Below are 57,671 nucleotides of genomic sequence, written 5' to 3'. Positions count from 1 at the left end.
CGTCTACCACACAAAATGGGCCAATGGTGACATTTTCACCAATCGTTGCACTTTCTGAAATTACCGCAGTTGGATGGATCACGTTAAGCTATCTCTCTCATCGCACACATAAACTCTGCAACACAAGCGATATCGCCATCAACGCTTGCAGTGCCTTTAAATTTCCAAATCCCTCTGCGCTCTTTAACTAGAGCAACATCAAACTCAAGCCTGTCACCTGGAACGACAGGACGCTTAAAGCGTGCGTTATCAATCCCTGCATACAAGTATAACTTATCATTGTTACCCATTGTCTTAAATCCTAAAACACCGGCAGCTTGTGCCATTGCTTCAAGAATTAATACCCCTGGGAAAATTGGCTGTTCAGGGAAGTGCCCCATGAAACACGGCTCATTGATAGTGATATTCTTATAAGCCTTTACAGACTCACCCAGAACATAGTCTGTTACACGATCAACAAGTAGGAATGGATACCGATGAGGTAACAGTTCCAATATTTCCTGAATTTCGATGGTATTAAGTGAATTGGCCAAAAACTTTCTCCTGTATACAAGCATGACCTACAACTATTTTATACCAATACAGATGATTGATTGGCATTCTGGTCAAACTCGCCGTAAAAACTAAAAACGGCGGCAACCATACGCTGTTAAGCGCAAAAAACAAATCAGACCAACACCTTTGGGGAGTTGGTCTGATAAATTTTACAACTGACTAGCGTAGTTATTAGTTAGTTTTGCTTACTTGCTGAAGAACTTGCTCAGATAAATCGTGCTCTTCTTTTGCAAACGCAACTGCACCAGAGTTAAGTACTAGGTCATAACCTTGCTTTGCTGCAACAGAGTCAATAGCTTGCTTGATTAGGCCAAGAAGCTTGTTGCGCTCTTCGTTGCTGCGACGTTGAATGTTTTGCTGTAAAGGTTGACCTTTTTTAGCTAGCTCTTCACGCACTGACAAGATTTTTTGTTCTAGTTCTTTCTTCTCTGCATCGCTCATAGTCGCCGCGTCGCGCTGAAGACGTTCTGCGTAGAACTGACCATCACGCTGCAGTTGATTCACTTCTTCAAGCTGATCTTTAAATTCAGCCTGAATAGCGTTTTGAATTTCAGCCGCTTGAGGCATCGCTTGGAAAATACCTTGCACATCGACAACTGCAACTTTCTGCTCTGCCATTACAGATGTACTAACTAAAGCGCTACCCAGCATTGCTCCTGCAACGATATGTTTAACCAACTGTTTCAAAGGGAACTCCTTTTGTAAATCTTATTATAGAGCGCGTCTAAAAACACGCTCGCTTTAATGTCTTAGAAAGTTTGACCAATGTTGAAAGTGAAGAATCTCGCATCGTCACCATCACGTTGCTGTATCGCTTTCGAGAAGCTGAATACCATCGGTCCCATTGGCGATATCCACTGGACTGATATACCTGCCGAGCTACGATACAGGCTCCAGTCAGAATAGTCCAATAGCTCGCCATTTTGCGATGATGCTATGTCAAACTGACGGTAATAGTCATAGTCGAACTCAGTATCCCACACGTTACCCACATCCACAAACAAACTTGTGCGAACTGAGTTATCCATTTCTTCTTCAACAAACGGTGTAGGAACTATAAGTTCTATACCACCAAGGGCCATAGCGTTACCACCTAGGCTTCGCGTTGACCAAGATAGCTGAGCATCAGCTGGATCGCCTGGGAACACTTCACCGTCAGGCCCAACAATGGTACCCGTATTGCCTAAGAAAATACCGCGAGGACCTACCGTGTTGTTTTCAAAGCCACGTAGTGAGTCTGAACCACCCGCAGTAAAGTTCTCTGTAAACGGTAATATTTGTTCATTGCCGTTAATATCACCATAACCATTACCGTAGCCAAGACGTACACGCGCTAGGAAAGACCAACGCTGGTTACGAGATAATGGGAAGTACCACTTACCGTCAAATACTGTCTTGAAGTAGTTAACGTCTGAGTTTGGCGTTGTAATACTGAATGACGCTCGCTGAGATGAACCGGCGGTTGGGAACAAACCGCGGTTAAGCGTACTTCTGCTCCAACTTATGCTAGCCAAATAGCTATCGTATTTAATCGCTGCGTCTGGGTCTTCACCGTTAGTAAACTGATTATAGAACTGCTCAGTCTGCTCGTAGTAGCCACGGTTGAATAGCTCTACGTTGCTGTAGGTCAAACCGAAGTTAATACGGTTGAACTCGTTAATCGGATAACCAATGTTCGCACCAATAGACCAACGTTTTGAGTTGTACTGGATTACGTTAAAGTCAGAGCCGTCGAATTCACTGTAGCCTATGCTTCCACCCAAGCTGATACCATCAATGGTAAAGTAAGGGTCGTTATACGTGATTTGCGCACTACGCTGGTAAGATACCGTACTTAGGTTCAGGCCTACTCGTTTACCTGTACCTAAGAAGTTATCTTGTTGGATACCCGCCTGCAGGCTAAGTTTCGTTCTATCACCGTAACCAATACCTGCGTTGAACGAGCCCGAAGGCTGTTCTTTGACGTTAAAATTAACGTCTACTTTATCTTCCGACCCCGGAATACGTACCGTTTCAAACTCAACTTCTTCCATATAGGTAAGACGAGAAAGCTGGTTCTTAGAAGACTCCAGTAAGTTATTCGAAAGCCACGTGCCTTCCATCTGACTCACGTTCTGACGTAGTACGTTATCTGCTGTTACCACGTTGCCGTTAAACTTAATACGGTTGACGTATATACGCTTACCTGGGTCAACAGACAGCGTGAGCTTAACCGTTTTGTCTTCGTCATTAATTTCAGGAACCGTAGTTACTGTTGGGTAAGCGTACCCGAAGCGACCAAGATACTTACTGATAAATTCTTCTGTATACGTTACTTCGGCTTGGTTATAGAGTTCACCCGTAGTAAGCGGAAGCACGCGTTCAATATACTCTTCGTGTCCGAGTACGTCGCCTACCAATTCCACTTCAGAAATGGTGTATTGCTCACCTTCTGTTACGTTCATGGCAATGTAGATACCTGACTTTTCAGGTGTCATTGATACCTGCGTAGAGTCAACGTTGAAGCGAAGGTAACCACGGTTTAAGTAATGGTTACGCAGCGTTTCCATGTCCCCTTGCAACGTTTGCTGCTGGTAGCGAGTTTCCGACAGGAAATCCCACCATGGCGTGTCGTATTGTAGCTCAAAAGCCTCCATCAGCTCTTCATCTGAGAAGATTTCGTTACCTACAATATTAATTTGTTCAATTTCAGCCGCGTCGCCTTCTTCGAAAAGTAATTTCAAGTCAACACGATTACGCGGTAGCGGCGTTATGATGGCCGTTACATCAGCATTATATTTACCGATGCTGTAAAAGAAGTCTTTCAGGCCATTCTCAATAGAGGTTAGTACGGTTTTATCAAGCGGCTCACCAATGCGAACCCCGTTTCCGTCCAAGCTTTCCTGAAGTTGCTCATCTTTAATGTCATCATTGCCATCAAAAATAATATTACTGATAGTTGGACGTTCAGACACACGCACAACAAGCGTATTGCCATCGCGAAGAATTTCAACATTTTCAAAGTGAGTTGAAGAGTACAACGAGCGAATAAGCTGCGTTACCCTGAATGTATTAAGCTCGTCGCCAACTTGAACGGGCAAGTAGGTTAAGGCTGCACCAAGTGCAACTCGTTGCAAACCTTCTACGCGAATGTCTTCAACGACAAATTCACTGTCTTGCGCCGCAGCATTGGCAAAGCTAGCACTGGAAAGAATGGCTCCGGCTGCTACTAACTGTTTTAACTTCATCTATTTTTCTTTTCCTGGCCGCGTTTTGTATTAGCTGTTTTGTACTTCCTGATTTGTATCAGGTTATGCGAGCGATATCGTTAAAAATTGCGATACCCATGATCATAAACAGAAGCACGCCACCTATTCTGTAACCCCATTCCTGCACCGCTTCAGGCACAGGTTTGCCTGTGATCCACTCCAAGATAAAAAACATGAGGTGACCACCGTCAAGCATGGGCAAGGGTAATAAATTTATTATGCCTAAATTTACGCTTATTAAGGCAAGAAAACTCAAAAAGTACGCAAGTCCATACCCAGCACTTGTTCCCGCACCTTGAGCAATTGAGATAGGCCCACTCAAATTCTTCACTGACACGTCGCCCGTGATGAGCTTACCTATCATTTCGACACTGAGTGTCATAAGACGCCATGTTTTATCTAGCGCCTTCCCAATAGCCTCTATAATGCCATATTGATGCGTAAACACATACCCTTCTGGCCAAGGCTCAAATGTTGGGCTTACACCGAGATATCCACTTTGCCCTTGTGGTGTATCGCGGCGCGCTATCGTGGCATCTAACGTCAGTTGTTGTCCATCCCTTTGTATATCAAGCGAGATATTCTCGCCGGGACTTTCAACAATAACGTCAACTAATCGCTCCCACGATGACAACTTAGCGCCATTTAATGCAAGAAGCTCATCACCGGGTTTTAAACCCGCTTGCTGAGCCGCGCTTCCTTCACCTACAAACCCAACGGTTAACGTTGCATCTGGACGATAAGGGGTTAACCCTAAGCTGCTTAAAGGAGACTCGCTATCTGGGTCAAAGTTCCAAGAACCCAGTGTAAAAGTCAGTTCTTTTTCAACATTTGACGAATTTTTAACCGTAACATTGGCTTTTTCGGCGCCAATGTTTGAGACTATTTCCAGGTTTACCGCTTCCCAATCAGGCGTATTCCTGTCGCCAACTTTAATAATTTCATCACCAGGTTGCACACCAGCGATAGCTGCGATGCTTTCTGGCTCAACCTGTTTAACTACTGGCTTAACCGTTTCCAGCCCCACCAGATACATCAACCACAGTGCGAAAAACGCAAAAATAAAGTTAACGCCAGGGCCAGCAGCAATAACCGCCATGCGCTGCAAAACGGGTTTATTGTTAAACGCTTTGTCTTCTAACTCAGGCGGTACGTCATCAATACGTCCATCGAGCATGCGCACGTATCCACCTAATGGGATCATAGCGATGACATATTCTGTGCCTGATTTACTTGTTTTACGCCATATAGGCTTTCCAAAACCAATTGAGAAGCGCTCTACCTGCACACCGCATTTACGAGCCACATAAAAGTGCCCCCATTCATGTACAGCAACCAAAATACCTAAGGCTACAATGAATGCACCAAGGCTCCATAAAAATGCTAGCACTGGAATTTACCTCGAATAATCTCGTTAGCTTTTGCTCTTGCAAGGCTGTCTTGCTCTAGTATTTGCTGAATAGAATTCACCGACACATTGGGCATAGCATTAAGCGTGGCGTCATTTACTTTAGCAATATCGCAAAACTGAATTTTGCCTTCTAGAAAGGCGTCGACAGCCACTTCGTTTGACGCGTTCACTCGTGTTGTTGCACATTGCCCTTCTTTACACGCATCAATAGCCAGCTTCAAATTCGGATAACGCTCAAAACAAGGGGTTTGGAAACTGAAATTGCCAATGTCAGAAAAGTCGAGCGGCGTCACGCCCGCTTCGATTCGCTCAGGATGCGCCAAACCATAAGCAATAGGGGTACGCATATCAGGATTACCCATTTGTGCGATCACCGAGCCATCAACATATTGCACCATAGAATGAATAATACTTTGCGGGTGAATAACCACATTAATATCATCTGCGCCAGCACCGAACAACCAACAGGCTTCAATAAACTCCAGCCCCTTGTTCATCATAGTTGCAGAATCGATTGTAATTTTTCTGCCCATCGACCAGTTAGGGTGTGTACTGGCTTCATCGATTGTAATTGACGAGAAGCTATCAAGCGGTCTTTCTCTAAACGGACCACCAGAACCCGTTAAGAGAATTTTACGAATGCCGGATGCGGCAAAGTTACCGTATTCATAATCGTGCGGTAGGCACTGGAATATGGCGTTGTGTTCGCTGTCAATAGGAAGAATTTCAGCGCCGCTTTGGTTCGCAGCCTCGATAAATAAAGCACCAGACATGACTAACGCTTCTTTATTGGCAAGCAAAACCCGTTTACCCGCCTTTACTGCTGCCAGTGTGGGTAAAAGCCCTGCTGCACCCACAATGGCTGCCATTACAGCATCAACTTCAGGCGCGCTGGATACTTCTTCCAGCGCCTTAGCACCAGAGAGAATTTCTGCATCCACACCGTACTGGGATGCTAACTCACAGGCTAGTTTGTAGTTAGCGTCATCAGCAATTACCACATAGCGCGGCGCGCATTTCTGGGCCTGCTCCATAAGCAATTCAAGCTGTGAGTTGCCAGTAATAGCAAATACGCGATATTTGTCTGGGTGGCGGTTTATTACGTCGAGTGTATTACAACCAATGGAGCCTGTGGCCCCTAACACTGTTACTGTTTGCATTACGCCATCCAGGTTACATAGCAGAACGCAAAAACAGGGAATGCCGCGGTTAAGCTGTCGATTCTATCGAGTACACCACCGTGCCCAGGGAGAATTTTGCCGCTGTCTTTAATGCCCGCACAACGCTTAAGCATGCTTTCGTTTAAATCGCCAAGGGCGGAAACAGCCACCGTAATACCGCCGATAGCAAGGTGAAGCCAAATACGCGAAGGCTCTACCTGATAGTGAAGGGCCGCAAAAGCGATAATCGCGAATGAAGCTGCAATACCGCCTAACAAGCCTTCTAAACTTTTACCTGGCGATACGTTAGGGCGTAGCTTATGGCGTCCGAATTTTACGCCAACAAAGAATGCACCTATATCTGCAGCCCAAACAATCCCCAACACATAGAAGATGAGTGAAGCACCGTAGAAAGGATCAACATCGTGCAAGCTCGTGCGAAGCGCAACAACCGCTACCCATGTGGGTATAAGCGTAAGTGCCCCAAATAGGGTTCTAACGCTGCGACTGTCTTTCCAGAACTTGGAATATTTGGGATAGGCTAGCACCATAAATAAAGACGCTATCCACCATAATACGGCAACCGTTAATATGGCACGGTATAAACCATGTAATTGGCCTTGATACCAAATCGTGCTGGCATCAACAATAAGAGACAAGGCTATACATATGGCAAAGGCACCTGCCATATAAATGAGCTTTTTAGGACGTTCACATACGCCCGACATATTCGCCCATTCATAAGCGCCAATGCCGACAACACCAGCAATGGCTATTTCAAACCAAAAAATAGGAAGAAAAAGAATAGCGTAAAGCGCCAGTGGCGCGAGGATTAATGCAGTTATTATTCGTTGTTTTAGCATAATTTGCCCTTGGCTATCGTTACCAGGGCAAGCCTGATAATTGCCTGTATGGTGTTAACCATCGGCTGTGACTACCTGTTCACCGGTTAAACCGAAGCGACGTTGGCGAACGTTAAAATCGTCTACGGCCAATTGAAACACGTCTTCGTTGAAGTCGGGCCATAGTACGTCGGTAAAGTACAACTCTGCATAGGCACATTGCCACAGCAAGAAGTTGCTAATACGGTGTTCGCCACCTGTGCGAATAAGAAGGTCTAACTCAGGAAGGTTAGCTGTTGAAATGTGCGCATTCAGTGCGTCTTCACAGATGCTTTCCACATCAAGTTCGCCGCTTTTCACTTGCGTAGCAAGCTGCTTAGCCGCGTTTACAATGTCCCATCTACCACCGTAATTTGCGGCGATATTCAAGACCAAATCTTTGTTGTCTTTGGTCATGTCTTCAGCTTTACGAATTTTTTCGACCAGCTTGGCATCAAACGCCTCAACATCACCAATAACCTGTAGACGTACACCATTTTTGTGTAGTCTTTTTGCTTCACTATTGAGGACAAGATTGAACAGCTCCATTAAGACACTGACTTCTTCCTCAGGACGTTTCCAGTTCTCACTTGAAAACGCGAATAGCGTAAGTGATTCAATACCGTTTTGACGTGCAAAGCGCACAACAGAACGAACAGACTCTACCCCGGCTTTATGACCAAAGGTACGAATTTTCCCTTTCTTTTGCGCCCATCGACCATTGCCATCCATAATGATTGCAACGTGCTTCGGGCCAGCAGATTCTGCTGGCACCTCTGCTTTTGTCGATTTGGCTGCGCTTAAACGCTTTCCAATCATAATACTTACTTATACTTCCATTAGTTCTTTTTCTTTGTCAGCAAGCATGCTGTCAACTTTCTTAATGAAATCGTTAGTAATAGATTGAATGTTCTCTTCAGCAGCGCGGCTCTCATCTTCACTGATTTCTTTTTCTTTAAGAAGATCTTTGATGTCACCGTTCGCGTCGCGACGGATGTTACGGATAGCGACACGACCACCTTCTGCTTCGTTGCGAACAACGCGAATAAGGTCTTTACGACGCTCTTCAGTAAGTGGAGGAAGTGGAATACGAATTGAACCACCTGCACTCATTGGGTTTAAACCCAAATCAGACTGCATAATGGCCTTTTCTACCGCTTGAATGGCGCTTTTATCAAACACAGTTAACGCTAGAGTACGACTGTCTTCTGCAACGACGTTAGCCACTTGCTTTAGCGGCGTGTCTACGCCGTAATAAGGTACCATGATGCCATCTAGAAGGCTTGGATGCGCACGACCAGTGCGAATTTTGCTGAATTGGCCCTTTAAAGAAACTAGGCTTTTTTCCATGCGCTCTTGCGCATCTAATTCAATTTCATCAATCACGATTTGTATCCTATTGTTCTTAATTAATCGTTGTCAGCGTGGCGAATAACAGTACCTTCTTTTTCGCCCATCACAACACGCTTCAGGCAACCTGGCTTATTCATGTTGAATACGCGAATTGGCAAGCTGTGATCGCGCGCCAAAGTAAACGCTGACAAGTCCATCACTTTAAGTTCTTTTTCTAGTACTTCTTGATAAGTCAGTTCTTCATAAAGCGTTGCTTCTGGGTTTTTCACCGGATCATCGCTGTAAACACCATCAACTTTTGTCGCTTTCAATACCGCATCGGCTTCAATTTCGATACCGCGTAAACAAGCCGCTGAGTCTGTGGTGAAGAAAGGGTTGCCTGTACCGGCAGAGAAGATAACAACACGGCCTGACTTAAGAAGGCTAATGGCTTCTGCCCAGTTGTAGGCATCGCAAACACCGTTTAGCGGTATTGCTGACATCATTCGCGCATTTACAAATGCACGATGAAGCGCATCGCGCATGGCTAAGCCATTCATTACGGTAGCCAGCATTCCCATGTGATCGCCAACAACGCGGTTCATTCCCGCTTTTGCTAAGCCTTCGCCACGGAACAAGTTACCACCACCGATAACAAGACCAACTTGAACACCAAGTTCAACCAGCTCTTTAATTTCTTGCGCCATTCTATCTAGCACTTTAGGGTCTATGCCAAAGCCTTCCGCCCCCATTAGGGCTTCACCACTAAGCTTTAACAAAATGCGTCGGTATGCTGATTTTGGTGTGATACTCATAGTTTGAATTGTCCTCGTAAACCCGTTTTGTCCTATGTCTTTCAACAAGCCACTGATGTAAAAAACATAGGACAAAGCGCTTTCGTTTGTCAGGCAGGCGCGTACTTAATCTCGCCTAGCTTCACACTTACGCATTGCAATGGCAACACTAAAGACGTTCAGCTATAAAAAAGCACCTCCTAAGAGGTGCTTTGTAGTTTATCTAACTATTGCTTAATGCAAAAGATAAACACTCAATTATTTCTTAGCAGCAGCCATTTGAGCAGCTACTTCAGCAGCGAAGTCTTCAGTCTTCTTCTCGATACCTTCACCAACTTCGAAACGTACGAAGTTGATTACGTCTGCGCTGTTGTTCTTAAGAAGCTCAGCAACAGAGATTGAAGGATCTTTAACGAAAGGCTGACCAGTCAAGCTCACTTCGCCAGTGAACTTCTTCATGCGGCCTGCAACCATTTTCTCAGCGATATCAGCTGGCTTACCAGACTGGATAGCGATTTCGATTTGGATTTCTTTCTCTTTCTCAACAACTTCTGCTGGAACGTTTTCAGGCTTAACGAACTGCGGGCTTGCAGCTGCAACGTGCATTGCAACGTCTTTCGCTAGCTCTTCGTCACCGCCAGTAAGGATAGAGATAACACCAATACGGCCGCCGTGTACATACGCGCCTAGTGTATCGCCTTCAACGTTGATAACGCGACGAGGAGAGATGTTTTCGCCGATTTTAGCAACAAGTGCGTCACGAACTTCGCTTACTTTAGAACCGTTAAGTTCTGCATCGTTAAGCGCTTCGATGTCGTTGATGTTGTTAGCAGCTGCTACTTCTAGAAGCTCGTTACCAAATTTAAGGAAACCTTCGTCACGTGCTACGAAGTCAGTTTCACAGTTTAGTTCAAGCATAGTCGCGCGACCCGCTTCAACCTTAGTAAGGATTACACCTTCAGCTGCGATACGGCCTGCTTTTTTAGCCGCTTTCGCTTGGCCTGATTTACGCATGTTTTCAATGGCTAACTCAATGTCACCATCCGTTTCAACCAGGGCTTTTTTACAATCCAGCATACCTGCGCCAGTACGTTCGCGCAGTTCTTTAACTAGTGCTGCAGTCACTGCCATTTTTCAATTCCTCAGCATTAAATATAAATTCGTTAGGTAAAAGGGGCGATGTCGCCCCTCTCAATACGTTTCGTATTGTAGTACTGCCATATTATTAAGATATGACAGTAAGCAATCAGAATTACTCTGCTGCTTCTACGAAGTCGTCTTGCTCAGCTTGTACTTCAAGGTTGCTTTCGCGACCTGAGTTGATAGCGTTTGCAGCAGCATCCAAGTAAAGTTGGATAGCGCGGATAGCATCGTCGTTACCAGGGATGATGTAATCAACACCGTCTGGGTTAGAGTTAGTATCAACAACACCAACAACAGGAATACCTAGGTTACGAGCTTCTGTTACAGCAATGTGCTCGTGATCTGCGTCGATAACAAAGATCGCGTCTGGAAGACCGCCCATGTCTTTGATACCGCCAAGGCTGTTTTCAAGCTTGTCCATTTCGCGCTGAAGCATAAGTGCTTCTTTCTTAGTTAGCTTCTCAAACGTACCGTCTTGGCTTTGCTGCTCAAGATCTTTAAGACGCTTGATTGACTGACGTACTGTTTTCCAGTTAGTCAGCATACCACCTAACCAACGCTTGTTTACGTAGTACTGGTCGCACTTAAGAGCAGCATCTTTAACTGCTTCGCCAGCTGCGCGCTTAGTACCAACGAAAAGGATTTTACCTTTCTTAGACGCAACACCTGAAAGGTAGTTAAGTGCGTTGTTGAAAAGTGGAACCGTTTTTTCAAGGTTGATGATATGAACTTTGTTACGAGCGCCGAAGATGAAAGGCTTCATCTTTGGGTTCCAGTAACGAGTTTGGTGACCGAAATGCACACCTGCTTTCAGCATGTCACGCATAGAAACATTAGCCATTTTATTTTCCTCTTGGGGTTAGGCCTCCATATACCCCTTGTATCGATTCAGACCAACCTAAATTGAACTGAACACCCCGATACGAAGTGTCGGTATATGTGTGTTTTAATAAAATAAATTTACCCTCTAAAACGGTGCCAAATGCACGTGGCAAAATGAGCTTTCCGTCAGGGCGCGCGCTTTATACCACAATACCACCTAAGCCTCAAGTTTTGAGGGTAAAAAGCGACAATTTGAAGTATTTAGGTTAAAGAAAGTATAGAACCCTTAATGAGCTCGCTTTCCACCTCTGCCTTTAGCAGATAAAAACCAACAATATCATCACCTTACTAAGAATGACCTGAATAGTGTTATAATGCGTAAGTAATCAAAATTCTTCATCAAACTAGTTTCAAACGATTTGAGAGGCGCTGTGACAGCTATTATCAAAACCCCAGAAGAAATCGAAAAAATGCGCGTAGCCGGTAAATTGGCAGCCGAAGTGCTTACTATGATAGGGCCTTACGTAAAGAAAGGCGTTACCACTGATGAGCTAAATACTATTTGCCACGACTACATTGTAAATGAGCAAAAAGCGGTACCTGCGCCTTTAAACTACGGCCACCCGCCTTTTCCAAAGTCTATCTGTACGTCGGTAAACCACTGTATTTGCCACGGTATTCCTTCTGACAAGAAACTGAAAGACGGCGACATCATTAATATCGACGTGACAGTTATTAAAGATGGCTATCATGGCGATACGTCAAAAATGTTTGTGGTAGGTAAGCCTTCTATCCTTGCAGAACGCCTAATTCGCGTTACCCAAGAATGCTTATACAAAGCTATTGAGCAAGTGAAACCGGGCATGCGTCTTGGCGATATCGGTCATATTTGTCAAACCCACGCAGAAGCGCATAACTATTCAATAGTTCGTGAATACTGCGGCCACGGTATTGGCGCTAGTTTCCACGAAGAACCACAAATTGTTCACTACGGTAAGCCAGGTACAGGTGATGTGTTAGAGCCAGGTATGTGCTTTACCATCGAGCCTATGGTCAACGCAGGCAAGCGCTACTCAAAAGTGCTACCAGACCAATGGACTGTGGTAACTAAAGACAGAAGTTTAAGCGCCCAATGGGAGCACACCCTATTGGTCACTGAAACCGGCGTTGAGATTCTTACGCTTCGCGAAGAAGAAACCTTGGAACGCATCATTTCTCACGGATAAATCGACTTCGACAATATTGATAACGTTTCGAATAATCGCGTTAAAATATGATTTCAGAAGATTGAGTCTGTCGAATTATGCAAAGCAGCCGTTGAATTCGCGGCTGTTTTTTTATTGGCTCGTTAGCTCAAATTCCAACTATCAAAGTTCGGCATCGTGTGCCCACTCCCCTCATATTTACTGCGCTACACACCTATAACAAAAAACCATAAATATTCACAATTCAACCTAACTTATGCATTAATTTGCTACTGCGAACTACTAGCAATTCATGCTATTGTTCTTAGCGTCTAAAAAGAAGTCTATTTCAAAGGTGTATTTTGACGCTGCAATCACTGATAAAGAATATCGACACAATTAGCTCTGTTGATGAAATCCCCGCCATTAAATCGTGCGTGGAAGCCAGTTATGCCTGGATAACGGAGTCCTTCGACGCTACGCCGGTTAATCAACTCGTTACCGGTCGTGCACAGTTCGTCGATGCGTTGCTTTGTCATCTTTGGCAACTTTATGGTTTAGATACCGTCGACGAATTATCGCTTTGCGCCGTTGGTGGTTACGGCCGTGGTCATCTGCAACCTCATTCAGACATCGATTTACTCATAGTTAGTAAAAAGAAGCTTAAGCCCGATGTACAAGAAAAAATTGGCATGTTCATCACCCTTTTATGGGATATCAAATTAGATGTTGGCCAGTCAGTTCGCACTATCAAAGAAACGGTCAAGCTAGCAAAAGACGATATTACGATTGCGACCAATTTAGTGGAAAGCCGATTACTTTGCGGCAGTGAAGCCACCTTTGATAAATTGTGGGATGAAGTTAACGGTCGAAACTCATGGTCGAGCAAAGCGTTTTTCTCAGCCAAGTACGACGAGCAGAAAAAACGCCACGCCAAATTCAACGGTACCGCTTATAACCTTGAACCTAACATCAAAGAAAACCCCGGGTGTTTGCGTGATATTCAATCTATTGGCTGGGTCGCCAAAAAGCATTTTAAAGAATACGACGGCTGGAATTTAGTAGGCCACGGCTACTTTACAGAACAAGAGCACAGTGAATTAATTGCTTGTCGCATGCACCTTTGGAAAATGCGTTGTGCACTACATCTGGTTGCAGGCAGAAGCGAAAACCGGCTGCTGTTTGATTACCAACCTGACGTTGCAAAAATGATGGGGTATGGTGAAGAAGGTAAATCGTCTGTCGAAAAAATGATGCGGGACTTTTTCCGCACAGTGGCGCGGGTGTCTGAACTGAATCAAATGCTGCTTCAGCGCTTCAAGTACGACATGCTGAACCAAAGCGTTCAGAAAAGCGTGATCATAAACGAAGATTTCGAGCTGCTCGATAATATGATATCGCCACGACACGAAACCGTGTTCTCCTCTCCCGAAGCAATCTTGGACTTTCTGCATTTGGTGGCCAACACGCCAGAAGTACAAGGCCTCAGTACGATTTGCATACGTCAGCTGCGCAACGCTCACCGCGCTTTTGAAGCAGAATACTATGTTGAGCGCCCGCTGTGCCGCGAAAAATTCATGCGCTTAATGAAACAGCCTGAGTTCTTTGATTTTGCATGGGACATCATGCATCAATACGGCATTTTACAAGCTTATCTTCCTGAATGGGATGCGATTGTAGGTATGATGCAGTTCGACTTGTTTCACGCCTACACGGTGGACGAACACACTCACCGATTAGTGAAGCACGTTAACTACTTTTTCTCAAAGGCAAATAAAGACTTCCCCCGCTGCGGCAGAATTTGTAGAAACCTCGATAAACCAGAAGTGCTTTACATCGCTGCTATTTTCCACGATATCGCCAAAGGTAGAAATGGCGATCATTCCACGCTAGGGGCCCAGGATGTAGCAAAGTTCTGTCAGCAACACGATGTTCCCAGTGACGATGCTGAAATGATTGCATGGCTTGTAGAAAACCACCTACTGATGTCAGTGGTAGCCCAACGCCGTGATATTTATGACCCAGACGTTATAAGCGAGTTTGCTGGCGCGGTAAGAAGCCACAATCACCTTAATTTGCTTTATACGCTCACCCTTGCCGATATTCGTGCCACCAATGACAATCTTTGGAACGACTGGAAAGCATCTTTACTTCGCGAATTATATTTAATGACGCAAAAGGCATTGGATAATGGGCTACAGTGTCAAGTAACATTGAACGAGCGAGTAACTACTCACAAACACCAAGCAAGGCAAATTTTGCAAGAGCGCGCTATTGAGCCTGTTGCTATTGATGCATTGTGGGCCCGCCTGGACGACGATTACTTTGTTCGCTTTAAGCCTACTCAAATCGCGTGGCATACTGATGAAATTATTAAAGCTCAGAATGAATGGCTTACACCAGAGCACGATGGCCTGTTAGTAAAAGCAAATGATAACAGTGCGAAAGGTGGCACTGAGGTGTTTGTTTACGGCAAAGATAGAAAAGCATTGTTTGCGCAAGTCGCGTCAGTGCTGGACAGTCGCAACTGTTCAATTCACGACGCCCACGTTACCGTGACCAGAGATGGCTATGTGTTCGATAGCATGCTTATTCTTGAAAATGACGGCAGTCGTATAAGCTCAGAGTCTCGCATTGCCTCCATTGAAAATGCTATTTCTGCCCAACTTGAAAAGCCGGGGCGTTCGCACGAAAATAAGCGTAAATTGCCTCGGCAAATGAAACAACTTGATGTGCCTACTAAGGTACGCTTTTTCAATATCAACGATGAAGCCACGCTTATTGAGTTAGAAGCCCTAGACGCTCCGGGCATTTTAGCTAAAATTGGTCACGCATTCGTTGATACTAATATGACGCTTAAGCTTGCGAAAATTGCCACCATTGGCGAGCGAGCCGAAGATATTTTTATCGTCAGCAATGAGGCTGGCAAAGCATTAACCCAAGAACAACAGGTGAACCTTAAAAAGCGTATCCTGTTCAAACTCGACCAACTTGAAGATATCACAATACCATGAATGAATTGAAAGCCATCATTGAAGACGCCTTCGAAAATCGCGATAGCATTAGCCCTTCATCTGCACCTGATGAAGTAAGAGATGCAGTAGCACAAGCTATTGACCTTTTAAACACAGGTAAAGCGCGCGTTGCAGAAAAAATTGCTGGCGAATGGGTAGTACATCAATGGCTTAAAAAAGCTGTTCTACTTTTCTTCCGTCTTCACAACAACGATGTGATTGAAGGCGCCGAAAGTAAGTTTTATGACAAAGTACCGCTTAAGTATACAAACTATACTGCTGAACAGTTTGCGGCTGACGGCGCGCGTATTGTTCCACCAGCAGCGGTACGTACGGGTACATTCGTAGGCAAGAACGCGGTTGTTATGCCTTCTTACGTAAACATTGGTGCGTTCGTTGACGAAGGTACTATGGTTGATACATGGGCGACAGTAGGCTCGTGTGCGCAAATTGGTAAGAATGTTCACCTTTCAGGTGGCGTGGGTATTGGCGGCGTATTAGAACCACTTCAGGCTAACCCCACCATTATTGAAGATAACTGCTTTATCGGTGCCCGTTCTGAAATTGTAGAAGGTGTGATTGTTGAAGAAGGTTCTGTTATTTCAATGGGCGTTTACATCGGTCAGAGCACTCGTATTTATGACCGCGAAACAGGTGAAGTTCACTATGGCCGTGTACCAGCAGGTTCAGTAGTCGTGGCGGGTAACCTGCCAAGCGCAGACGGTAATTACAGTCTTTACGCCGCAATCATCGTGAAGAAAGTAGATGCGAAGACCCGCGCGAAAGTAGGTATCAACGCGCTACTTCGCGGCGTAGAATAAGCAGTATTTCTGGCTTATCGCTAACGGCTCGGGTTAATTTCAATTAGCCGAGCCACATGCTGAAAGACTCACAAATTAAAAGAGGCGCTTATGCGCCTCTTTCTTTTCGTAATCACGACACTTCTAAGACTTAAGCCAACAGCTTATCTTTAATGGTGTTAACCCACTCTACTACGTCTTTTTCGGGCTCTAGGGTTTCAATCGCGTCAACCTCTAACATATCGGCAACTGCGTTACCTTGTAGCTCGGTCAGTAACGCTTGAAACTGTTTACCCGCACCACAGAAACTATCGCCATAGCTGCTATCGCCTAGCGCTGCTACCGCGAATGGCTTGCCGGTTAGCATAGGCGATTCGTCTTTCAGATCTGATAACACAAACTCAAGGTTTGGTGGTACATCGCCCTGCCCTGTTGTAGAGGTAATGATCAAAAGTGCGTCAGCATCAGTAAAATCTGCAACCGACGGGTCGCTTTCTAGTGAGCAATCCACGCCCTGTTCAGCTAAGTTCTCTTCCACCTGCTCAGCTACGTGTTGCGCATTGCCGTAAACTGTACCCGCAATAATTTTCAATGTTGCCATTTTTACCTCTTAAACCAATGATCGTCGCCTTTGTCGACAGGCGGAAATTCTTACTATTTTATCAACCTAAACGCAAAACGGCGCTAATTTTTCGAGCCATAGTCGCATTTCACTGTGCATCTGTGAATTAATCGTTACCCACTTTCCAGTGATAGGATGAGAAAAGCCCATTTGAGTACAACTTAAGGCCAAATTGTTAAAATTAAAGTGCTGCTTGGCGAATTTGTTTTGTTTGCCGTCCCCGTGGGTCGTGTCGCCGATAATGGGGTGACGAATATGAACCATGTGCCGACGAAGCTGATGTTTGCGACCGGTACTAGGAGAAAGCTTAACTAGCGAATATCGTGCACTTTGGTATTTGCCCACAGGCTCAGGCACTTCGAATTTTGCCACTGACTGATACATAGTTGATGCAGGTTGTGGCGGCTGCTGCGGGCGCTTATGCTTGTCTGCAATTTTGTCGTAGCGGTATTTTAGGGCGTAATCGATATACCCTGTGTGATGCACAAAACCGCGAACTATAGCGTGATACGTTTTTACTACCTGCTTGTCCATCATCTGCTGTCCAAGCTTTGCTGCAATTTCTGAGCTAAAGCTAAACACCAGCACACCTGAAGTGGGTCGGTCTAAACGATGAGCAGGATAGACGTGCTGGCCTATTTGGTCTCTAAGTGTCTGTACTGCGAAAACCGTTTCATGTCTATCAATCGGGCTTCTGTGTACTAGTAGGCCAGGCGGCTTCTCAATCGCGATGATATGTTCATCTTGGTACAGCACAGGTAAATGAAGAGCATTAACGCTATCTTCCTCACCAACGTCTACCTTTCCTATTGTTTGCTCATCTGAATGCACAGTTAATTGGCCTTTTAAATCGTTCTGCATAGTGCGTTGTGTTTGCTCACCCAATGTCTCCATTGGCAATATTATCAATAACTTGAAGCTGGGACAGAGTGCGCTGATGCGCCGATGACAGATATATTTCTGCTGCAGGCGTAATTTGCATGGGTGGTAAAGGCATTTCCTGTTTCAACAAAATGCGCATTTTGGGAATAAAAATAAAAGCCAACCAACTCTCAAACGCTAAACAGTCGACCGCAAAAGGAACTGAGCTTTCCGTGGCATTTTTTAGGTCTTGTTCCGCAGGCTCTTCATTTGGCCAAATACCATCCTGATACATGTCTGTTTCTAATTGTATCAATGCTTTACTTAATGCTATGTGATGAGTGCTATTCGTTTTAATCACATCCTCTCCGCAACTCAAAAACGCTTCTATTTCGAAGTGCGCAGTATATCAGGGGCTAAAGGTCAACATAAGTCCACGTGTCTTATCGTTGAATTTCTTCTGCTGTGATACCATTACCCGTCTTTGTCGGCGGTATCTCATCGACGTGCCCCTTTGAATAGATGTGACAGCCTGGCAAATTTTGATTAAAGCAGTATTTTGGAACGAGTTATGAGCGCTAACGGTATTAATTCTATCAGCGAGTTTTTGTTACATGCAGGCACTGAATATCAGGTTTTTGATTTAGGTCGTCGCCTTGAACCCACCGATAGTCAAACCTTTCTAGAAATAGAAAACGGCAGTGCTTACGCGCCCTACCCTCGTCAGCAGCATGCGTGGTTCGGCATCGTCTTTTGGAATAAAAATGCCTCCACGCAACACTATATTTGGTTTGTGAAACTGCCGCTTGATGAGCAAGGCTTAGTGGTTGCCGCAGCAAGAAATCATTTTCTAGAGATTATTGTTGATGCACTAGGTCAGTCTGTTGCTGAAGATACTGAAAACGCGCAAACTCTGCCTGATAATCCTTATTCGTTTGTTCCCAATCAATCGCAGCTCGCTCAATTTAACGCACTAGTTAAACGCACCCTAAACCAACCTTTAAGTGAAGAGGCGCAGAAAGTTGAGGCCTACATTCAAGCCCCACAACTGGTTGACTGGCAGCAGATATCCATGCAAAGCGTGGCCGACTTTGTACAAAGCCTAAGCCATCACCCCAAACAAGACGGATTAACAGAAGCAATTGAAACCAACATTTCACTCTACTCACAGGTTTTTCTTAACACATTGATGGAAATGAGCGAAAGCGTTTCTCTGCCTGAGAATCTATTAGCGGCGTATTTAATTGAGATAGATAAAAGTGACGACATCAATTTAGCGGCGTTAAGAGGCACGTCAGAGGGTACCTTTAACCCGACCATTAACAACAAACTACTCGAACTATTAAAAAGCGAAAAGTCGCAGAGACTTGATATTCTGAGCGTTATTGCAGCACGCCATTTCGAGCAAATGGAACCACTCCTGCTTAGTGCCTTCTTAGAGCAGGCGGCAAACGTTGATGAAAAAGAGGGTCATAAGGGCGCCTTATTCGCAGGGTTCTTTTCAGATTTAGTACAAGTCCCGAAGTTACGCAGACAAGTGCTAACACTTCTGCATTCCAAAGCCAACCCTCAGATTCTCAGTAATGCATTTCAACAATTGTTTGCACAAGCGAGAAAGTAAATGACGTTACTTGAGTTAGTGGTGTGGATGGTTATTGGGTTTACTGGCTACCAGTTTTGGCGCATTCGAGCCATTTCTGAGCAAACAAACACTTACCTTAAGCAATACTGCGATAAACACGGTTTACAATTGCTGAGTGTGGCGAGAGCTAAAACACGATTTTCATTCAAATATGGAAAGCCTGACTGGCACAGTGTATTCAACTTTGAGTTCTCGAGTAATGGTGAGGACCGATATACTGGGGAAGTTGAATTAATAGGTGTAAGGGTTATGCGAACAGAGGTACCGCCGCATAGGGTTTAAGCTTCTATGTCGAAGAGCGTGAGCGGTTCTTAATTCACCATTCAGGTCAGGTTTTACATAACAAATGCATACGGATTGGTAATAAACAACGCAAAAAAAAGGGGAACCTAGCGGCTCCCCTTTTTCCTGGAATTTTGAGTATCCTTCTCCGCGATCCTTTGCGACTAAAATCTTCCCGATTAAAATCCGTATACGCCCCTTTCCATCTACTCTCGCGCCTTCCTGTGCGAGCTACACATCCATGCGTAGGTCCCTTTCCTTTTATCCTAATTTACTGTACATCCTTCATACAGTGTTCCTCTTCCTGAGGCTGTCCTTGTCAGACTCCGCTGACGTTCCCTTCCCTCATTCCATTATTTGCTGTACATCCTGCTACAGCTTTGCCAATCCCTTAGCATGTCCTTCTTTCGTCCTTGGTTTGCTCGTCCATGCAAACTAGAAATTCCTTAATGGCTATCCTGCCGTTGGCTTCTTGCCTCTAGCTCCTTGCTAGCTCTCGTCCATTTTTCCCTGCTACATCCTGTATGCGAAGTCCTTTCACATTTTACGTCCCTGAATCCCTTTATATCCTTTAAAATCCGTTTCTAACATCCTGTTAATGCAGTGTCCTATCTGCTTTCCTTTCCCTTTCCCCACTGCCTTGTGGGAGTCTCATCCTTAAGTTGTCCTAACTTATTCCGTTGATGATCCTTGACTCAATCCGTGACTCGTCGTGTTTCCTTGTGACATGTTCATAGTATCCCTTCCAATTATTACCGCCATATTGAATTACAGAGATTTAAGAAAGATTCTTGTACGACTTTTGACTAATTTTTAAAAACTTCAATATAATCAATAGCTTTATACTTTAGTATAAATTAATCTTTCATCATTTAGGTAAGATCACTCACAGCGTTTGTAGGAAATGTCTTACAAACGCTGTAGTAAATTTGGTGTAAAGATTGGAACTGCAACAGGTGAGGTTTTGGTAGGAGTATCACATCGAATAAAAAAGCATCATTTTAGCCTGAACATTACCTCACCGTTCACATGAGAAAGGCCTAGTTGTCCTACAACCTGATAATTGTCATCGTTAAAGAAAGCGCGATGTTTTTCTATGGTCACGAACACCGAAACACCCTCACTTTTTTCATCTTCCTCTACCACGCTATCAATAGCGCCAAGTAAAATATGCCCAAGCCCATGATGTTGATAATCTGGATGTACTGCGATGAAACTCAGCATGTGGAAGTTATCGGCGGGAACTAATGCTCGCACTTTTTCTTCTTTCTCTAGCATTTGCTTTGTACCGAACAAACCTGCCGTTAAAAGCATCCGCAGTCTCCAGTGCCAGTAACGTCCTGAACCAAATGCTGCATCGGGCGCGGTCAAGCATGCAACGGCAATAAGCCGCTCATCATCGAACAGGCCAATCATCGGCTGCTCTGCAACCCAAAATGCATTGAGCTCTTCACGGATAGCTGACCGTAGACGGCTTTCATAACCTTCTTTTTCTGCTTGGAAAATGTCAATGAACAATGGGTCATCTACATACGCATTGTAAAGAATAGAGGCGGCAACTTTGAGATCATCTACAGATAAATAGATGGCTTTGACCGTGTCTTGCAAGGGGGCTATTGCATTATTAATAGCATCAGTATTCATCAGGGGCTCCTTGTACGCAAAGTTATACAGCTGCTTTTACCCATTTAAATAAAATGGGAGAAGTGGACACTACCGCACAACTTTTATCATTGCGCCAACCACCCACTTAAACTGATTAAACTTTAGCCTACGCGAAAAACCCCTGCATGTTAACTTTTTATTAACATTTAAAGATAGTAAGTAATGCCTACTTTCGTAATCAATTACCAACTGACGATTATTAGTGCATTAAGCTATAAGCACTGTCACCCCAGCCAACTAAGTTTCCATTTCTGAAAACCAACGGCGTACACTCGTCTTTTGTGGTGATACCATCGCCCATCGTTTTTTGAGTTCGGTAGTAAAGTACGCGATATGTGCCGTCTTGCTTTTCGAACAGTTCGTTGAAATCCGCAACGCCCATTTTTCTCAATACACTTTCGTAAGTTGTCCCTGTTTCAAGATTCGCGATGTGTTTACGATTGTTAAACTCTCTGTCTTCCCAATCAGCACCATAGTGACTATCTGAACCGCCACCTACTGATACGACACAACCTGAAAGCAAAACTGAAGATGCCAAAGCTACTGAAAGAAGAACCGTTTTCATGTGAATTCCTTAATTATGTGTGTTGTTTTTATTCGATACTACGCCTACTTTGTGAACCGACACTGAATAGACATAGATACGCTAACGTAAGAACCACTGCGTTTATGCGTGATAATGTAAGTTATGATTGGTAAACAAGATTAAGGCCAAAAATTAAATCATTGATTTTTATAATAATCTTAATAACACCATTCTACGAAGACTTTGAAAAATAGTGAAATCAGTAACTTATTAGTGAAATTGACTACGTAGACAGGCTACACTGCTAATATTCATGACTTTCAACCATTTTCGTATTATGAGTAACGCTAACCTGCAGCAACTTCACGTTTTGTGCCTTCAAATGCATAAAGAAGGAAAAACACCGTCCGTAGGCATTTTACGTGCAAAAGCTCCCTTTAAGGTATCGGTAACCGAAGCTATTGAAGCGATTAAGCGATTTAACGCACACAAACCTAAGTTAGAGGTATCTAAGGACGAAAACGTAGCACAACATAATCCTGTCGCCACAACTGATGAACTAGGCAATTTGCATGCACGGGTAGAGTCATTAGAAAAAGAAGTGGCGGAGTTAAAGCGGACGCTACATCAAATTATTAACGCCCAATAGCTTTTAGTCTTGCAGGCCGGTAATTTTAGGTCTGATTGACGTCAGTCAACGCATTAACGTTATATAGCAGGTGTAAGCTGCTCAATAAACACCGCAAGAGATGGCGCAAGAATTTTGGCAGGCTCTCTGCCAACCTGCTCGAGTGCCACTTCGCCACTTTCGTTGACAACGGTTAAAATAAAATCTTCTTCGTCAGTTAAACCAAAAAACAATGTTGGCGCTTGCCTAAGTCTTTGCTTCATCAACAAATGCCCAATCAAGTTTTGCTGTAATCTTTCAAAATCTTCGGTATTGAAAACTTGAAGCAATTCACAGCGACCTTGCGGGGCGTTAGCCTTTAAATTATCGCTGTAGTAACGAGTAAAATACTCGCAGTAGTCAGGATTTAGCTTTAGCGATAATGCCTCTTCAACATTACTGAAAGACTGCACAGGCGATTGAAGCGTAGGAGACCATCTTACAAGTTCACCGTCTTGCGCCGACGTCTCATAGCACGGCGAGGGCCACTCGCTATCAAATGCTATCTTGAGTCCCTCGGCCTCGGCCTGTTCGACATAAGATGATACAAATTTATCTAATTGTGCTGAAATTGTTAGAGCCATTATGACGTTACCTGCGTATTTTTGGGGTACACTATACAACTAAACAGTTAAGTCAATACTAGGGTTAATTCTACTGCGCCGTAAGACTGTGTGCCGCTGTGCAGTTCAACAATTTAAATCCCGCGTAGATACATAAAAGGTTCTTATGTCGACGGACAACTCACCTCAAAAAATTACTATCTCTGTACCTGATGACCTCTCTTTGGGTAAACAGGTTGACTATGAATTTGAATACAATCCTGGCTTGTTGCAAGGCGTGCCGCGCAGTTTAAGTCGTGATACGTTAAACTTGGCTGGCTCAGGTTTACCTTTTGATGGTATCGACACTTGGACAGGATACGAACTTTCTTGGCTAAATTTAAAGGGTAAACCTAATGTGGCAATTTTAGAATGCCACGTTCCTATTACCTCAAAGAACCTAATCGAATCAAAGTCATTTAAGCTATATTTGAATAGCTTCAACCAAACAAAATTCGCTTCAGCAGAGGACGTACGACAAGTGCTTCAAGCGGATTTGTCAGCGTGCGCAGGAGAGCCTGTCGAGGTAAAGCTAATTCTTCCAGAGCAGTTTTCTTCGCTACAATTCCAAGAATTTAACGGAACCTTGTTAGATAGTCTGGATGTAGAAATCGATCAATATTCCCCTAATACTCAATATTTGACTGTTGCGAAAAATGAAACAGGAATTCAAGAGACCCTTGTTTCTCATTTACTTAAATCTAATTGTTTAATCACAAGTCAGCCAGATTGGGCTAGTATTCAAATAAGGTATGAAGGAAAAGCTATTGAACACGAAGGGCTTTTGAAATATCTAATTAGCTTTAGGCAACACAACGAGTTTCATGAGCAATGCGTTGAGCGCATTTACAACGACATTATGCAGCATTGTCAGCCAGATAAGTTAACCGTTTGTGCGCGTTACACACGACGAGGGGGTTTAGATATCAACCCTTTCCGTTCAAATTACGAAGCGCCTTATGCTAATCATCGTCAAGCACGTCAGTAATATAACGGTGAAGTACCTACCAACGCTACCTAAGCCGCGGCAGTAATAGCGAATTAGAACAAAGACGAGATTATGGAAGCAAAACAACTACAAACCCTAAAACAAAATAACGCGCTTCTTTGTCAGTTTATTGTGAAACTCTCAGCATTTTATGAGGGCTTCTCGGATAAGATCGATACTGAACTTAAGGTGTTACGAGGCCACCTTTCTGGCACACCTAATTTTAGTCTTGCCGCTGTGAGCATAGAGAAACTCAACAAATCACTTCAGCATCAAGAAATAACGCTTAGAAAATACAGTGTTGATACTGTTTCATCGCTAGAAGATGCAATGAAACAACTACAGAAAATTGTATTTGAAGATACTGAATTAAAAGGGTTAACCACGCAGGAATTGATTAAGCTTAATCAACCTGTAGGTGATATCTTCAGTATTTACAAACTCTATTCAAAAGCCATTGCGCTTCACCGCATTGCGCTCAACAAGGAAATGGTTGGACTTGAGCCATCTGAAACCACAGAAACTAAGTCCACTAACAATGAAAGCACATCGGCTCGTTCGATTAAAGATGATAACCCTCACTACCGTTCTATTTTGGTTGAGCTTAATCACCTTATTGCTTCTTATGCACAAAAAAAACCTAACGATCAGCAACTCAATGATATAAAGCAACGTCTTGATGAAGGCATGGATGAAGACCAGCTGCTTAAAAGCTGCGTTGTAATTTTGCGCATGATCGTTCAAGACGCTATGTCAGAGGCGAGCTTAACAGGAAAAGTGATTCAGAGTCTGCACCGTTCATTAGGTGAAGTGAGTAGTGACGTCAGCAATACGATCCAAGGCAGCCAAGCCCAGTTCGAGCAGCGCCGAGCTGGTAATGAGCAACTTAAACGTGACATTATTCACATCGAAGAAGCCGTATCGGAAAGCAGTTCTCTAGAAGCACTTAAAGAGCAGACACAGTTTCGCGTAGAAAAGCTTGTGACTACGTTAAGCGAGCAACAAAGCAACGATCAGCAAGGTCAAGAAGCGCTAATGGCACTGCTCTCCTCTATGCAATCGCGAATAGATACACTTCAGCAGCAAACCAGCGTCTATAAAAAGAAGCTGGCCGAACAAGCAATGCAAAGCCGCACCGACCCGCTCACTCGGCTTCCAAACAGGCAGGCGTATAATGAGAGACTGGAAGCGGCTTTCATTAAATTTAAAGAAAATGGTGACTTGCTTGCGGTCGCCGTTGTGGATATTGATCATTTTAAGTCAATCAACGATAGATTCGGGCACGCAGCAGGCGATAAAACCCTTCAGGTAGTGAGTAAATTCTTAAAACAAAGCTTGTCCGAAAATGATTTTATTGCCAGGTGGGGAGGAGAAGAGTTTGTAATGCTACTGCCTCAGGCGCAGATGGCAGATATAGATAAAAAGCTTAATGAAGTTAGAACTAAACTTGCTGCAATGCCGTTTAAATTCAAGCAAGAAAAAGTAAAAATCACCGCATCTTTTGGCGCAACCTGTTTCAATGACAATGATACTACCGAAACTGTGTTTGAACGCGCCGATGAGTACCTCTATAAAGCAAAACGAAACGGCCGCAACCTCGTAGTCACTGATTTAAGCACTGACTTATAGGAAGTAAAAATATGAAGAAAGTGCAGCTTAACCCTGTTGGCTGGATGAGCCAGCTATCACAAGTAGAAGTTTCTCGTCTTCAAGACGCCACCAACAGCGAGCTCTTTGCTATGTTCAGAAACTGTTGCCTTGCAGTATTGAACAGCGGCGTTGACGAAGACAATTTCGAAGCACTTTTTGCTCCTTATGAAAATTTTGAAATAAAACTCATTCGTCGTGAACGGGGCGTAAAAATAGAACTCGTGAACCCTCCTGAGGTGGCTTTCGTTGACGAAAAACTCGTTCGTGGTGTGCACGAACATCTATTTGCGGTCCTTCGCGACCTGCTTTATATGGGCAACAAGTACGCATTTCTTCACCAAACCGCACCGGCTGAAGGTAACGATATCACAGACATGGTGTTTGACATGCTACGCCACGCTAAAGCGCTTGAAGGGAACGATGGCGTAAACACAATTGTCTGCTGGGGCGGCCATTCCATTAATCAATTTGAGTACAAATACACGAAAGAAGTGGGCTATCAGCTCGGCTTGCGCGACATGAATATTTGCACAGGATGTGGGCCTGGAGCGATGAAGGGTCCAATGAAGGGCGCCACCATCGGCCATGCAAAGCAACGCCACAAGACAGGCCGTTACATTGGCATCTCTGAGCCGAGTATTATTGCCGCCGAGCCGCCCAACGCCATTGTCAATGAGCTCATTATCATGCCTGATATTGAAAAGCGTTTAGAAGCGTTTGTTAGACTCGGACATGGCATTATCGTGTTTCCAGGCGGTGTAGGCACTGCCGAAGAATTACTTTATCTGCTTGGCATTTTGATGAATGAACGCAATGCGCAGCAACCTTTTCCTTTCATTCTAACAGGGCCAGCTGGTAGCGAAGAATACTTTGAAGCCATAGACGCCTTTGTTGGTGCAACACTGGGTCCAGAAGCACAGTCAAAATATCAAATCATTGTGGATGACCCAGAAGAAGTAGCACGCACCATGAATAAACACCTTGAAAAAGTGAAGAAGTTCAGAGGTGCGATGGGTGACGCATTCAGCTTTAATTGGTCATTAAAAATTGAACAAGACTTTCAACAGCCCTTTATTCCAACGCATGAGAGTATGGCCGACCTTCAACTGCACTTAGATCAAAGTAAAAGTGATCTAGCGGCCAATTTGCGCAAAGCGTTTTCAGGCATTGTTGCGGGTAACGTAAAAGCAGAAGGCATTGCTCAGATCAAAAAACATGGTCCGTTTGAGCTCACCGGTGATAGTACACTGATGGAGAAGGTTGATACACTACTCGAGTCGTTTGTAAAACAGCATAGAATGAAGCTGCCTGGTAGCGCGTACGAACCATGTTACGTTGTAAAGAACGATAAGAGAAACAGCGAATAACACGAGACCGTGGCAAGACGCATTTGCTTACGTTTACTACTTATGTTTAGTAGTCGTTTTGCGGTACACTATTAGAGAGTATTGTTTAACGAATGAATGTAGTGCACATTTAGCCTATGCTCGGCTCCCGAACAATGTCGGGCTTTGGCTTGCAGTAGCATTCAAGTAAAGAAAAACGAGAAGTAACGGTCATGAATACCAAGGTTATTCGTCTAATTTTAGCTGGCATCGCCCTTTATGCGGTGTTTGTTTTTATGGTTATCGCGTTCTATCCCGATAAGCCTGAGAATATGGATTGGAAAGACCGTGAAGAGTATAACCGTGTCCAAATAACCAAGTTAAAGTTAGGCAGTACAAGAGAAGAAGTTTTGGCGTTACTAGGCTCACCTGACATTACAGAAGCCAAGCGGCAGGGTTCCACAGCTATTCAAGTTATGTTTTTTAGGACACAACATGTGCGCGCTGACGGCTTAACCACGCAAGATGAATGTACACCGTTGCTTTTTGAAAACGACAAACTTATTGCATGGGGTGAAGGGGCTTACTCCAGTTACCAAAAAAGTTAGAAGGATGGGGAGTGAGCGACATCATTTCCACGCTTAAACGCCTGGTTCAGTTAGGTAACACTGAACTTTCTGTCGAGCAGCGTATAAACCATTGGTTGAAAATCGCTAAACGGATCCTGACCTTAGTAAACGCCAATCCAGCGCTTGCTGCAGCAACGTTACACATCGATAATGACCTTCCCAAAGATACTCAACATCTTTTATTATTGGCGGTGTTTGGCAAGCTTTGCCGATTAAACGACCACTATTTACAACATGTGCTTGCGTCTTTACTCGCATCCCTCTGGCTTTCAAGTAAAGGAACACCAAGCGACCAAACGGCCAATATCATTCGCTTTTTGCGTAAACACAATCTCTCGATTTGGCTGGATATCATTAAACTTCAAAAAGCGTTTCGGTCAGACAAGCCAATTAACTACGTTGCAGACATTCGGCTTAATATGGTTCAAAGGCTTTGTCTCCTAGCAAATGTTTTCGCTACTAAAACAAAAAAAGCAGATTATCGTGAGGTTTTCACTCAGATTGTTTTACGCCTTCCAGCACATCATCGTCACCCTATTGCACCACTTATCAACCTATTTAATGGTGTGCTACCTGGCGCAAAGGTTTACGCAAACGGCGTACCGGGCGCGCTAGTCGACATTCAGCAAAATCACGGCTACGTATTTATGCTTAGCCAAGGCGATGAAGATGGAAAGTGGCTTCCTCTATCGTCAATACGCTCTCCCATTTCACTATCAATGCCGTTTGAGCACTTTGTTGCTCTTTACACTGATACCGCCACTGCGAGAGCAAATCATGGCGGCACACCATTTTTACCTTCTACATTCGCAATTCAGCAACCACCTAAAGCTCTTATAACTATTATCGATGAGCTGCAAAAGCGCGATGTAGATATTGAACAACTTTGCGAAAAAATTGAAAGCGTGCCCACGTTTAATCACTTTTTGATGCACACTGCAAGTCAGGACAACCGGCTTCAGCTTCCGGTTAAAAGCATTAAACAGGCGGTTTTGACCTACGGCATTGAACGTGTGGGTGACATGCTTATTCAATTTGCGCTGTTAGAACGGCTAACGCAAAACCAATTTCCACTGATGGGCATGTGCAAGCAATTAACTTTATTGGCTTGTTCATTTGCAAGCTATTTCGCACAACTCGCCGATTCGAAATTTTCGCCGCAATCTGCCGCACTGACGATGACCTTTGTTTGTACTCCCTTGTTCACGCTACCAGGGTTTAAAGTGTCACGAGCATTACCCGTCGACCTCACCAAAGCTGTGTCCATTAATAGCGCATTCAAGGTCAAATCTGACACGCCTTGGCTAGCAATCGCTTCTGAACTTGCTGGAAGTTGGCATCAAAGCTCGACGTGGCGTGCCGTTATACACCAATGCAGTAAAGTAAGTACGGACGTTCCTAAATCACTTCAAAAGGAACAAGCAATTCTGGTGTTGAGCTTCGCAACCGCCAAAGCATGCTTATTTGATCAGGATATTTATTCATTACTTCAGGATATCAATATCAAAACACTTTTAAATATCCTAGGTATTCGACGAGATGATGTGGTAAACGCACTAGACGCTAATGGGTCACTATTGTTCTGTCCGCTCGCGCAGTAACGTCATTTACTCCTAAACATCGTACTCGGCTATTTAATTAATCTTTACGAATGGCTATAACTTGCGCCAGGTATCGTATAAAATACGGCAACTTTTGCAGTGCTTAACCCTTTTTCCCTACATTTTCCATTATAATAAGTAAGCAGGCAGAAATTGGCTCATAAACGCCAAGCTACAAATTGAATAAACCTAACGATTTTGACAACAGAATTACCAGAGGATCCCTCCACATGACTCAGCAACGTATTACAGTCATTCGCGGTGACGGCATTGGCCCGGACATTATCGATGCAACCACAAAAATTTTAGATAAGGTTGGCTGTGACTTTGCCTATGACTATGCCGATGCTGGCCTAGTCGCACTGGAAGAACATGGCGAGCTTCTACCTCAAGAAACTTTAGACCTAATCGCAAAAAACAAAGTTGCGCTTAAAGGTCCTTTAACGACCCCCGTTGGTGAAGGTTTTACTTCAATCAACGTTAGTCTTCGCAAGCAGTTCAAACTGTACGCAAACCTTCGTCCTGTGATGTCATTCAAAGGCACAAAAGCACGTTACGAAGACATCGATATCATTACCGTTCGTGAAAACACGCAAGGTATGTACTCTGGTCTTGGCCAAGTAGTATCAGAAGACGGTAACGAAGCTGAAGCAATGAGTAAGATCACTCGTGACGGCGCTGAAAAAATCGTTGTTTTTGCTTATGAGTTAGCGCGCCGTGAAGGTCGTAAGAAAGTAACAGCTGTTCACAAAGCTAACATCCTTAAGTCAACATCAGGTCTTTTCCTTAAAGTAGCCCGTGAAGTTGGTGAGCGTTATCCTGACATCGAGTCAGCTGAAATGATCGTTGATAACTGCTGTATGCAGCTTGTGATGAACCCTCATCAGTTTGACGTTATCGTTACGACTAACCTTTTCGGTGACATTCTATCTGACCTATGTGCTGGTCTTGTTGGTGGTCTTGGTATGGCACCAGGTGCAAACATCGGTGAAGATTGTGCAATCTTCGAAGCCGTTCACGGTTCTGCACCAGACATTGCTGGTAAGAACTTAGCTAACCCGACGTCAGTAATCTTGGCAGCAGCGCAAATGCTTGAGTACCTAAACATGGGCGATAAAGCAGAGAAAATTCGCGCAGCACTAAAAGACGTTATCGAGTCTGGCGATCGCACAACACGTGACCTTGGTGGTGAAGCAGGTACAACCGAGTTCACTCAGGCGCTTCTTGACCGCCTATAAGCGTTTGAGCTTACACCTTTCAATTATTTCAAAACGGGCTTAATAGCCCGTTTTTTTATGCCTCTATTAATCACTCCCCTGCTTTAAACTGTACTAAAACTGGACTACCGCTTTTCTCGTTCACCTTTATTATTTCCTTTGTACACGTTGAAGTGTGCTGAGCTTTGTAACTTGGTTACAACAGCGGACAGGAAGTTTTTAAAGAGGTCTGCTCCGGCTGCATTTAGGTTACAAAAGTCAGCGCGCTTTGGTACATGACTTAAACCCATTTACTTAAATATTGCGCCGATAACGCTTTATGGCGCGCTTAGCAACATACAAGGAAAGATGATGAAAAAATTAATCTCAGGTTTACTCGTACTATCTGCACTAGCCATTCAAACGCCAGCGGTTCACGCTCAACCAGCGGATAGTGGAAATGCGCAAGCTAATGAAGGTACAAGCCAACAACAACGTATCGATTTAAACTCGGCGACCGTAGAGCAATTAATTACTCTACCCGGCGTTGGACAATCTAAAGCGAAAGCTATTATTAAATATCGTGAAGAAGTAGGCCCATTTCTTGAGGTCGCACAATTAACTCAAGTGAAAGGTATCGGTGAAAAGATGCTTAATAAAATTGAAGGCTATGTACAGGTAAGATAGAAGGACTAAAGCGAATAGGCGGTACGCTGGCTCCACACACAAAAAATGCGCCGCAAGGGCGCATTTTTAATCGTTTAAAGCTATTTAATTGCCTTAGGCCTGCTGTTCTTTCATCTACACTAAAGATCAACAAGCCCAGCCCTAGTAAGACTATTTAACAACAGAAGCTAAGTATTCTTTAAATTCGTCGCCTAACGATGGGTGACGTAACGCATATTCAACGTTAGCTTTCATGTAACCCAACTTACTACCGCAATCGTGACTCTTACCTTTCATGTAGTAGGCATCAACTTGTTCAAGTTTCATCAATGCATCAATAGCATCAGTAAGCTGAACTTCACCACCTGCGCCTGGAGGCGTGAACTCTAACAGATCCCAGATTTTTTCTGACAGAACGTATCGGCCTACAACGGCAAGGTCAGAAGGTGCTTCGTCGCGAGGCGGCTTCTCAACCATTTTGTGAATCTTCGCTGACTCTCCTGGCGCAATTTCCGCGCCGTCTAGGTCTGCGATACCAAATTTAGAGATATCTTCGTCTGGTACCTGCTCAACCATGACCTGACTTACTCGGCTGGTGTTAAATTTGGCAACCATGTCTGCAAGGTTATCCTTTTTAGGATTACTTGCTGCATCATCAATAATAACGTCAGGTAACACTACCGCAAATGGCGCATCGCCAATTAGAGGTCGAGCACAAAGTACTGCGTGACCAAGTCCATTCGCAACGCCTTGACGAATATGCATGATAGTTACATCTTTTGGACAGATTGACTGAACTTCTTCTAAAAGTTGGCGTTTTACACGCTTTTCTAGCGTGGCTTCTAGCTCAAAAGAGGTATCAAAGTGGTTTTCAATACTGTTTTTACTCGCGTGCGTTACTAGGATAATTTCTTTTAGTCCTGCAGCAACACATTCGCTTACCACGTATTGGATCAATGGCTTATCAACCACTGGCAACATCTCTTTTGGTATAGCTTTCGTTGCTGGGAGCATTCTCGTCCCAAGGCCCGCTACAGGGATTACCGCTTTTTTAACCTGACTCATAGTTAATATCCTTTTTTAAAATCCTAAATACACGCCTAAGTCGACTTTCAGCCGTTTGTTATTCCTTAAGCTGAGATATATTCACTGTTGTTCGCAAGACTAATGCAATCGATGTTCCAATTACCTTTTTAGAGCGTCTGTGTATTGAAAATGGGCAAAACAGCTCAAAACCACCGATAAAAGCACAAAATTAGGGATAAATAATATCTAATGCACCATAATAGTGAAAGCGTTTATGGTTTGTCCTTCCTTTCCTACACATCAAGTGTCGCTTTTTTTCACACTACTTTTTGGAATTATTGCATGCTCTATGGGGCCGGTTTTGCGTTTTAATCCGTCTTTGAGTCCTGCCCACATGAAAGCGCCTCGCGTTTTGCCTTGCTCAAAGCAATATCTGTTTACAAGATACCTCAGAGGTATTGCACAAACATGACGAAGTTTCCAATAAAGAGGTACGTAATGGCGGCGCGCTAAAATGAGTACGTTACGAAACTGATAGTAGAGCCTTATCGGTGCGCCCTGCTTGAATGTCACACCGCAAACTTTCACTCTATCATCGCCTTGTCGATGAGGCATACATGCACTGAGCGACTGATAGATAACCATGCCCTTGGCTCGAGCACGCCAGCACCATTCGTGATCAACGCCATCGATAAAGAGATCATTTTCTTTTTCACCCACGCGTTCAAAAGCACGTTTGGAGATTAACATGCCTGAGGCAATGATTTGCTTTACTGTTTTTAACTTTTCGGAAACCTGCTTTCCTTTTTGCAGAACACCCTGATCGACACACTCTGAAAATTGGCAATAGATAGAAGGGCCTATGGCTGCAATTGGGGAATGTTGCTCAAGCTCTTGGAATTGCCTCACTAACTCAACGGCAATATCGGGAGAGAACAAGCTATCTTGGTCAAGCAAAAAGGCGTAGTTGCATCCCTTATTGAAGAGCGTTTTCAAGCCAACATTCTGAGCGTGGGCGATACCAATATTTGAGGGGTAATGAAGATAAGTAACATCAGTTGTTAAAAGAGCCTGCTGAGGACTTGGAGAATTATCAACTAAGATGACGTTCCAGTCAGGGGCACAAAACGCATCGATGAGACTACGCACGTGATCAACATCAGGATTAAATAGTATAACAACAACGCCGACGCTCAATGTTTACCAAACCTTTCCAGTAAATGTCTATCAAGTTTATAGGCAAGTTTAACCACTTTTCCAGGCATTAACCTCAATGCTAAAACACCACAAGCGTAAAAAAAGTTATAGGGTGAAAGTTGCTTTAATTTACGTATGGCATATAAACGTGCTCTGAACTCGTTGAGCGACTTACTTAAGCCTCGACGTTTATAAAAGTTATTAACCCGTCTGAACTTCAAAAGTCGATCTTTTAAGTTCCTAAAGATATAACCCTTAGACGCTAAGGTTATCCAGAAAAAATAGTCTTGTGTGTTTAACAAGTCACTGTCGTAACGATGCCCATCATTAAATACATTGTAACGAATAACTACTGTTGGATGGTTTAGCGAGCATCGTCTCGGCAAGATACGAACGATCTGCCTGTGTGAAGCGGGCATTACTCGCGCACCAACCTTTACACCACTTTCGTTAATTTCCGTTAGTGCTGAACCTAGCACCGAAATATTGCTGTGCTTTTTAAGATAGGTGATTTGACGTAGAAGGCGGTTTTCTTCAGAAATATCATCCGCATCCATTCTTATGAAAAACGATGGGTTAAACTGCATACCGAACTCAGCAACTGAGTTCATGCTACTTGCTAGCCCCACATTGTGACTATTCGACGCTATAATTACTCTATCGTCTTTGCTTGCTACATCTTCTAGTACGCGACTTATTTTTTGAGGTACAGGTCCGTCGGCGACAATAACGAATAGAAAATCTGTGTAAGACTGCTCAGTCATACTTTCAATGGCTTCGCGAAGCCACTTCGCATTGTCAGCCTGATAAACCGCCATAGCAATTATCGATTCGACATGCTGTTTTTTATTGTTATTTTGAAGAATAGAGAATTGATTTATCAAGAAATTTTACCAACGTAAAAAAGTAACAAAGAAAATAAAAGCGCCTTACGTGTGCGCTTTTATTTGTTGGCATGTTACAGAGATTTTACTAAGCCCGCTACGTTTTACTCAAACTATGCGGTTAATCGCTTCACAAAGCGCAGTACACTCCAAATATGTTGGATAACAAGACTGTACACGACGAGTAGCCCAATAAAGCCCCAAAACATTACGGCTTCAGCTACCTGATAGACTTCTCCTAATATACCGATTAAGCAATAACATGCTCCGAGCAAAAGGATAGCAACAAGTGACTTTCTACTGCTAAGCCCTGCACGCATAAAGATATTGTGAAGGTGCTGACGGTCAGGTTTGAGCATTGATTGCCCCTTCCGTGCACGGCGATACATGATCGCGGCCATGTCCATTAATGGAAGGCCGACTAACCACACCGCAGTAATGGGCCTAAATGCGGCAGCATCACCTTGAGTGTGATCAACAAGCAACCATACGATAGTGAGCCCAACGAACATACTGCCGGCATCACCCATAAATATCTTATTGCCTTTAAACCCTTTCCAACTCAAATTAAAAGCTAGAAACGGAACAATAGCTGCAACGATGATAAGCGGCTCCATGATGGAGGCTCCGTTACCAGTAAAGATCAAAAAGCCTGCAACTGTTAATAGAATAACAAGACTCATACCGCCGGCTAATCCATCAATACCATCTATCATGTTAAACGCATTGATGACACCAACCACACAAATTATCGTAAAGAAATACCCCCCCATGTCGAGAAATAAGTCTCCCGTTCCGAAGATATTACCCAGAGATGTAATATAGTTTTGCGCGCTCCATGCCATGATCGCTGCAACACCAAATTGGCACATGAGGCGCCCTTTGGCACTCAGGTCAAAACGGTCATCCAACATACCAAGCAAGACAACAAATGCTGATGCGGTGAAAAACAGAGGATTGTTTTTCATCCACACATCTGTCGCAACGCTGGCAACAAGCACGGCCATAAAAATAGCCACCCCACCTGTAAGAGGTACAATTCCGGCGTGACGTTTTCGCGCTGATGGTTGGTCAACTAAGCCAAATTGATGCGCTAAAGGCGTCATGACCACCAAAAGGATAAGGGCGACGAAAAATGCAGTAAAAAGCGGGACAAACTGCAAATAAGCTAGCATAAAACACACAACCTCGCGTTACCGACAAAAACACAGCTATTTGTAGTAGTTTCTGTCAATACACATGCAAATTTTGATAAAAAACTAAATGTTGCTTCCATTTATTTACAACTTCCATTTCTTCCAGCGCGATGAGGGCATCTTGTTATGAGTATGCGGATAGAAAACTTCGATATAATATAAAACATTTGTCTAAGTAACCACCCTTCATGCATAAATAACGTATCAAAACGTGTCAAAAACTAATTTGTTGCGAGAATAACCTTAATCACCGCTAAAAAGAGAACCTGTTGTGCGTCTTCTCGCCGCCTCTCTCGAACTATCTCAGCTTCTGTTGTAACGATTGAATAACTTCTTTATTCCTTTAACCTGTTAACTTACTCGTCTATTTCCAGTCTTTGCAATGCCAAAAACATATCGAGTTACACTATTGATATGAACTTGTCTTCTATATTGCGGTCTTGGTGAAGACTCAGACAATTCAGCAACTGCGATAGCGAACATGCTTTTTTTAAAACTTATGTTATCCTAGCGCGAAATTGCTATATGGATATGAAAGCTAATGTTCAAACAATTATCTCGTCTAATTTTACCTATCGTAGTTACGGTAGGCGTAGCTGGGTGTTCTAACACTCCTACCGCCACTAAGGCTGACATTCCTTTGGTGCATTCTTCTCTTGCTTATTCCCTTGCACCGGACAAAGAGCTTGCAATAAATATTCCAAAAGCCAACATTTATCATGATACGCAGGAATCATTTTCAATACGCTTCAATGGCCACCAATACGAGTCCTTGAAGCACTATATATCCGCCACAGGCAATAAATGTATCCGATTTTCTTTACAAGACGGTGAAACAGCGTCTTCTGATATTCAGCGTAAAATGACGACATGTCAGCGAAACGGTCAATGGCGAGTTATTACTCCCTTAGTAGCTTCGGCAACAGTGCAAGGTGAATAGATAAATGCAGTCAACCAGCATCAAAAAAACTTTAAAGCGCCTGACGCAAGCGGCTTGTGCAACGTCACTTCTTTTCGCTTATGTGGGCACTGCGAGCGCGCAAAGCGTGGAACAATTGCAGCAATTAAGAGAAAGAGCTCAGCAGAGCCAGAGTAGCGGCATTGCTAATCAGTCCGTATCGCCACTGAGTATTTCAACCCAGCGAACGCTTCCAGGCGCTAGCAGTTCTGCGAATACCATGGGACAGTTTTCAACCCAGCCTCGTAATGGCGTAAACTTACCAGGCGAGCCAACTATTGATACTGTTTTTCCTGCGCAGGCACCTATGGAAAACCCACCTTTTGCAGCCAACTTATTTATTGGTGGATTTGAGTCAGAACGCAGCACAGGTCTTAATGATAACTATCTCGTTGCACCGGGCGATAAAATTTCAATATGGCTGTGGGGTGCGGTTAACTTTTCTGACGTAGTAACCGTTGATAATCAAGGCAATATTTTTATTCCTAACATTGGTCCTATCCGTGTTGCAAATACACCTGCTGGCAGTGTAAATCAAACCGTTACTGCAAAAATCAGACAGGTTTATACAAACGATGTAAATGTTTACGTAAACCTTCTTACGTCAACGCCCGTGTCAATTTTCGTTTCTGGCCCGGTGCTACGACCTGGTCAATATGCAGGCCTCGCCTCAGATAGCGTGCTGTATTACCTAAAACGCGCCGGTGGTATTGATTTTCAGCGCGGAAGTTTTAGGCAGATAGACGTAGTGCGCAATGGCAAAGTCGTTGCTACTGCCGATTTATATGCATTTTTCAGAAATGGTAAGTTGCCTCAGATGTCGTTTAAAGATGGCGATACCATATTAGTGCACCCAATTGGCAACACTATTGTCGTTGAAACAGGCGCTCGAAATAGCTTCACCTTTGAGTTTCTTAACGAAGAATTGAACGGCGGCGTGGTGAATTACTTTGCGCGACCAGGTGAGTTTTCCTCCCATGCTTCGGTATCTGGTATTCGAAATAACAAACAGTTTGCTCGCTACTTGAGTTTGGATGAATTTGCTTCGCTTGAACTAAGTGCAGGCGACACGGTTGAATACCTTGCTGACCACGAGCCCCAAATCTATCGCATTAATGTGGCTGGCGCATTTGCTGGCGCATCTCAGATTATGGTTGATAAAGGCACACGCCTTATCGATGTACTAGATCACATCGAAGCAGATACAGCCCTTTCTGATACCCAGAACATCTATCTGTTAAGAGAAAGCGTTGCTGTAAAGCAGAAAGAAATCATCGAAGAAGGTCTTCAGCGTCTTGAGCGGAGCATGTATACCGCTCCCATCAGCTCGACGGGTGAAGGAGCCATCCGTGCCCAAGAAGCTCAGCTTGTCGCTGACTTTATTGCGCGTGCTCGCCAAATTGAGCCTCAAGGCAGAGTTGTAGTTTCTGAAAATGGTGATATCGCAAATATTCTGCTAGAACCGAATGACACCATTGTCATCCCAGAGGTAACTGACCTAGTGCACGTAGGTGGTGAAGTGTTACTTCCTCAGTCAGTAGTCTTTAACCCAGAAGCCACGACTGAAGATTATGTTGCTTGGGCGGGCGGATTCACTGAACGTGCTGAAGACGAACGAATCCTTATTGTTCGTAAGAATGGTAATGTTACCTTTACCAGCATCAACAGCTCATTCCTAGCAAGCAACGATAGTAAGTTAGAACCAGGTGATCAAATCATCGTATTGCCTGCTATCGATACCAAGCTATTGCAAGCGGTTAAAGACATTACTCAGATTGTTTATCAAATTGCTATTGCAGCCAACGTAGCTACTAACTAAACATGGTAACGTTTAAAGATCAGCTCTACGCATGGAGAGGCGTGATATTCGCGCTTTTCCTGCGCGAACTTCAAAGTAAATTTAACGATAAATTTGGCTTAGGCTGGGCATTTTTAGAGCCTTTTGCGTTTATTTTTGCACTGTCCGCTATGAGAGGACTTGTGAGTGGTAACGAGATTCACACCATACCACTGTTTATATTCATGATGATTGGTATGGTAGGTCTTCAATCGCTCACTACATGTCTACAATCTGTGTCAACATCTATAAAGCGGAACAAACCCCTATATGCTTTCCGTCAAGTCCAACCGATAACATCCGTATTGACCGCTGGTTTTCTTGAGTTTTCAATCAAGGTCGTTGTAGTTCTGTTATTAACGCTCTCTCTGTTCCTGATGGGCCAGACTTTCGTTATCTATGACCCTTTACTTTTATTAACTTTATTTTTGCTTCTCTGGGTGTTTTCAATTTCAATTGGGCTAATTTTTGCTATCGCCTCAGCTTTCATTCCCGAAGTTGATAAAATTAAGTCAATTGCAACACGTCCACTCATGTTTATTTCGTGTGTATTTTTTAGTTTGCAGGACATACCTGAAGAGTTGTGGCCATTTTTAACATGGAATCCGTTAGTTCACTTCATCGAACTGGCACGCTACGCTTGTTTCGAATCTTACGGCACTAAAGGTGTTTCTTTCAGTTTTGTCGTTGAAGTGACAGTCGTTTTTCTTTTTTTAAGCTTGTCGATGTATCACATCACATGGAAGAAGGTGTTGTCGCGATGATCAAGATTGAGAATTTAACTAAGAGTTACCCCAGTAAAATGGGCCCTCAATATATCTTCAAAAATTTGAATTTTGATTTTCCTACGGAAAATAATGTCGCAATTTTAGGTAAAAATGGGGCAGGTAAGTCCACTCTATTTCGTATGCTGGCCAAAAGTGAATACCCTGACAGAGGCAGAGTTTTAACGAATAAATCCATGTCCTGGCCAGTTGCGCTACAAACAGGAGTTCATGCTCAAATGACTGGGCGTGAAAATACACGCTTTGTGGGAAGAATTAATAATGTTAAGTCGCTCGCAGAATACGAAGAAAAAGTGCAAGAGTTTGCCGAACTCGGCACACGTTTCGACCTTCCTGTAAAAACTTATTCATCTGGTATGCGCGCCAAACTCGTGTTTGCGTGCTGCATGAATATTAATTTTGATATTTACCTTATCGATGAAGCGACATCTGTGGGCGATCCGCTTTTTAGAAAAAAAGCGCGTTTATCGTTAAAAGAAAAAAGTGAACAAGCGGGCGTTATTATGGTAAGCCATGAACTTGACCAAATCCGCGAGTTCTGTACGTCTGCCGTTATCATAGATGAAGGCAAACTTACTTATTATCACGATCTCGAAGAAGGCATCGACGTTTATACGCAGGATGCAGACAATAAGAAATCACTAAAATAGGTTCAAATCACAGTGGAAAAATCTCTTACACAGCTCAATGCCCTTCTCAGCAAACACAAAATGCTGTTGCTTGTTCTTCCATGGGTGCTGTACGCCCTATATCTTGTTTTATGGGCTGCACCTCAATACGAAAGTAAAAGCCAACTTATTGTAAAATCAAGTGACGGCGGCAGTAGCTTCGACCCCTCATCTCTCTTGATGGCAGCTGGTGTTTCTGGTGCATCCGGCGGCACGGAAAGTCAGCTTGTAGAAGCGTATATTCAGTCTGCAGATATGATTAAGTATCTCGATGAGACTATTGGCCTTCGAGATCATTACATGTCAGACAAAGCCGATTTGTTTAGTGGCCTGTCATCGTCACACAAGCAAGAGGACTTTTATCAGTTTTATCTGAACCATATTGAAGTTAGCGTGGACTCGGCATCTTCTGTAATTAGTTTGCGAACCCGCGCTTTCGACGCTGAATATGCGCAAATAATTAACCAAGCTATTGTTGATAAAGCGGAAGAGTTTATTAATAACATCAATAACAACTTGGCTAAATCAAAGCTTACGTTTGCTAAGGGTGAACACGAGATTGTTGAACAAAAGCTACAACAAGCAAAGACTGAAATTTTAGGCTTCCAATCCAAATACAACGTGCTCGACCCTACTGCTGAAGGTGCAGCGTTTCAGCAAATCGCTTTTTCATTGGAAGCGACCCTTGCCCAGAAAAAAGCTGAACTAAGCACAATGTCGACCATGATGTCTAACGTCGCACCAGAAGTGATAAACATTAAGCGTGAAATAGCTGCACTACAAAAAGAAGTAGAAAAGCAGAAGGAGCGAATTAGTACTGCTGAAGGAGAAAGTGAGGCACTGTCTGTAAGTGAGCTTATGGCGCAATACAGTAACCTTCAGGTTCAGCTTCAATTGGCCATTCAAGCGTACTCTTCATCGCTGATTACTTTAGAAAATGCGCGAGTCGAGGCATATCAAAAACTACAACATTTGGTAACAGTAGAATCGCCTACCCTTCCAGATGACAATGCTTACCCCACCGTAATTTATAACCTTGTACTGTTTGGTGTTTCGTTGTTGCTTATCTATGGAATAGTGCGAATTATAGTAGCTACTATCCGCGAGCTTTAGTGCTTCCATCTCTTTAGCAAATCATTATTCAATCGGCTAAGTCGTACAAGACTTAGCCGATTGACACCGCTTTGATGAAGTTTGTCGCCCAAATCTTGTGTCTTTAAGCAAGCTCTAGTATAAGAAGCTATCCGCCTTACGGACGACTATCAAAGAGCCTATCCTATAAGTGCTCTACAATAACAACCATAAGCAATATGGAATTAAAATATAATTATGAAACCATCTAACGATACTAGCTTTTTCGGCCATCCAGGGGGCCTAAGAACGCTATTCTTTACAGAAATGTGGGAGCGCATGAGTTACTACGGTATGCGCGCGCTACTTGTTCTTTTCATGACCGCGAGCTTACAAACGCAGGGTTTGGGCTTTACCGTTGCAACCGCTGGCGCAATCTACGGCCTATACACAGGTGCGGTATATTTTCTAGGCTTACCGGGCGGGTGGTTAGCAGACCGCTTAATTGGTGGTAAAAACGCCGTATGGTATGGCGGTATTATCATCTTCGCGGGCCACGTGGTACTTGCCATAGACTTGCAAAACCTTTTCTTCGTCGGCCTTATCCTTGTTGCTTCAGGTACTGGCTTACTAAAACCTAATATTTCTGCGATGGTTGGCCAGCAATATGGCGACGACGACGGCCGTCGTGACAGTGGTTATGCGCTGTATTACATGGGCATTAACATCGGTTCACTCATCGCCTACCTAGTTACCGGTTATTTACAGGAAAACTGGGGCTGGCACTATGCATTTGGTGCAGCTGCCATCGGTATGGCAATCGGCCTAATTCAATATTACTTCAGCAACCGTTCGTTATCGGCTGATTCTGTTGCTCCTGCAAATCCATATCAAGGTGCGGCTAAACAGCGCGCATGGATGGGCGTATGGGCAGTGATTGCACTTGCTGTTCTGGTAATTGTGCTTGCGCACATGGGCACTATCGTTATTGAGCCTGTAGCTCTTGCTCAACAAGTTGCCGTTGTATTTACCATTATTTTCTTCGCTTACTTTGGTTTTATTTATTTCAAAGGTCAGCTAAGCGACAACGAGAAGAAGCGTATGTGGGCGTTGTTCTTAGTGTGTGTTGCTTCAGCGTGTTTCTGGTCTGGTTTCGAACAGGCTGGCTCTTCACTCAACTTATTCGCTCAGAACTACACCGACCGCGTACTTGAAAGCGGCTCGCTACTTACCTCTTGGTTTGGGATGGACGCTATCCCAACGGTATGGTTTCAGCTTTCAAACTCGCTATTTATCATTATTTTGTCGCCTTTCTTCGCTGCTCTTTGGATTAACCTTGCGAAACGAATGATCGACCCGTCGTACACAATTAAATGTGCCATTGGTATCGTTATTATGGCGTCGGGCTTCTTGGTAATGTTTATGGCGTCTCAATATGCTGCACAAGGCCTTAAAGTTGCGCCTATGTGGCTTGTTACCACTTACTTCTTACACACTGTTGGTGAGCTGTGCCTAAGCCCAGTTGCACTAAGTGCAGTAAGTAAGCTATCGCCTAAGCGTTTCGCAGGGCAAATGATGGGGGTATTCGTACTGACTTACTCTATTGGTAACATCATTGCTGGCTTACTTTCAGGTAACTTCGACCCAGAAAACGTAGAGCAAATGCCAGACCTGTATCTTCAGATTGCCCTATTTAGCATCGCCATTGCCATCGTGATTGGTTTAATGAGCTTTAAATCTCGTTTCTGGGAAAAAGCAGGTATTGAACAAAAAGCGTAATTTATTGTTAGCATGTTTTAAGTGCTGACCAATTACCCTACAATAACCGCCGCAACGTAACGTTCCGGCGGTTTTTTATTAAGGGCATTTGCATAAACCTATGAAGTTTTATTTTTCTACCAGAGACATTCCTGCCTTAAAAGGTCTTCCACTGACAGAGCGCGTTAAGTTGCTTGATCAGGCCGCAAAGCGGCTATCTGTCCCTGAGAAGACTTTACTGAATGTGCTAAAGTTACTCGTCATTGTCCCCGTATTCGCATTTATTCTTCAAACCGCGTCAAATTGGACCTCGTTACTGTGGGCTTTTGTGGTATTTTTAATTTATCCATTGGTTGTAAAACCTATTCAATATTCCATCTGCGCTAAATACATTGCGCAACCGTCTAGCAAGGAGAATGCATGAAGACCATCTTAGTCACTGGTGGTGCGGGCTATATAGGTAGTCACACAGTTTTACAGTTACTTGAACAAAATTACGGTGTTGTAGTATTGGATAACCTAGCAAACGCAAGTGCTGAATCACTTCGTCGCGTAGAAGCATTAACAGGCAAGTCGGTTACTTTTGTTCAAGGTGACATTCGCGATACCGCCGTGTTAGATGACATATTCAGCGAGCATAACATTTATGCCGTTATTCACTTTGCGGGCTTAAAAGCCGTTGGCGAGTCTGTGCAAAAGCCGCTTTCTTACTATGAAAATAATGTTTATGGCACACTAACGTTATGTAAAGCCATGCAAAAGCACAACGTAAAGAACATTGTCTTTAGTTCTTCTGCTACGGTTTACGGCGATCCTGCTTCACTGCCGCTACGTGAAGATATGGCTACAGGCCACCCGACAAACCCTTACGGTATGTCGAAGCTTATGGTTGAGCATATGCTTAGCGATCTTTACGTATCGGACAACGAGTGGAACATTGTATTGCTTCGCTACTTCAATCCAGTTGGCGCACACGAATCTGGCCAGATCGGTGAAGATCCGAACGGTATTCCGAACAACTTAATGCCCTATATCTCTCAGGTTGCTACCGGTAAGCTAGAGCAGCTAAGCGTGTTCGGTGACGACTACGATACCGTTGATGGCACAGGCGTTCGCGACTATATCCATGTTGTTGACCTTGCCAATGGTCACTTGAAAGCACTTGATCGTTTAAACCTTAACATGGGCTTAGACAAATACAATCTGGGTACAGGTCAGGGCTATTCAGTCATCGAAATGATCAAAGCTTTCGAAAAAGGCTCGGGAAAAACCGTATCTTATAAGATTGCACCGCGTAGAAGCGGCGATGTGGCAGCCTGTTATGCCGACCCAACAAAAGCTGCTACAGAGCTTAACTGGCATGCAGAAAAAGGCTTGGAAGACATGTGTGCCGACACATGGAACTGGCAGTCACAAAACCCGATGGGCTATCCAAAGGATTAGCTTGTCGTTTGAACGCTGCCAATAGGCTTGTTCACATACCTAGAACTAAAAAGCCATGCTGTTGAGCATGGCTTTTTTTGTGCGGGCATTTATAGCTAGAGTGACGTTGAAGTTGAGGTTAGATAACAATAACTAAACCCTGCCCCCGAGCTTTATCCAACATCGTTTTAATTATTACTCTTTCTCTATTTGCCGTCTTTCGACTTGGCGTCTTTTTCTTTTAGCTCAGCTTTCTCACTGTCATCAACTGACGAATCTTCTGAATCTGTCGACTCATCAACACCTTCTTCCGACGTTTCTTCATAGCTATCAAAGTCATTGCCTTCCAGCATTGCTTCAAAATCAGCAAAGTCATCTAGCTGCTCATCATCAATGGCTTTATCGCCGCTTTTGCCGTCGGTAACGCGAAACTCCAAGTTTTCAAAGTAAGCATTTTTCACAAAAGCATAGTCATCAACAGACTGCTCAAGCTGCGCCTCTTGATCAAGTAATTGAGCTCGTGTTTCAAGTACCGAAATGCCAATACGCGCTAAGTTTACAGACCCTTCGAGTAACGACATTGGAAACGCAAAACCGTCAACATAATCACCGGTGAAGCTTCGCGGATCGCTTGGGCCTAAAAACGGCAGCATTAAGAAAGGCCCAGTATCTAATCCCCATACAGCTAGAGTTTCACCAAACTGCTCGCGTTTACGCTCAATGCCAATTTTTGACGCGACATCAAACGTGCCAACTAACCCTACTGTGGTGTTAATCAAAAAACGAGCCAAGCTATCTAAGCCATCATCAACCTTGCCTTGAAACATATTATTCAAAAAGTTCGCAGGCTCTTGTAGGTTGTCCGTGATGTTCACCAAACCAGTTCGCGCAGGCTGAGGCATCACAGTCACGTAGGTAACGGTTATTGGGCGTAAGATGTAGGCATCCAACACATCCCAGTTAAAATCCCAGATTTCACGGTTAACTGGCTCGAACGGGTCACGGGGGTCTGAAGTATCCACTACAGCCTGGTTCGACCCAGTGTCTTGAGAATACGCTTGAGCCTGATCTTGCGTATGGTTACTCGCACAGCCACCTAAAAGACTTGCAGCAATAATCAACCCGGTTGCGAGTGATTTAGACAGTTCCATACTTATAATTCCTTATCAATAATAACGCTTAGTGAAGATGTTTCGTTGGCAGTAACGCTTGCGCTCACACTGCCTTGCCATTCGCCTTTTGAAACTGCCACATTACCATCTTTAGATAGTCTTGCGGTAACCACCACATCAGAAAGTGTTGCCAGCGTGAATTGTGGCATCATTGCGTTCTCTGTGGTTAGAGTAACGGATACGGGGAAGTCATCTATGGGCAGTTTAACCACAGCAGCAGGCATTTTGTTGTCAGAGTTCGCATCTTGAGCGAACACTATCAAGAAACCATCTTTAGGCGCTTTCATGTAAGCATCGTCAGATAAATTCACCGTAATACTAAAGCCGGTTTGTGCTTCGCTGCTATCACTTTGAGCTTCGCTACTGGCATTTTGCGCTATTGATGTATCAGTAATTTCAGCAGCTGTATTTTGTAGCGCTGCCATTTCACTGGTATCCCCTTGTAGCTCTTTTATACGCGCCACTAAACGTTGCGCCATGTCGCTATCTGCTGGTAACTTACCTTCAACTTGCTTATAAAAACGCTGGGTATTTTCAAGGTCGCCAAGTTGAGCAGAGACCACCGCCATCATCAGCGCAAGGTTATCATTCGCTGGATTGTCGTTAAGCAAGCCTATTAAGATAGATTGCGCTCGTTCCAGGTTGTTTACATCCCCTGTGGTCATCAAAGCTTGAGCAAGCGTAATGCGATTAGCAGAGTTAGATGGCGCCAAACTCACCGCTTTATCAATAGCTTCAATGGCCTGTACTTCTTGGCCAATACTCAGCATCAATCTGCCAAAATACATCCATCCTGTGTCGTCTCCGGGCTCTTCTCTCAAACGCTGGCGTATAGCAAGAGCAAGGCTAGCAATGTCTTGTTGGGTCAGGTTGTTCGCATTACCGCTGGCAAGCTGTTGACTCAATTCGGGCAACGCTTCAATGGCTTGGCTTGCCTGGGTAACACGACCCATTTGGTTTACCTGCGCATATACAATCACTCCGCAGGCTATCGAAAGCACGGCGCCAATCGCGAGCGGAAGTTTTGCATTACCCGTTTTATGAGATTGAAATGCGCTTTCATCTACCAGCGCTAGTTTTAGTTCGTCAACTGCTTGTCGTTTGTCATGCTCACTAATGAGCCCTTCTTGCACTTCACGATCAAGTTCGGCAAGGCGCTGCTTAACAATTTGCGTATTGCTTAAACTGTCTTGTTTTGCGTGATTTTTATTACGCAGCCATGGGAAAGCGACAATTAGTAGAACAAGCGTAATTAAGCCTGAAACAATGATATAAAACTCAGACCAACTCATTCTTTCTCTCGCTCCAACAATTCATCTGCTTTAGCTAACTTAGCTGCCATATCTTCTGGTGGTGCTACCGATTTGCGGCGAATCACCACAATTAGGGCAATAAAAATAAACAAAACAGGGCCAGCCCAAAGCCACAAGGTCGCAGCCGTAACCGGCGGTTGATAATGTACAAAATCGCCATAGCGTGACTTCATAAAATCAATCACTTCTTGCTCTGTTTTGCCTTGCTTTAGTAACGCGTACACTTTTCGGCGCATGTCGTGAGCAATCATGGCATCGCTATCAGCAATATTCTGGTTTTGACACATAGGGCAACGTAATTCTGCGGTAAGCTTTAAAAAGCTTTCACGCTGAGCTGGCGTGTCGAAAGAAAACTTATCTTCAGCCGCACTTACTGAAAAAGCGCTAAACACAAACAGCAGTGCGAAAACGTTAAGCGCAATGGCTCTAGCGTTTGCGAATCTGTGGATAGAGGTCGTCAACAACATAATCATTTCCCTCCCTGTGCACTTGCGGAGCTCTGATTATTCTTTTCGTTAAGCGTGTTCGACAATGTAGGCTCTGAGGCCATAACTGCATCTACATCTACCTTTTTGCCATTGCCTGTTTTGCCAGATGCTTCTGCCACCAACTTGTTATATAGCGGGCCAACTTTGGAGTTCCAAACACGCTCGTTAATATCGCCTATGTGGTGCATACGGATAATGCCTTCAGCGTCGATAACAAAGTGTTCTGGCGCTCCTGTTACGCCAAGGTCGAGCGACGTATCGCGATAGACATCAAAAATATTATACGCGTAAGGGTTACCGTAACGGCTGAGCATGTCGGTAACTTCTTGCTGAACGCGGCTCAGTGTTTTTGTGCCAAAGTCTGGGTCTAAGTCCTGATCAAAATACAATCCTACAATGTGGACGTTTTGTTCGTTCTTTAGCTGAGTAAGGTACGGCATCTCAACAGCGCAGGTCACGCACCATACACCCCATACATTTAATATGGTTACCTTGCCTTTTAAATCTTCAGGTGTATAGGTCACCTCTGGTTTCATCAGGTCTGGCAGTGAGAATGCAGGTAACGTCTTATCCTGAACCTGAGAATCTAACTCTCTGGGGTCAGAAAAAAGCCCTTTAAACAGAAAAATGACCAGCAAAGAAAATAACACTAACGGAATAGCAACGAGTGGTGCTTTTTTCATTATGCGCCTCCTTTCACTGACGTATTTGATGGAGTGGATACTTGACCATGAGATTGCTCAGCGTCGCTTTCACCTTTCCCACCAAATACACGTTTTATCTTTTTTACTTTAGCCATACGGTAACGTTTGTCGCTAATAGAGAAGATACCGCCTATAGCCATAACCACTGCGCCCGCCCATAGCCAGATTACAAATGGCTTAATATAAATACGGATGGCCCATGCGCCATTGTCTAAAGGCTCGCCCATAGCGATAAATAAATCTCTTATAGGATTTGAGTGAATAGCGGCTTCAGTCATCGGCATACGCTGTACGATATACAAACGCTTTTCTGGCTCTAGATGCGCGATCAATTCACCGTCTTGATAAACGTCGAATACGCCTTTGTCCGCCTCAAAGTTCGGACCTTGAACTTTGACGACATCTCTAAAGCTAAAGTCATAACCGCCAAGAGAAACGGTATCGCCGATGTCCATGCGAACATCCCGCTCCATTTCGTAGTTTGAAACAAGGGTAATACCGATAATGCAGATAGCAAAACCCACATGGCCCAGCACCATTCCCCAGTGGCTTGGAGTAAGCTTGCGAAGTTTAGCTAGCACCGATGCATTGTCACTGTTACTTGATGGCATTGCCGATAGACGCTGCATCACCTCTTGCACTGTAGTGACTAAGATCCAAAACACTAACACCATGCCTAAAACGCCCATATAGGTTGGTTCATCATAGGCAAAGTTCACTAACACACCTGCACTTAGCGCAATACCGCCAGCGATTAATAGCTGTTTTTGTAATTCACTGGCTTTTTGCTGTTTCCAGCGCGTAAGCGGGCCAAGACCTAGCATTAGTACGAATGGCACAATCAATAACGTGAACATTTGATTGAAGAACGGAGCGCCTACCGAAATACTGCCTAGACCTAACTCTTTATGTACAAGAGGCAGTAGTGTACCCAACAATACAACCAGTGTTGCTGCGCACAAAAATACATTGTTACCCATTAACAACACTTCACGGGAAAACGCTTGATAGCGGCCAGGGCTTTTAAGTGAAGCAGCACGCATAGCGTAAAGCAGCAAGCCAAAGCCACTAAGAACAATCAATATTCCCAGTATAAATAAGCCTCGGGTAGGATCGCTTGCAAACGAGTGTACCGAAACAATCACTCCAGAACGTACTAAGAAGGTGCCAAGTAAACTCAAACTAAATGCGGCAATAGCCAGCAGTACGGTCCACGACTTAAACGCCTTTCGCTTTTCGGTTACGGCTAGCGAGTGCATTAGCGCAGTACCGACCAACCAAGGCATGAAAGAGGCGTTCTCGACTGGATCCCAGAACCACCAACCACCCCAGCCAAGTTCGTAATACGCCCACCAGCTACCTAGCGCAATACCCACGGTAAGAAAAGCCCAGGCAGAAATGACCCAAGGCCTTGACCAGCGTGCCCAGGTTGAGTCTAGCTGCCCTGAAATTAGTGCTGAAATTGCAAAAGCAAACGCGACAGAAAAGCCAACATAACCCATGTAAAGCATAGGCGGGTGAATGATCATGCCAAAATCTTGCAGCAGCGGATTAAGATCTCGCCCATCGACCGGGAAAAATGGCAGCATGCTGTTAAACGGGTTTGAGGTAAGCAGCATGAATAAGTAAAAACCGATGCCCACCATTCCCAATACCGACAGCACCCTTGCAACCATAGCAAGAGGAATACCCTTGCTGAATATCGCCACTGCTACTGTCCATATGGAAAGCATCAGCACCCACAGCAGAAATGAGCCTTCGTGGCCGCCCCACACTGCGGTAATTTTATAATAGATAGGAAGTCGACTATTTGAGTGCTGGGCAACATAGGCCACACTAAAGTCGTCGGTTACAAAGGCATAGGTTAAGCATACATAGGCAATAAGCGTGAAGGTAAATAAGCCTATCGCCAGCGGTTTGGCCGTTGCCATTAGCGCTTCGTGCTGACGGTGAGCGCCCCATAGCGGATAAACGGCCAATAATATAGAGAGCACTAGCGCAAGAGTGAGCGCAATATTTCCAATCTCTGGTACCATTATTTAATTGCCTCCGCTGCCGGTAGTCGACTCGTAGGATGGCATGTTTTCAGGTTTAACGTGCTTAATGCCCTTCATTTTTTCAGCTAGCTCAGGCGGCATGTATTCTTCATCGTGCTTAGCCAGCACTTCCTGCGCTTTAATGCTGCTTGCACCAGTGAGTACTCCTGTTGCCACAATGCCCTGACCTTCGCGGAACAAATCAGGCAGGATACCGGTATAAGTCACGGTAACCGTTGGGCCAGTATCGATAAGGTCAAAGCTCACCGCTAAGCTTTCTTGATCCCTTTTCACACTGCCAGGTACCACCATACCGCCTATACGAAGACGCTGGCCAACCTGCGGTTTCTGGCCGTTTTTACCTTCAATGATTTCGCTTGGCGTATAGAAAAGGTCAATACTGTCGTTTAGGGCGTAAAGCATCAATCCAATTGCACTTACTATTAAAAAACCGATAATTCCCACTACGGCTAGTCGCTGCTTTCGTCTCGGGTTCATGCAACTCTCACTTCGAAAAAACTAATAAACAATAAAAACGCAAATGAATGCTAAGTTCACTTTTCACATTAACACTAGGTGTTTACTTGCTGTTGCTGTCGTGCTTTTTTAATACGCGCTTTGCGTTCTTTTTCCACCACTACCTGCTTTAACAGGTCGCGATGTTTACTAAAACTCTGAATAGCGATAATGCCCATTGCTAAGAACGTAACACCAAACGAAAGCCATACATAAAATGCATAGCCTCCCATATTTAAAAAATCGGCAAAGGATTCAAACTGCATCTTAACTGCCCTCTTTTAAACTAGCAGTAGCCGCATCACCAGGTTGTTGATTTAATGCTTTATTCATTGCTAGCGCTTGTACCCAAGGTCGGTGCATTTCTCTAAGCACAATCTCATTACGTAATCGTACAGTGGTAACAGCTCCAATAAAAAAAGCGAAGCCCAGCAGGTTAATTAACAACGGCCACAGCATTTCAGGGGCAATTGAAGGGTTGTCGAATTTACTGATAGTCGCCCCTTGATGCAACGTATTCCACCACTCTACCGAGTAGTGAATAATGGGGATATTTACTACGCCTACAAGCGCCATTACGCCTGCGGCTTTACCCGCCTGCTGTTTATCTTCAAAAGCACCGTAAAGCGCAATCACGCCCATGTACAAGAAAAGCAGAATAAGCTCTGAAGTTAGGCGTGCATCCCACACCCACCAAGCGCCCCACATTGGCTTGCCCCAAGCGGCGCCGGTGAACAGAGCAATAAACGTCATTACTGCGCCGATAGGCGCCATAGCAATCATGCTCATATAAGCGGTGCGCCACTGCCAAACCATACCCACCAAGGCCGCAATCGCCATGGCAACATAGGTGCCCATAGACAAAATGGCGCTAGGTACATGGATATAGATGATTCTAAATGAATCGCCCTGCTGATAATCTTGAGGCGCAAAGGCCAGCCCCCACACGGTGCCTACGCTTAAACACGCTAGAGCGCCAACCCAAAACCAAGGCTGTAAAGTTAAACAAAGCTGATAGGCTCGCTCTGTTTTTGCGTAGGGATGTAACCACTTCCACATTAGTTTTGACTCACTTTTAAAGAATATGCGATGGCAAACGGTGCCAATGCCGCAGCCAATAAAAGCATGGCGGCAATAATAGCAAGTTGCGCATGATAAGGTAATTGCAGTGCGGCAGAATCCACAGCCGACGTGGCAAATATCAGTAACGGAATAAAGACAGGGATAAGTAGCAGTGCCAAAAGCACTCCGCCTTTTTGCAATCCAACGGTAAGCCCTACTGCGATGGCACCAATTAAGGAAAGTAATGGCGTGCCCAATAACAAGGTTAAGACAAGGGCGATATACATATCGACCGTTAAATTCAAAAACATGGCTAGTAGCGGAGACAACAGCAATAATGGTACAAAGCTAACCAGCCAATGGGCAGCCACTTTTACCGCACTCACCGCTGGTAATGGCATACCAGATAACATGTACTGCTCTAGCGCCCCGTCTTGAAAGTCATCGCGAAAAAGCCTTTCCATCGCCATGAGCGATGACAAAATTGCCGCAATCCATATTACCCCTGGTCCAATGCGCTGAAGGGTGTCGGGAGACGGGCTTACACCTAAAGGAAATAAGGTCACCACCATTAGTAAAAACATCAGTGGCTGCACCAATTCCGCTTTTTGCTTGAACGCAATGTGCATATCGCGTTTAAAAATACCTTGATAAAGTGACATTAAAAGCGGTACTCCAAATCGAATACACGGTGTTCCCCAGCAGTTTCTGACAGTGGTTGATGCGAAGTAGTAATGATGAGACCGCCGCGACTTACGTGCTCTTTCATACTTGTTTCAAGTAAGTGAACCCCTTTTACATCAAGCGCAGTAAACGGTTCATCTAATATCCATACCTTTGCTGGCTTAAGCCATAATCTTGATAGCGCCACACGACGCTGTTGACCGGCCGATAAATACCTAACAGGCACATCTTCAAGTCCAACTAATCCCACTTTCTCTAATACATCAAAAAGCGTGTTAACAGGCACCGATACATTATGTTGAGCTAGCCAGAACGATAGATTATCTAGGGCAGAGAGACTGCCGTTAGTTCCGCTTTTATGGCCAAGATAAAAAAGGTCTTGGTAGTAACCTGTCTTGTCCTCTGAAATGTCCATGCCGTTGTACAATACTGCACCTGAATCAGGTGAACTCAGCCCTGTTAAAATGCGCAACAAGCTGGTTTTCCCTGCACCGTTAGGACCGCGTAAATACAGCAACTCACCGGGTTCGACAACCAGTGAAAGCCCTTCAAAAAGGGTTCTGTCTCGTTTGCTGCAGGTTAATTCGCGCGCCTCTAACACTACCTGGCTACTCCAACCTTAAAAAGAGGTTCTAAAAAATGGCGCTAGTCTACCACATGAACGCTTTTTCGCAGTCGCGAATTCCAATTAAATATGATTTACTTCAATGACAAAGGTATTTTTCCTAAGAGCCATCCGTCGTGAGTAAGTGTTATCCCTCCGCCTTAAGGATGAATTCTTTTGCTTGATCTTATCAACTGGTCAATAACGAAACTGCCAAACAGAGCTTTGCTATACTTAAATAAGTAAGGAAAAGCGCGACATTGCCGATATCTCAACTATGACAACACCACTATCATCTCTATTGGCAGCCGCTCTAAATCAAACAACTGGCCCGACGTCGCCTGTCTCGGCCGCTTTATCGTCTACAGATGCCGCTACTCAAGGATCGAGTCGAGGAGCAACGCCTGTGATTGCCAACGCTGCGCTTTCGCAAGCTACCGTTTTAGACAATGCGGCGAAAGTGATAGTTGAACGCTTGCCTGAACGAGTGCTATCGATAACGATGACATCGAGTAATGCATCGTCAAATTTAGCGCCGTCGGTCGCCCAAGTATTGCACGTTGTCTTACCCGCAGAAGTTAGCGCTAAACTCTCCAAACACGCTATTCATAATGCGCAAATTGCTCTTCTGCCCCAAACTTCAGACCAGGTCTCAAACCCAGAAACGAAAAGTGTTCAAAATGCTTCTCAAAGTCAGTTAAGCGCTCAGTCTGCAATACTCCTTTCTACAAGTTTGTCTCAACAAGGCGCGTCATTGTCAGCGCCCGATAAAGCTGTATTACTGAAAGCTGTGGCACAAGCGCTTGCTGCAAATAACGCCGCCGTTACGCTTAAGGGTCAGCTTGCTATTTCTACAAAGAGCGAAAACTTTGGGCAACTCATTCTCACCACGGCTAAAAACGAGGATGTTCCCCTTACAGACATAAACACTGAAAAGCTGGATAGCACGGCGAAAGCAGCGCTTCAAAAGCTGGTCGGCCAGCAGGTCGTTATAGGACTAAGCCGAGCTCGCAACGGTGGAATCGCTCTGCAAATCTCTCAAGGTTTTTCCAATGGAAGCGCTGCCCCAAGAGCCAACCACAATAATTTCGCCGCTATAACCCATAAAAATGTAAGTACCAACTTACAGCAACAGCTAATTTCCAGCGCTCTTAAGCAAGGCGGCGTTGCTGTTGAGCATAACTTGAGCAACCCGCCTCGCCTAAGCGCGCTGTTACAAAGTTCAGGTGCAGACACCAGCGCGTTAAAAGTGCTTTCTGCGTTAACCTTAACGGGTAGCAAACTCTCAATTCGCACTGCTCAACAAAGCGCGTTATTACAAATAAGTTTACCGCAGAGCAAGGCCCCTTCCCTTTCGGCTCCAACTTTGAATCTGGAGCAGGTAAATAAACTTAACCTTACACAATTATCAAAAGTAACGGCGAAAGGGCTCAATGCCGTCACGGGAAATAGCTCGCTCGAAGCCTCTTCATCCATTACAAACCTAAAAGCAGCGGCTCCCACATCGCTTAAAGGAACGGACGTACACAACGCGATTAGTACACTTTCTCGGGTATTACTGAGCCAAACAGGCAGTACCAGCCAAGCATTAAGCCAGCTTGTAGCTATTGTTGAGAATGGAAAGTTACCGCCCGGCAGCGGCGCTCCTCAAGTACATGGAGCCCAGCATTTCGATAAAATTTTGCAGCACCTAAAAGGTCTTGATGCACTCAACGCGAAACCTTCGCAAGTCAAAATATCTAATGGAGAGTTTATCGGACCGCCTAAGCCTTCCAGCGAACAACTGCTAGCAACAGCAAAAGCTATATTGACGGAAGGGAAAGAAACCGCTTCAGCAGAGAATTATGGCATGCAAGGAAAAGACGGTGGGAGTAAATCTTCTCTTGTATCACTTGCCTCTATCGCACAAGCGTTAAGCTCACAGGCAAAAGGCTTATCAAATAGCTTACTGAGCAACATCGCTGCTCAACTTGCGGCTACACAAAGTAAAGGCGCAGAGATACCACCAGTGGTTTCAGATAGTCACGTCACTATAGCGGGTTCAAAATCAAACGAAAGTGTAGCTGGCGAGAACGTAGGCGCTGTCGGCGATTTAAAAAACGGCGCGAAAAAACTAACGCCCGATATGAACGAGCAAGGATTGTCGCAACGCTTGCAGCAGCTTATATCCTCACAGGCGCTGGTTACCACACCAATAAACTTATCCTCACCCGTAAACGCTTCCAGCTTCGTTCAAGGGCTGGTCGCCTTAGTTCAATTAGCACTAGCGGGGCGTGCCATGCAGCGTCAGCCTGGCTTAAAAACGCAAATAGATGCGCCTGACTCTATCGTTTCAAAAACGTTAGCGAATATGGGGGTAACGACTCAACCAAGTCGCGTTAGCCAAGACATGAACCAGCTAGACGGCCGACAACAGCTGCTTTCTCAACTTAAAACTCTGCTAAGTAGCCACCAGCAAAACAAAATTGCTAATGTAGATAGCCGTATTCAAGGGCAAGATAGTTTCTATTATGTATTGCCATCACTTTCACAACATCAAAGTCCACCAGAACTCTTGATAAAACGAGAGCAGAGTGGCCAAAACAATAAGCACGCACAAGCAGGGCAGCGTTCTCTTTGGAATATCACGATGAAACTGGATATTGGTGACAGCGGACAAGTGTTGGCAAAATCAAAAATTGATAAAAGCACCATTACGTTAGACTTATATGCATCCAACGATGAAGTACTTAGGCGCATTGGCGATACCCTACCCTATTTGCAAAAACGTCTTACTTCGCTCGGCCTGGTTGTTGAAAACACCAGCTACCAGCGAGGCCACATTCCGAACACATTAAATTCGCGTCCTCATCAAATCTTTGAAACTAGGGTTTAGGTAAAGCGTTTATGACTGATTCGCAAAAGACAAAACGCGCCATCGGACTAAAATATGACGGTGGCGATAAGAAAAACGCACCTAAAGTGGTAGCAAAAGGCTACGGAGATTTGGCGGAAGCCATTATAGCCATGGCTGAAGAAACCGGGATATTAATTCACGAAGACCCTTACTTAAGCGAAGTCCTTGCTACCCTTGATGTGGGGCAAGATATCCCTGAGTCGCTGTATTATGTGATTGCCGAGTTACTCGCCTATTCTTATGTACTTCAAGGAAAAATCCCTCCCGGTTGGGAGGGAATTATCAAGCGTATCGACTTTGAAGTGTAGCAAACGCTTTAGTTAAACCACTTGCGCTATTTCAGTACGGCCCGTCGATTGGGGGCTCTTGCTGCCATAGAGCATGATAGACCTTATTTCCTCTAAGGTAGTAAACATGGTCGTTATGTAAAACACTTCGGTCATCGTAACTGCCGTAGTAGTTTTCATTGCCTTGCTGATGATCAATGCTTCCTACCAGCGACAGTGTTCTGTCTTCACTATCTACTTCAAGCATTTGTAAAGCATAGTGCAAAGAGAAAGTGCCTTCGTCACTTATCCATGATTCAGAAGGCAGTGCGAACCGGTACCCCGTCTGCGTCTTTAACACAGATAACGCCCTATAATCATACTCAGCTCCTGTATAGGTATCAGACCATACATATTCATTCAGTAAAATGGGGGTCTCAGGGTCTAATACGTCAAATAAACTAACCTTCATTCCATCCTCCACAGGTGTGGTCATTGGCTGCTCACCAGCCTCTGGAATATTAGCCCCAATCACTTGCTGACCTATCCCTAAAAGCAGCCCATTCTCCATGGGATGCAGGTAACTCGAAAAACCAGGTATAGTAAGCTCCCCGCTAATAAAAGGTGCTTCTGCATCGGAAAGGTCGATGACGTAAAGTGGGTCGACTTGCTCAAAGGTAACAACATACGCTTTGTCTTCAAAAAAACGCACCGCATAAACATCTTCTCCCGGCTTTCCTATTGGTGACGGCTCGTTGTCGTTTGGTAGCGAAGCCACTTCCTCAAGCTTTCGCCCTTGCTGCGTTAGAACATGTAGAAAGTGTTCAGGGTTATCAGCAAGAAGGCCTTCCGTTGTTACCGCCATAAAATAGCCATCGCGTTCAGACATCTTCAGCTGTGGAGAGCTATTCCAACCGAATGAACCTCGTACCTTTCCCGTCGCTTGATATTCAATACCATTCTCTAAAGATACTTTGTGAATGACAGTGTCATTTCCCTGTGTTGCGTGTAAATACATATTATTGTGGGTCATGAACAAGCCCTCGGCTTCAACAATAGTGCATAACGCCGAATAGGTAGACGGAGATGACATATTAATCTTTACCACGCTAAGCATCTGCACGTGCCCATTCTTGCTACTCGCATTTTCAGGTACTAGGCAGTCATCTAAATGATAAAGCGGTGACGATTGTTCATTAATGGTGATATTTGGAACTAATAAGCTGTTGTCCAACTCTAGAAGGCGTCGATAGTACGCCTCGCGACTGCTGTTGCTATCACCAACGGCTGGCAAATTGTCAGCCGTTGGCACATATTGCATAGCTAAATATAAGTCGTTTCCTACACGCCTTGAGCTAATCAGTCGCCCATCAATTTTGAGTTTATAAGGGATGGCGGGGGTCTCTGGTGTGGCAACGTCAATAAACTGAATCTTCGTATCGTTGTCAGGGCTGTTCCATGGGCTTGTAATAGCAACGGCGTCTACCAGTGGATAGTAACCAAATTTACGGGTAATAACGCCTAGACGTTCATCGTGAAGGTACATACCCGTCATTTCATGCTCAGACTCTAGGGGAATGTTTGCGACGACATCAAGGGAAAAGTCGTCCTGACGCTTTAGTATCCGTACTCGATTTTCCGTTCCCGGTTGTGAATCCCACGTTGGTAAGTTTGCAACATATAAATACTCACCGTCATACTCAATACGATCAGCTTCGTCCACACCTTCAATTTGTGTTGTTGTTGTCGAAAATTCAGGTGCTGCAGCCGGTGAATCAGCGCCGTCTCCACTCGTGGAGCTCCTTTGTTGAACGTTTATTATATAAAGTCCGTTTTTAACATACTGACTGGCTGATATATTT

At 44.3% G+C, this 57,671-nt stretch carries 56 protein-coding genes (2 of these 56 only partly in view); 23 read left to right on the top strand and 33 right to left on the bottom strand.

Translation table 11 applies throughout. The annotated features are described in order from the left end of the window. From lpxA to rpsB, 12 genes are all read right to left on the bottom strand, one after another. Window positions 1-82: the beginning of an acyl-ACP--UDP-N-acetylglucosamine O-acyltransferase gene (gene lpxA, locus AWH61_RS02150; protein ID WP_075176111.1), read on the bottom strand. The gene continues 689 nt to the left of window position 1, outside the view; the window shows 82 of its 771 coding nt (coding positions 1-82); the start codon lies at window positions 80-82; its stop codon lies beyond the left edge, outside the window. A 1-nt stretch (window position 83) separates the two neighbouring features. Continuing rightward, window positions 84-533 carry a 3-hydroxyacyl-ACP dehydratase FabZ gene (gene fabZ, locus AWH61_RS02145; protein ID WP_014948562.1) on the bottom strand — a complete coding sequence of 150 codons (450 nt, stop codon included), beginning with the start codon at window positions 531-533 and terminating at the stop codon, window positions 84-86. Window positions 534-726: 193 nt separating this feature from the next. Further along, the gene (locus tag AWH61_RS02140) at window positions 727-1,242 is read right to left on the bottom strand and encodes an OmpH/Skp family outer membrane protein (RefSeq protein WP_039230508.1); all 516 of its coding nucleotides are present in this window, start codon (window positions 1,240-1,242) and stop codon (window positions 727-729) included. A gap of 62 nt (window positions 1,243-1,304) precedes the next feature. Continuing rightward, on the bottom strand, window positions 1,305-3,782 hold the full coding sequence (gene bamA / locus AWH61_RS02135) for an outer membrane protein assembly factor BamA (protein ID WP_039230512.1): 2,478 nt from the start codon (window positions 3,780-3,782) through the stop codon (window positions 1,305-1,307). Window positions 3,783-3,840: 58 nt separating this feature from the next. Further along, window positions 3,841-5,193, bottom strand: a complete 1,353-nt coding sequence (gene rseP / locus AWH61_RS02130) for a sigma E protease regulator RseP (RefSeq protein ID WP_075176110.1) — start codon at window positions 5,191-5,193, stop codon at window positions 3,841-3,843. After that, on the bottom strand, window positions 5,187-6,374 hold the full coding sequence (gene ispC, locus AWH61_RS02125) for a 1-deoxy-D-xylulose-5-phosphate reductoisomerase (protein WP_075176109.1): 1,188 nt from the start codon (window positions 6,372-6,374) through the stop codon (window positions 5,187-5,189). Before ispC ends, rseP begins: the two co-directional genes overlap by 7 nt. After that, complete coding sequence (locus AWH61_RS02120; protein ID WP_014948557.1) at window positions 6,374-7,237, bottom strand: phosphatidate cytidylyltransferase; 864 nt, start codon at window positions 7,235-7,237, stop codon at window positions 6,374-6,376. The genes ispC and AWH61_RS02120 overlap by 1 nt, the downstream gene beginning before the upstream one ends. A 54-nt stretch (window positions 7,238-7,291) precedes the next feature. Next, a complete protein-coding gene (uppS, locus tag AWH61_RS02115; protein WP_014948556.1) occupies window positions 7,292-8,074 on the bottom strand; it encodes a polyprenyl diphosphate synthase in 783 nt (260 codons plus the stop codon). Between the two features lie 9 nt (window positions 8,075-8,083). Next, complete coding sequence (gene frr, locus AWH61_RS02110) at window positions 8,084-8,641, bottom strand: ribosome recycling factor (RefSeq protein WP_014948555.1); 558 nt, start codon at window positions 8,639-8,641, stop codon at window positions 8,084-8,086. A 23-nt stretch (window positions 8,642-8,664) separates the two neighbouring features. Beyond that, window positions 8,665-9,402 (bottom strand): UMP kinase, encoded by a 738-nt coding sequence (pyrH, locus tag AWH61_RS02105; protein WP_014948554.1) that lies wholly within the window; start codon window positions 9,400-9,402, stop codon window positions 8,665-8,667. Window positions 9,403-9,639: 237 nt separating this feature from the next. Further along, complete coding sequence (gene tsf, locus AWH61_RS02100) at window positions 9,640-10,512, bottom strand: translation elongation factor Ts (RefSeq protein ID WP_014948553.1); 873 nt, start codon at window positions 10,510-10,512, stop codon at window positions 9,640-9,642. A 121-nt stretch (window positions 10,513-10,633) separates the two neighbouring features. Beyond that, window positions 10,634-11,365, bottom strand: a complete 732-nt coding sequence (gene rpsB, locus AWH61_RS02095) for a 30S ribosomal protein S2 (protein ID WP_014948552.1) — start codon at window positions 11,363-11,365, stop codon at window positions 10,634-10,636. A 412-nt stretch (window positions 11,366-11,777) separates the two neighbouring features. Between rpsB and map the strand changes: the two genes are divergently transcribed. From map to dapD, 3 genes are all read left to right on the top strand, one after another. Then, window positions 11,778-12,572, top strand: coding sequence for a type I methionyl aminopeptidase (map, locus tag AWH61_RS02090; RefSeq protein ID WP_014948551.1), 795 nt, complete (start codon window positions 11,778-11,780; stop codon window positions 12,570-12,572). Window positions 12,573-12,892: 320 nt separating this feature from the next. Then, window positions 12,893-15,544 (top strand): [protein-PII] uridylyltransferase, encoded by a 2,652-nt coding sequence (gene glnD, locus AWH61_RS02085; protein ID WP_039224764.1) that lies wholly within the window; start codon window positions 12,893-12,895, stop codon window positions 15,542-15,544. Then, a complete protein-coding gene (gene dapD, locus AWH61_RS02080) occupies window positions 15,541-16,365 on the top strand; it encodes a 2,3,4,5-tetrahydropyridine-2,6-dicarboxylate N-succinyltransferase (protein ID WP_075176108.1) in 825 nt (274 codons plus the stop codon). The genes glnD and dapD overlap by 4 nt, the downstream gene beginning before the upstream one ends. A 130-nt stretch (window positions 16,366-16,495) precedes the next feature. Here dapD and AWH61_RS02075 read toward each other — a convergent pair whose 3' ends face one another. The 3 genes from AWH61_RS02075 to AWH61_RS02065 form a co-directional block, all read right to left on the bottom strand. Then, window positions 16,496-16,945 carry a flavodoxin domain-containing protein gene (locus tag AWH61_RS02075; protein WP_075176107.1) on the bottom strand — a complete coding sequence of 150 codons (450 nt, stop codon included), beginning with the start codon at window positions 16,943-16,945 and terminating at the stop codon, window positions 16,496-16,498. Between the two features lie 66 nt (window positions 16,946-17,011). After that, on the bottom strand, window positions 17,012-17,851 hold the full coding sequence (gene truC / locus AWH61_RS02070) for a tRNA pseudouridine(65) synthase TruC (protein ID WP_075176106.1): 840 nt from the start codon (window positions 17,849-17,851) through the stop codon (window positions 17,012-17,014). Continuing rightward, the gene (locus AWH61_RS02065; protein ID WP_249922587.1) at window positions 17,844-18,188 is read right to left on the bottom strand and encodes a YqcC family protein; all 345 of its coding nucleotides are present in this window, start codon (window positions 18,186-18,188) and stop codon (window positions 17,844-17,846) included. Before AWH61_RS02065 ends, truC begins: the two co-directional genes overlap by 8 nt. Before the next feature lie 210 nt (window positions 18,189-18,398). On the opposite strand from AWH61_RS02065, the gene AWH61_RS02060 reads away from it, so the two are divergent. Both AWH61_RS02060 and AWH61_RS02055 read left to right on the top strand, forming a co-directional pair. Continuing rightward, entirely contained in the window at window positions 18,399-19,448 is a 1,050-nt protein-coding gene (locus tag AWH61_RS02060; protein ID WP_075176105.1) for a DUF3549 family protein, read from the top strand. Continuing rightward, a complete protein-coding gene (locus AWH61_RS02055) occupies window positions 19,449-19,751 on the top strand; it encodes a DUF3301 domain-containing protein (protein ID WP_049585979.1) in 303 nt (100 codons plus the stop codon). Window positions 19,752-20,747: 996 nt separating this feature from the next. Here AWH61_RS02055 and AWH61_RS02050 read toward each other — a convergent pair. Both AWH61_RS02050 and AWH61_RS02045 read right to left on the bottom strand, forming a co-directional pair. Beyond that, window positions 20,748-21,395, bottom strand: a complete 648-nt coding sequence (locus AWH61_RS02050) for a GNAT family N-acetyltransferase (protein ID WP_075176104.1) — start codon at window positions 21,393-21,395, stop codon at window positions 20,748-20,750. A gap of 220 nt (window positions 21,396-21,615) precedes the next feature. Then, a complete protein-coding gene (locus tag AWH61_RS02045; RefSeq protein WP_014948542.1) occupies window positions 21,616-21,981 on the bottom strand; it encodes a DUF3192 domain-containing protein in 366 nt (121 codons plus the stop codon). A 343-nt stretch (window positions 21,982-22,324) separates the two neighbouring features. On the opposite strand from AWH61_RS02045, the gene AWH61_RS02040 reads away from it, so the two are divergent. Then, window positions 22,325-22,591, top strand: a complete 267-nt coding sequence (locus AWH61_RS02040) for a hypothetical protein (protein ID WP_230633697.1) — start codon at window positions 22,325-22,327, stop codon at window positions 22,589-22,591. Between the two features lie 59 nt (window positions 22,592-22,650). Here AWH61_RS02040 and syd read toward each other — a convergent pair whose 3' ends face one another. Next, a complete protein-coding gene (syd, locus tag AWH61_RS02035; RefSeq protein WP_075176103.1) occupies window positions 22,651-23,193 on the bottom strand; it encodes a SecY-interacting protein in 543 nt (180 codons plus the stop codon). Between the two features lie 145 nt (window positions 23,194-23,338). On the opposite strand from syd, the gene queF reads away from it, so the two are divergent. The 7 genes from queF to AWH61_RS02000 all read left to right on the top strand — a co-directional run bounded on the left by queF (window position 23,339) and on the right by AWH61_RS02000 (window position 31,287). Then, entirely contained in the window at window positions 23,339-24,199 is an 861-nt protein-coding gene (queF, locus tag AWH61_RS02030; RefSeq protein WP_075176102.1) for an NADPH-dependent 7-cyano-7-deazaguanine reductase QueF, read from the top strand. 72 nt (window positions 24,200-24,271) lie between these two features. Beyond that, window positions 24,272-25,828, top strand: coding sequence for a diguanylate cyclase (locus AWH61_RS02025; RefSeq protein ID WP_075176101.1), 1,557 nt, complete (start codon window positions 24,272-24,274; stop codon window positions 25,826-25,828). Between the two features lie 11 nt (window positions 25,829-25,839). Beyond that, window positions 25,840-27,216, top strand: a complete 1,377-nt coding sequence (ppnN, locus tag AWH61_RS02020) for a nucleotide 5'-monophosphate nucleosidase PpnN (protein ID WP_075176100.1) — start codon at window positions 25,840-25,842, stop codon at window positions 27,214-27,216. Between the two features lie 191 nt (window positions 27,217-27,407). Next, a complete protein-coding gene (locus AWH61_RS02015; protein ID WP_075176099.1) occupies window positions 27,408-27,782 on the top strand; it encodes a DUF3192 domain-containing protein in 375 nt (124 codons plus the stop codon). A gap of 11 nt (window positions 27,783-27,793) precedes the next feature. Further along, window positions 27,794-29,404, top strand: coding sequence for a histidine kinase (locus AWH61_RS02010; protein ID WP_075176098.1), 1,611 nt, complete (start codon window positions 27,794-27,796; stop codon window positions 29,402-29,404). Between the two features lie 230 nt (window positions 29,405-29,634). Then, a complete protein-coding gene (locus AWH61_RS02005) occupies window positions 29,635-30,642 on the top strand; it encodes an isocitrate dehydrogenase (protein ID WP_014948534.1) in 1,008 nt (335 codons plus the stop codon). Between the two features lie 330 nt (window positions 30,643-30,972). Beyond that, a complete protein-coding gene (locus AWH61_RS02000; protein WP_061484972.1) occupies window positions 30,973-31,287 on the top strand; it encodes a ComEA family DNA-binding protein in 315 nt (104 codons plus the stop codon). 150 nt (window positions 31,288-31,437) lie between these two features. Here AWH61_RS02000 and galU read toward each other — a convergent pair whose 3' ends face one another. The 4 genes from galU to wecA form a co-directional block, all read right to left on the bottom strand. Next, complete coding sequence (gene galU / locus AWH61_RS01995) at window positions 31,438-32,331, bottom strand: UTP--glucose-1-phosphate uridylyltransferase GalU (protein ID WP_075176097.1); 894 nt, start codon at window positions 32,329-32,331, stop codon at window positions 31,438-31,440. Window positions 32,332-32,592: 261 nt separating this feature from the next. Next, window positions 32,593-33,489 carry a glycosyltransferase family 2 protein gene (locus AWH61_RS01990; protein WP_075176096.1) on the bottom strand — a complete coding sequence of 299 codons (897 nt, stop codon included), beginning with the start codon at window positions 33,487-33,489 and terminating at the stop codon, window positions 32,593-32,595. After that, window positions 33,486-34,373: a glycosyltransferase gene (locus AWH61_RS01985; protein WP_039230560.1), complete on the bottom strand. Its 888-nt coding sequence runs from the start codon at window positions 34,371-34,373 to the stop codon at window positions 33,486-33,488. The genes AWH61_RS01990 and AWH61_RS01985 overlap by 4 nt, the downstream gene beginning before the upstream one ends. Window positions 34,374-34,486: 113 nt before the next feature. Then, a complete protein-coding gene (gene wecA, locus AWH61_RS01980; RefSeq protein ID WP_075176095.1) occupies window positions 34,487-35,548 on the bottom strand; it encodes a UDP-N-acetylglucosamine--undecaprenyl-phosphate N-acetylglucosaminephosphotransferase in 1,062 nt (353 codons plus the stop codon). Window positions 35,549-36,110: 562 nt separating this feature from the next. Between wecA and AWH61_RS01975 the strand changes: the two genes are divergently transcribed. The 8 genes from AWH61_RS01975 (at window position 36,111) to galE (ending at window position 44,089) form a co-directional block, all read left to right on the top strand. Beyond that, entirely contained in the window at window positions 36,111-36,509 is a 399-nt protein-coding gene (locus tag AWH61_RS01975; RefSeq protein ID WP_014948528.1) for a hypothetical protein, read from the top strand. A 4-nt stretch (window positions 36,510-36,513) separates the two neighbouring features. Next, a complete protein-coding gene (locus tag AWH61_RS01970; RefSeq protein ID WP_075176094.1) occupies window positions 36,514-38,346 on the top strand; it encodes a polysaccharide biosynthesis/export family protein in 1,833 nt (610 codons plus the stop codon). A gap of 2 nt (window positions 38,347-38,348) precedes the next feature. Continuing rightward, window positions 38,349-39,128: an ABC transporter permease gene (locus AWH61_RS01965; RefSeq protein ID WP_075176093.1), complete on the top strand. Its 780-nt coding sequence runs from the start codon at window positions 38,349-38,351 to the stop codon at window positions 39,126-39,128. Next, window positions 39,125-39,799, top strand: a complete 675-nt coding sequence (locus AWH61_RS01960; protein WP_075176092.1) for an ABC transporter ATP-binding protein — start codon at window positions 39,125-39,127, stop codon at window positions 39,797-39,799. Before AWH61_RS01965 ends, AWH61_RS01960 begins: the two co-directional genes overlap by 4 nt. Window positions 39,800-39,811: 12 nt before the next feature. Beyond that, a complete protein-coding gene (locus AWH61_RS01955) occupies window positions 39,812-40,930 on the top strand; it encodes a KpsE/RkpR family capsule polysaccharide export protein (protein WP_075176091.1) in 1,119 nt (372 codons plus the stop codon). 216 nt (window positions 40,931-41,146) lie between these two features. Beyond that, a complete protein-coding gene (locus AWH61_RS01950) occupies window positions 41,147-42,667 on the top strand; it encodes a peptide MFS transporter (protein ID WP_075176090.1) in 1,521 nt (506 codons plus the stop codon). 100 nt (window positions 42,668-42,767) lie between these two features. Continuing rightward, the gene (locus tag AWH61_RS01945; RefSeq protein WP_014975838.1) at window positions 42,768-43,070 is read left to right on the top strand and encodes a DUF6170 family protein; all 303 of its coding nucleotides are present in this window, start codon (window positions 42,768-42,770) and stop codon (window positions 43,068-43,070) included. After that, a complete protein-coding gene (galE, locus tag AWH61_RS01940; RefSeq protein ID WP_014978530.1) occupies window positions 43,067-44,089 on the top strand; it encodes a UDP-glucose 4-epimerase GalE in 1,023 nt (340 codons plus the stop codon). The genes AWH61_RS01945 and galE overlap by 4 nt, the downstream gene beginning before the upstream one ends. Before the next feature lie 185 nt (window positions 44,090-44,274). Here the strand turns inward: galE and AWH61_RS01935 are convergent, their stop codons facing one another. The 10 genes from AWH61_RS01935 to ccmA form a co-directional block, all read right to left on the bottom strand. After that, complete coding sequence (locus AWH61_RS01935; RefSeq protein ID WP_075176089.1) at window positions 44,275-45,219, bottom strand: MlaA family lipoprotein; 945 nt, start codon at window positions 45,217-45,219, stop codon at window positions 44,275-44,277. A 2-nt stretch (window positions 45,220-45,221) separates the two neighbouring features. Then, window positions 45,222-46,532 carry a c-type cytochrome biogenesis protein CcmI gene (ccmI, locus tag AWH61_RS01930; protein ID WP_075176088.1) on the bottom strand — a complete coding sequence of 437 codons (1,311 nt, stop codon included), beginning with the start codon at window positions 46,530-46,532 and terminating at the stop codon, window positions 45,222-45,224. Continuing rightward, window positions 46,529-47,026 carry a cytochrome c-type biogenesis protein gene (locus tag AWH61_RS01925; RefSeq protein ID WP_075176087.1) on the bottom strand — a complete coding sequence of 166 codons (498 nt, stop codon included), beginning with the start codon at window positions 47,024-47,026 and terminating at the stop codon, window positions 46,529-46,531. Before AWH61_RS01925 ends, ccmI begins: the two co-directional genes overlap by 4 nt. Then, window positions 47,023-47,724, bottom strand: coding sequence for a redoxin family protein (locus tag AWH61_RS01920; RefSeq protein ID WP_075176086.1), 702 nt, complete (start codon window positions 47,722-47,724; stop codon window positions 47,023-47,025). Before AWH61_RS01920 ends, AWH61_RS01925 begins: the two co-directional genes overlap by 4 nt. Beyond that, on the bottom strand, window positions 47,724-49,781 hold the full coding sequence (locus AWH61_RS01915; protein WP_075176085.1) for a heme lyase CcmF/NrfE family subunit: 2,058 nt from the start codon (window positions 49,779-49,781) through the stop codon (window positions 47,724-47,726). Before AWH61_RS01915 ends, AWH61_RS01920 begins: the two co-directional genes overlap by 1 nt. A gap of 3 nt (window positions 49,782-49,784) precedes the next feature. After that, complete coding sequence (gene ccmE, locus AWH61_RS01910) at window positions 49,785-50,279, bottom strand: cytochrome c maturation protein CcmE (RefSeq protein WP_075176084.1); 495 nt, start codon at window positions 50,277-50,279, stop codon at window positions 49,785-49,787. Between the two features lie 74 nt (window positions 50,280-50,353). Further along, the gene (gene ccmD, locus AWH61_RS01905) at window positions 50,354-50,563 is read right to left on the bottom strand and encodes a heme exporter protein CcmD (RefSeq protein WP_014948514.1); all 210 of its coding nucleotides are present in this window, start codon (window positions 50,561-50,563) and stop codon (window positions 50,354-50,356) included. Between the two features lies 1 nt (window position 50,564). Next, window positions 50,565-51,356: a heme ABC transporter permease gene (locus tag AWH61_RS01900; RefSeq protein WP_014948513.1), complete on the bottom strand. Its 792-nt coding sequence runs from the start codon at window positions 51,354-51,356 to the stop codon at window positions 50,565-50,567. Next, entirely contained in the window at window positions 51,356-52,021 is a 666-nt protein-coding gene (ccmB, locus tag AWH61_RS01895; RefSeq protein WP_075176083.1) for a heme exporter protein CcmB, read from the bottom strand. The genes AWH61_RS01900 and ccmB overlap by 1 nt, the downstream gene beginning before the upstream one ends. Then, on the bottom strand, window positions 52,021-52,644 hold the full coding sequence (ccmA, locus tag AWH61_RS01890) for a cytochrome c biogenesis heme-transporting ATPase CcmA (protein ID WP_075176082.1): 624 nt from the start codon (window positions 52,642-52,644) through the stop codon (window positions 52,021-52,023). The genes ccmB and ccmA overlap by 1 nt, the downstream gene beginning before the upstream one ends. Before the next feature lie 280 nt (window positions 52,645-52,924). Here ccmA and AWH61_RS01885 point away from each other — a divergent pair, with 280 nt between their 5' ends. Together AWH61_RS01885 and AWH61_RS01880 are read left to right on the top strand one after the other, a co-directional pair. Then, on the top strand, window positions 52,925-55,522 hold the full coding sequence (locus AWH61_RS01885) for a flagellar hook-length control protein FliK (protein ID WP_170870490.1): 2,598 nt from the start codon (window positions 52,925-52,927) through the stop codon (window positions 55,520-55,522). A gap of 11 nt (window positions 55,523-55,533) precedes the next feature. After that, complete coding sequence (locus AWH61_RS01880; RefSeq protein ID WP_014948509.1) at window positions 55,534-55,851, top strand: EscU/YscU/HrcU family type III secretion system export apparatus switch protein; 318 nt, start codon at window positions 55,534-55,536, stop codon at window positions 55,849-55,851. A gap of 31 nt (window positions 55,852-55,882) precedes the next feature. On the opposite strand, the gene AWH61_RS01875 is transcribed toward AWH61_RS01880, so the two are convergent. Beyond that, window positions 55,883-57,671: the 3' portion of a beta-propeller domain-containing protein gene (locus AWH61_RS01875; protein WP_075176081.1), read on the bottom strand. It continues 164 nt past the right edge of the window; the window shows 1,789 of its 1,953 coding nt (coding positions 165-1,953); the start codon falls outside the window, past its right edge; its stop codon occupies window positions 55,883-55,885.

This window comes from Alteromonas sp. W12 (assembly GCF_001924945.1).
Taxonomy (GTDB): Bacteria; Pseudomonadota; Gammaproteobacteria; order Enterobacterales; family Alteromonadaceae; genus Alteromonas; species Alteromonas macleodii.
Note: the sequence above shows the minus strand (reverse complement) of the source record. Positions and strands in the feature narration are given on the sequence as shown.

Excerpts from the sequence above, each read along its gene's own strand:
- bamA (WP_039230512.1), bottom strand. The coding sequence starts at position 3,782 with ATGAAGTTAAAACAGTTAGTAGCAGCCGGAGCCATTCTTTCCAGTGCT.
- ispC (WP_075176109.1), bottom strand. The coding sequence starts at position 6,374 with ATGCAAACAGTAACAGTGTTAGGGGCCACAGGCTCCATTGGTTGTAAT.
- AWH61_RS02120 (WP_014948557.1), bottom strand. The coding sequence starts at position 7,237 with ATGCTAAAACAACGAATAATAACTGCATTAATCCTCGCGCCACTGGCG.
- uppS (WP_014948556.1), bottom strand. The coding sequence starts at position 8,074 with ATGATTGGAAAGCGTTTAAGCGCAGCCAAATCGACAAAAGCAGAGGTG.
- pyrH (WP_014948554.1), bottom strand. The coding sequence starts at position 9,402 with ATGAGTATCACACCAAAATCAGCATACCGACGCATTTTGTTAAAGCTT.
- tsf (WP_014948553.1), bottom strand. The coding sequence starts at position 10,512 with ATGGCAGTGACTGCAGCACTAGTTAAAGAACTGCGCGAACGTACTGGC.
- rpsB (WP_014948552.1), bottom strand. The coding sequence starts at position 11,365 with ATGGCTAATGTTTCTATGCGTGACATGCTGAAAGCAGGTGTGCATTTC.
- dapD (WP_075176108.1), top strand. The coding sequence starts at position 15,541 with ATGAATGAATTGAAAGCCATCATTGAAGACGCCTTCGAAAATCGCGAT.
- AWH61_RS02075 (WP_075176107.1), bottom strand. The coding sequence starts at position 16,945 with ATGGCAACATTGAAAATTATTGCGGGTACAGTTTACGGCAATGCGCAA.
- AWH61_RS02060 (WP_075176105.1), top strand. The coding sequence starts at position 18,399 with ATGAGCGCTAACGGTATTAATTCTATCAGCGAGTTTTTGTTACATGCA.
- AWH61_RS02055 (WP_049585979.1), top strand. The coding sequence starts at position 19,449 with ATGACGTTACTTGAGTTAGTGGTGTGGATGGTTATTGGGTTTACTGGC.
- AWH61_RS02050 (WP_075176104.1), bottom strand. The coding sequence starts at position 21,395 with ATGAATACTGATGCTATTAATAATGCAATAGCCCCCTTGCAAGACACG.
- AWH61_RS02045 (WP_014948542.1), bottom strand. The coding sequence starts at position 21,981 with ATGAAAACGGTTCTTCTTTCAGTAGCTTTGGCATCTTCAGTTTTGCTT.
- AWH61_RS02040 (WP_230633697.1), top strand. The coding sequence starts at position 22,325 with ATGCATAAAGAAGGAAAAACACCGTCCGTAGGCATTTTACGTGCAAAA.
- syd (WP_075176103.1), bottom strand. The coding sequence starts at position 23,193 with ATGGCTCTAACAATTTCAGCACAATTAGATAAATTTGTATCATCTTAT.
- queF (WP_075176102.1), top strand. The coding sequence starts at position 23,339 with ATGTCGACGGACAACTCACCTCAAAAAATTACTATCTCTGTACCTGAT.
- AWH61_RS02025 (WP_075176101.1), top strand. The coding sequence starts at position 24,272 with ATGGAAGCAAAACAACTACAAACCCTAAAACAAAATAACGCGCTTCTT.
- ppnN (WP_075176100.1), top strand. The coding sequence starts at position 25,840 with ATGAAGAAAGTGCAGCTTAACCCTGTTGGCTGGATGAGCCAGCTATCA.
- AWH61_RS02015 (WP_075176099.1), top strand. The coding sequence starts at position 27,408 with ATGAATACCAAGGTTATTCGTCTAATTTTAGCTGGCATCGCCCTTTAT.
- AWH61_RS02005 (WP_014948534.1), top strand. The coding sequence starts at position 29,635 with ATGACTCAGCAACGTATTACAGTCATTCGCGGTGACGGCATTGGCCCG.
- AWH61_RS02000 (WP_061484972.1), top strand. The coding sequence starts at position 30,973 with ATGAAAAAATTAATCTCAGGTTTACTCGTACTATCTGCACTAGCCATT.
- galU (WP_075176097.1), bottom strand. The coding sequence starts at position 32,331 with ATGAGTCAGGTTAAAAAAGCGGTAATCCCTGTAGCGGGCCTTGGGACG.
- wecA (WP_075176095.1), bottom strand. The coding sequence starts at position 35,548 with ATGCTAGCTTATTTGCAGTTTGTCCCGCTTTTTACTGCATTTTTCGTC.
- AWH61_RS01975 (WP_014948528.1), top strand. The coding sequence starts at position 36,111 with ATGTTCAAACAATTATCTCGTCTAATTTTACCTATCGTAGTTACGGTA.
- AWH61_RS01970 (WP_075176094.1), top strand. The coding sequence starts at position 36,514 with ATGCAGTCAACCAGCATCAAAAAAACTTTAAAGCGCCTGACGCAAGCG.
- AWH61_RS01965 (WP_075176093.1), top strand. The coding sequence starts at position 38,349 with ATGGTAACGTTTAAAGATCAGCTCTACGCATGGAGAGGCGTGATATTC.
- AWH61_RS01960 (WP_075176092.1), top strand. The coding sequence starts at position 39,125 with ATGATCAAGATTGAGAATTTAACTAAGAGTTACCCCAGTAAAATGGGC.
- AWH61_RS01950 (WP_075176090.1), top strand. The coding sequence starts at position 41,147 with ATGAAACCATCTAACGATACTAGCTTTTTCGGCCATCCAGGGGGCCTA.
- AWH61_RS01945 (WP_014975838.1), top strand. The coding sequence starts at position 42,768 with ATGAAGTTTTATTTTTCTACCAGAGACATTCCTGCCTTAAAAGGTCTT.
- galE (WP_014978530.1), top strand. The coding sequence starts at position 43,067 with ATGAAGACCATCTTAGTCACTGGTGGTGCGGGCTATATAGGTAGTCAC.
- AWH61_RS01935 (WP_075176089.1), bottom strand. The coding sequence starts at position 45,219 with ATGGAACTGTCTAAATCACTCGCAACCGGGTTGATTATTGCTGCAAGT.
- ccmI (WP_075176088.1), bottom strand. The coding sequence starts at position 46,532 with ATGAGTTGGTCTGAGTTTTATATCATTGTTTCAGGCTTAATTACGCTT.
- AWH61_RS01925 (WP_075176087.1), bottom strand. The coding sequence starts at position 47,026 with ATGATTATGTTGTTGACGACCTCTATCCACAGATTCGCAAACGCTAGA.
- AWH61_RS01920 (WP_075176086.1), bottom strand. The coding sequence starts at position 47,724 with ATGAAAAAAGCACCACTCGTTGCTATTCCGTTAGTGTTATTTTCTTTG.
- AWH61_RS01915 (WP_075176085.1), bottom strand. The coding sequence starts at position 49,781 with ATGGTACCAGAGATTGGAAATATTGCGCTCACTCTTGCGCTAGTGCTC.
- ccmE (WP_075176084.1), bottom strand. The coding sequence starts at position 50,279 with ATGAACCCGAGACGAAAGCAGCGACTAGCCGTAGTGGGAATTATCGGT.
- ccmD (WP_014948514.1), bottom strand. The coding sequence starts at position 50,563 with ATGCAGTTTGAATCCTTTGCCGATTTTTTAAATATGGGAGGCTATGCA.
- AWH61_RS01900 (WP_014948513.1), bottom strand. The coding sequence starts at position 51,356 with ATGTGGAAGTGGTTACATCCCTACGCAAAAACAGAGCGAGCCTATCAG.
- ccmB (WP_075176083.1), bottom strand. The coding sequence starts at position 52,021 with ATGTCACTTTATCAAGGTATTTTTAAACGCGATATGCACATTGCGTTC.
- AWH61_RS01885 (WP_170870490.1), top strand. The coding sequence starts at position 52,925 with ATGACAACACCACTATCATCTCTATTGGCAGCCGCTCTAAATCAAACA.
- AWH61_RS01880 (WP_014948509.1), top strand. The coding sequence starts at position 55,534 with ATGACTGATTCGCAAAAGACAAAACGCGCCATCGGACTAAAATATGAC.